44 protein-coding genes, 1 tRNA gene and 1 riboswitch (1 of these 46 only partly in view) are annotated in these 57,671 nt (G+C 60.2%); of the genes, 10 read left to right on the top strand and 35 right to left on the bottom strand.

The genetic code is table 11. From position 1 onward, the window contains the following. Positions 1-124: 124 nt before the first annotated feature. The 14 genes from HMPREF2765_RS04315 to sdhC form a co-directional block, all read right to left on the bottom strand. A tRNA-Leu gene (locus tag HMPREF2765_RS04315) sits at positions 125-198 on the bottom strand. 260 nt (positions 199-458) lie between these two features. Further along, positions 459-1,844: an NAD(P)/FAD-dependent oxidoreductase gene (locus tag HMPREF2765_RS04320; RefSeq protein ID WP_049352115.1), complete on the bottom strand. Its 1,386-nt coding sequence runs from the start codon at positions 1,842-1,844 to the stop codon at positions 459-461. A gap of 456 nt (positions 1,845-2,300) precedes the next feature. Further along, positions 2,301-3,905 (bottom strand): S8 family peptidase, encoded by a 1,605-nt coding sequence (locus HMPREF2765_RS04325; protein ID WP_049358311.1) that lies wholly within the window; start codon positions 3,903-3,905, stop codon positions 2,301-2,303. A 63-nt stretch (positions 3,906-3,968) separates the two neighbouring features. After that, positions 3,969-4,922 (bottom strand): Ppx/GppA phosphatase family protein, encoded by a 954-nt coding sequence (locus HMPREF2765_RS04330; RefSeq protein WP_049338698.1) that lies wholly within the window; start codon positions 4,920-4,922, stop codon positions 3,969-3,971. Positions 4,923-5,075: 153 nt separating this feature from the next. Then, positions 5,076-5,675: a DUF501 domain-containing protein gene (locus HMPREF2765_RS04335; RefSeq protein ID WP_049341514.1), complete on the bottom strand. Its 600-nt coding sequence runs from the start codon at positions 5,673-5,675 to the stop codon at positions 5,076-5,078. A gap of 85 nt (positions 5,676-5,760) precedes the next feature. Next, a complete protein-coding gene (locus HMPREF2765_RS04340) occupies positions 5,761-6,405 on the bottom strand; it encodes a septum formation initiator family protein (protein WP_049362338.1) in 645 nt (214 codons plus the stop codon). Positions 6,406-6,628: 223 nt separating this feature from the next. After that, positions 6,629-7,909, bottom strand: coding sequence for a phosphopyruvate hydratase (gene eno, locus HMPREF2765_RS04345; RefSeq protein ID WP_005506838.1), 1,281 nt, complete (start codon positions 7,907-7,909; stop codon positions 6,629-6,631). Positions 7,910-8,280: 371 nt separating this feature from the next. Then, a complete protein-coding gene (locus HMPREF2765_RS04350; protein ID WP_070604396.1) occupies positions 8,281-9,027 on the bottom strand; it encodes a nucleoside triphosphate pyrophosphohydrolase in 747 nt (248 codons plus the stop codon). An 88-nt stretch (positions 9,028-9,115) separates the two neighbouring features. After that, entirely contained in the window at positions 9,116-12,946 is a 3,831-nt protein-coding gene (locus tag HMPREF2765_RS04355; protein WP_070604398.1) for an ornithinee aminotransferase, read from the bottom strand. Between the two features lie 248 nt (positions 12,947-13,194). Then, entirely contained in the window at positions 13,195-14,445 is a 1,251-nt protein-coding gene (locus HMPREF2765_RS04360) for an amidohydrolase (RefSeq protein WP_049358308.1), read from the bottom strand. A 244-nt stretch (positions 14,446-14,689) separates the two neighbouring features. Further along, positions 14,690-15,478 (bottom strand): succinate dehydrogenase iron-sulfur subunit, encoded by a 789-nt coding sequence (locus tag HMPREF2765_RS04365; protein WP_005508960.1) that lies wholly within the window; start codon positions 15,476-15,478, stop codon positions 14,690-14,692. Position 15,479: 1 nt separating this feature from the next. Continuing rightward, complete coding sequence (sdhA, locus tag HMPREF2765_RS04370) at positions 15,480-17,243, bottom strand: succinate dehydrogenase flavoprotein subunit (protein WP_070542594.1); 1,764 nt, start codon at positions 17,241-17,243, stop codon at positions 15,480-15,482. Between the two features lie 51 nt (positions 17,244-17,294). Further along, positions 17,295-17,780 (bottom strand): succinate dehydrogenase hydrophobic membrane anchor subunit, encoded by a 486-nt coding sequence (locus HMPREF2765_RS04375; RefSeq protein ID WP_005506820.1) that lies wholly within the window; start codon positions 17,778-17,780, stop codon positions 17,295-17,297. A 3-nt stretch (positions 17,781-17,783) separates the two neighbouring features. Then, on the bottom strand, positions 17,784-18,242 hold the full coding sequence (gene sdhC, locus HMPREF2765_RS04380) for a succinate dehydrogenase, cytochrome b556 subunit (protein ID WP_005506819.1): 459 nt from the start codon (positions 18,240-18,242) through the stop codon (positions 17,784-17,786). A gap of 348 nt (positions 18,243-18,590) precedes the next feature. On the opposite strand from sdhC, the gene HMPREF2765_RS04385 reads away from it, so the two are divergent. Together HMPREF2765_RS04385 and HMPREF2765_RS04390 are read left to right on the top strand one after the other, a co-directional pair. Next, the gene (locus HMPREF2765_RS04385) at positions 18,591-19,700 is read left to right on the top strand and encodes a mannose-1-phosphate guanylyltransferase (RefSeq protein ID WP_012904083.1); all 1,110 of its coding nucleotides are present in this window, start codon (positions 18,591-18,593) and stop codon (positions 19,698-19,700) included. 299 nt (positions 19,701-19,999) lie between these two features. Then, positions 20,000-21,403 carry a hypothetical protein gene (locus tag HMPREF2765_RS04390; protein WP_246824919.1) on the top strand — a complete coding sequence of 468 codons (1,404 nt, stop codon included), beginning with the start codon at positions 20,000-20,002 and terminating at the stop codon, positions 21,401-21,403. Positions 21,404-21,507: 104 nt separating this feature from the next. On the opposite strand, the gene HMPREF2765_RS04395 is transcribed toward HMPREF2765_RS04390, so the two are convergent. The 3 genes from HMPREF2765_RS04395 to HMPREF2765_RS04405 form a co-directional block, all read right to left on the bottom strand. Next, positions 21,508-22,086 (bottom strand): 2'-5' RNA ligase family protein, encoded by a 579-nt coding sequence (locus HMPREF2765_RS04395; protein ID WP_049359268.1) that lies wholly within the window; start codon positions 22,084-22,086, stop codon positions 21,508-21,510. 51 nt (positions 22,087-22,137) lie between these two features. Then, complete coding sequence (gene trpS / locus HMPREF2765_RS04400) at positions 22,138-23,202, bottom strand: tryptophan--tRNA ligase (RefSeq protein WP_070542584.1); 1,065 nt, start codon at positions 23,200-23,202, stop codon at positions 22,138-22,140. 86 nt (positions 23,203-23,288) lie between these two features. Further along, positions 23,289-24,164, bottom strand: coding sequence for an exodeoxyribonuclease III (locus HMPREF2765_RS04405; RefSeq protein WP_005506814.1), 876 nt, complete (start codon positions 24,162-24,164; stop codon positions 23,289-23,291). 80 nt (positions 24,165-24,244) lie between these two features. On the opposite strand from HMPREF2765_RS04405, the gene HMPREF2765_RS04410 reads away from it, so the two are divergent. After that, positions 24,245-25,078, top strand: a complete 834-nt coding sequence (locus HMPREF2765_RS04410) for a GntR family transcriptional regulator (RefSeq protein ID WP_049352140.1) — start codon at positions 24,245-24,247, stop codon at positions 25,076-25,078. Between the two features lie 104 nt (positions 25,079-25,182). Here the strand turns inward: HMPREF2765_RS04410 and HMPREF2765_RS04415 are convergent, their stop codons facing one another. From HMPREF2765_RS04415 to purN, 5 genes are all read right to left on the bottom strand, one after another. Further along, positions 25,183-26,061, bottom strand: coding sequence for a bifunctional methylenetetrahydrofolate dehydrogenase/methenyltetrahydrofolate cyclohydrolase (locus HMPREF2765_RS04415; RefSeq protein WP_070604402.1), 879 nt, complete (start codon positions 26,059-26,061; stop codon positions 25,183-25,185). A gap of 206 nt (positions 26,062-26,267) precedes the next feature. Further along, complete coding sequence (gene glyA, locus HMPREF2765_RS04420; protein WP_012904094.1) at positions 26,268-27,542, bottom strand: serine hydroxymethyltransferase; 1,275 nt, start codon at positions 27,540-27,542, stop codon at positions 26,268-26,270. 258 nt (positions 27,543-27,800) lie between these two features. Next, on the bottom strand, positions 27,801-28,382 hold the full coding sequence (locus tag HMPREF2765_RS04425; protein WP_049341495.1) for a TetR/AcrR family transcriptional regulator: 582 nt from the start codon (positions 28,380-28,382) through the stop codon (positions 27,801-27,803). Between the two features lie 268 nt (positions 28,383-28,650). Further along, positions 28,651-30,261 (bottom strand): bifunctional phosphoribosylaminoimidazolecarboxamide formyltransferase/IMP cyclohydrolase, encoded by a 1,611-nt coding sequence (gene purH, locus HMPREF2765_RS04430; RefSeq protein ID WP_070604404.1) that lies wholly within the window; start codon positions 30,259-30,261, stop codon positions 28,651-28,653. A 210-nt stretch (positions 30,262-30,471) separates the two neighbouring features. Next, positions 30,472-31,053, bottom strand: a complete 582-nt coding sequence (purN, locus tag HMPREF2765_RS04435; RefSeq protein WP_044150744.1) for a phosphoribosylglycinamide formyltransferase — start codon at positions 31,051-31,053, stop codon at positions 30,472-30,474. 202 nt (positions 31,054-31,255) lie between these two features. Between purN and HMPREF2765_RS04440 the strand changes: the two genes are divergently transcribed. Further along, the gene (locus HMPREF2765_RS04440) at positions 31,256-31,840 is read left to right on the top strand and encodes a 4-hydroxyphenylpyruvate dioxygenase (RefSeq protein WP_049362023.1); all 585 of its coding nucleotides are present in this window, start codon (positions 31,256-31,258) and stop codon (positions 31,838-31,840) included. Between the two features lie 12 nt (positions 31,841-31,852). Here the strand turns inward: HMPREF2765_RS04440 and HMPREF2765_RS04445 are convergent, their stop codons facing one another. The 3 genes from HMPREF2765_RS04445 to HMPREF2765_RS04455 all read right to left on the bottom strand — a co-directional run bounded on the left by HMPREF2765_RS04445 (position 31,853) and on the right by HMPREF2765_RS04455 (position 35,174). Next, positions 31,853-34,384 carry a cell division protein PerM gene (locus tag HMPREF2765_RS04445; protein ID WP_070604406.1) on the bottom strand — a complete coding sequence of 844 codons (2,532 nt, stop codon included), beginning with the start codon at positions 34,382-34,384 and terminating at the stop codon, positions 31,853-31,855. A gap of 117 nt (positions 34,385-34,501) precedes the next feature. After that, complete coding sequence (locus HMPREF2765_RS04450) at positions 34,502-34,936, bottom strand: PIN domain-containing protein (protein ID WP_049341485.1); 435 nt, start codon at positions 34,934-34,936, stop codon at positions 34,502-34,504. A 10-nt stretch (positions 34,937-34,946) separates the two neighbouring features. After that, a complete protein-coding gene (locus HMPREF2765_RS04455) occupies positions 34,947-35,174 on the bottom strand; it encodes a nuclease PIN (RefSeq protein ID WP_070604408.1) in 228 nt (75 codons plus the stop codon). 35 nt (positions 35,175-35,209) lie between these two features. Beyond that, positions 35,210-35,344, bottom strand: a riboswitch (SAM riboswitch). Between the two features lie 254 nt (positions 35,345-35,598). Here HMPREF2765_RS04455 and HMPREF2765_RS04460 point away from each other — a divergent pair. Both HMPREF2765_RS04460 and HMPREF2765_RS04465 read left to right on the top strand, forming a co-directional pair. Next, positions 35,599-39,708: a DEAD/DEAH box helicase gene (locus tag HMPREF2765_RS04460; RefSeq protein WP_070604409.1), complete on the top strand. Its 4,110-nt coding sequence runs from the start codon at positions 35,599-35,601 to the stop codon at positions 39,706-39,708. Between the two features lie 154 nt (positions 39,709-39,862). Next, positions 39,863-40,699, top strand: a complete 837-nt coding sequence (locus HMPREF2765_RS04465) for an aldo/keto reductase (RefSeq protein ID WP_070604411.1) — start codon at positions 39,863-39,865, stop codon at positions 40,697-40,699. 203 nt (positions 40,700-40,902) lie between these two features. On the opposite strand, the gene HMPREF2765_RS04470 is transcribed toward HMPREF2765_RS04465, so the two are convergent. Next, a complete protein-coding gene (locus tag HMPREF2765_RS04470; RefSeq protein ID WP_210390883.1) occupies positions 40,903-43,449 on the bottom strand; it encodes a helix-hairpin-helix domain-containing protein in 2,547 nt (848 codons plus the stop codon). 410 nt (positions 43,450-43,859) lie between these two features. Here HMPREF2765_RS04470 and HMPREF2765_RS04475 point away from each other — a divergent pair, with 410 nt between their 5' ends. After that, positions 43,860-45,449: a dehydrogenase gene (locus HMPREF2765_RS04475; RefSeq protein WP_070604413.1), complete on the top strand. Its 1,590-nt coding sequence runs from the start codon at positions 43,860-43,862 to the stop codon at positions 45,447-45,449. A gap of 182 nt (positions 45,450-45,631) precedes the next feature. Here HMPREF2765_RS04475 and HMPREF2765_RS04480 read toward each other — a convergent pair whose 3' ends face one another. Together HMPREF2765_RS04480 and HMPREF2765_RS04485 are read right to left on the bottom strand one after the other, a co-directional pair. After that, positions 45,632-47,107: an amino acid permease gene (locus tag HMPREF2765_RS04480; protein ID WP_070604415.1), complete on the bottom strand. Its 1,476-nt coding sequence runs from the start codon at positions 47,105-47,107 to the stop codon at positions 45,632-45,634. A 440-nt stretch (positions 47,108-47,547) separates the two neighbouring features. Further along, positions 47,548-49,029 carry an amino acid permease gene (locus HMPREF2765_RS04485; RefSeq protein ID WP_049341472.1) on the bottom strand — a complete coding sequence of 494 codons (1,482 nt, stop codon included), beginning with the start codon at positions 49,027-49,029 and terminating at the stop codon, positions 47,548-47,550. A gap of 501 nt (positions 49,030-49,530) precedes the next feature. On the opposite strand from HMPREF2765_RS04485, the gene HMPREF2765_RS04490 reads away from it, so the two are divergent. After that, positions 49,531-49,929, top strand: a complete 399-nt coding sequence (locus HMPREF2765_RS04490; protein WP_070604416.1) for a hypothetical protein — start codon at positions 49,531-49,533, stop codon at positions 49,927-49,929. A 241-nt stretch (positions 49,930-50,170) separates the two neighbouring features. After that, entirely contained in the window at positions 50,171-50,977 is an 807-nt protein-coding gene (trmB, locus tag HMPREF2765_RS04495; protein ID WP_005508988.1) for a tRNA (guanosine(46)-N7)-methyltransferase TrmB, read from the top strand. A gap of 108 nt (positions 50,978-51,085) precedes the next feature. On the opposite strand, the gene HMPREF2765_RS09185 is transcribed toward trmB, so the two are convergent. From HMPREF2765_RS09185 to tnpA, 3 genes are all read right to left on the bottom strand, one after another. Then, positions 51,086-52,069 (bottom strand): hypothetical protein, encoded by a 984-nt coding sequence (locus HMPREF2765_RS09185; RefSeq protein ID WP_141749087.1) that lies wholly within the window; start codon positions 52,067-52,069, stop codon positions 51,086-51,088. Between the two features lie 2 nt (positions 52,070-52,071). Continuing rightward, positions 52,072-52,791: a Pycsar system effector family protein gene (locus HMPREF2765_RS04505; RefSeq protein WP_141749088.1), complete on the bottom strand. Its 720-nt coding sequence runs from the start codon at positions 52,789-52,791 to the stop codon at positions 52,072-52,074. 235 nt (positions 52,792-53,026) lie between these two features. Next, positions 53,027-53,461 (bottom strand): IS200/IS605 family transposase, encoded by a 435-nt coding sequence (gene tnpA, locus HMPREF2765_RS09065; RefSeq protein ID WP_239663332.1) that lies wholly within the window; start codon positions 53,459-53,461, stop codon positions 53,027-53,029. Between the two features lie 26 nt (positions 53,462-53,487). Between tnpA and HMPREF2765_RS04510 the strand changes: the two genes are divergently transcribed. Beyond that, the gene (locus tag HMPREF2765_RS04510; protein ID WP_049346853.1) at positions 53,488-54,726 is read left to right on the top strand and encodes an RNA-guided endonuclease InsQ/TnpB family protein; all 1,239 of its coding nucleotides are present in this window, start codon (positions 53,488-53,490) and stop codon (positions 54,724-54,726) included. Positions 54,727-54,879: 153 nt separating this feature from the next. On the opposite strand, the gene HMPREF2765_RS04515 is transcribed toward HMPREF2765_RS04510, so the two are convergent. From HMPREF2765_RS04515 to dnaK, 4 genes are all read right to left on the bottom strand, one after another. After that, a complete protein-coding gene (locus HMPREF2765_RS04515; RefSeq protein WP_049346854.1) occupies positions 54,880-55,386 on the bottom strand; it encodes a heat shock protein transcriptional repressor HspR in 507 nt (168 codons plus the stop codon). 3 nt (positions 55,387-55,389) lie between these two features. Beyond that, entirely contained in the window at positions 55,390-56,382 is a 993-nt protein-coding gene (locus HMPREF2765_RS04520; protein ID WP_049346855.1) for a DnaJ domain-containing protein, read from the bottom strand. Between the two features lie 342 nt (positions 56,383-56,724). Continuing rightward, entirely contained in the window at positions 56,725-57,303 is a 579-nt protein-coding gene (locus HMPREF2765_RS04525) for a nucleotide exchange factor GrpE (RefSeq protein WP_070604418.1), read from the bottom strand. A 2-nt stretch (positions 57,304-57,305) separates the two neighbouring features. Continuing rightward, positions 57,306-57,671: the final stretch of a molecular chaperone DnaK gene (dnaK, locus tag HMPREF2765_RS04530; RefSeq protein WP_070604420.1), read on the bottom strand. 1,467 nt of this gene lie beyond the right edge of the window; the window shows 366 of its 1,833 coding nt (coding positions 1,468-1,833); its start codon lies beyond the right edge, outside the window; the stop codon is at positions 57,306-57,308.

Raw genomic sequence — 57,671 nt, forward strand, 5'->3', positions numbered from 1 at the left:
TTTTTCCCCCCCCCCCCCCCAAAAAACCCAGACATGTAAACCTTCAAACACGCGAGCGGCGACTCCTCCCCTACGGGAAGAGCCGCCGCCTATCTATACCGCGCATCTACGCGTGTCTATGCAGTGCCCCCACTGGGACTCGAACCCAGAACACAAGGATTTTAAGTCCTCTGTCTCTGCCAATTGGACTATGAGGGCGTATCCCGAACAGTCCGGGACACAAATATTTATTATTCCACGAAAACGCACCCGAATCTAAGCAGAGACACATTTCAAACAGTTCCCCGCACCCCACCGCAGCAAGCATCACGCAAAAGCGCTGGTGGGGAGCTAAGCTAGACAGCTCGCAAGCATCCAGGCGCAAAATAGGCGGTGCGGAAGACCAAAGTCTTCCGCACCGCCCATTGCTTTTATCTCAAATGCGCTATCCCAGGGGCGTACCCCTAAGTCAGGCTATTTTAGAGCTTTGCCTTCTGGCGTGCCGGTGCAGTACCGGTTGCTTCCTGGAATGCCAGGCGCGGGGAACGCTGGTGGCGAATCGAGGAGGTGTCGCGACCGAAGATCTGGTTCAGAGCCCAGGTGGTCATAACGCGAACGGTACGCTCGGTGGTGGGGATTGCAGAGCCGTGGTAGCCGCGGTGCATGATCCATGCCAGCGGGCCGCCAATGGTCTTGCCCTTGAAGTTTGCAACGCCCTTCCACAGGCCCAGACCTGCCACAACACCAATGGTCTCGTGGTAGTAGTCGGTCAGGGGCTCGCCGCGGCGAGCAGCCAGCAGGTTCTTAGCCAGAACAACAGCCTGGCGGGAAGCGTGCTGAGCGTTGGGAACGCAGAAGCCGCCCACGCCGCCACCGGAGAGATCCGGAACAGCTGCGTTGTCGCCTGCAGCCCAAGCACCCTCAACCACGCCGTCGTCGCCGGTGACGCGCAGGTCTGCGCTCACGCGAACGCGGCCACGCTCGTCAATCGGGAAGTCGGTGTTCTTCAGCATCGGGGATGCTGCCACGCCTGCGGTCCAGATCAGGGTGTCGGTCTTGATCTCGCCTGCGGGGGACTTGTCAGCCATGTTAATCAGCTGCAGGTTACCGTCGGTTGCGTCGGAGAGGGAGGTGTTCAGCAGGATTTCGATGCCGCGCGCACGCAGCTCTGCAACGACCTTCTCTGCACGGTCTGCGGGAACCTCGGGCATGATGCGCGGTGCAGCCTCAATCATGACGAAGTGCAGGTCAGAAACGGAAAGACGCTCGTTGCGCTCAACAGCAACGCGTGCCATGTCTTCGAGCTCGGAGATGGTCTCAACGCCAGCGAAGCCACCACCAACAACGACGAAGGTCAGGGCACGACGACGTGCTTCAGGGTCGGACAGCATGGATGCGACCTCGATGCGGTCCAGAACCCAGTTACGAACAGAAACTGCCTCTTCAATGGTTTTCAGACCGATAGCAACCTCTGCCAGACCCGGAATCGGGAATGCACGGGTCACAGCGCCTGCGCCGAGGACGATCTCGTCGTACTTCAGCTCGAAGGGCTCACCGTTATCGGTGGGCTCCACTACAGCGGTGCGGTTTGCGTGGTCGATGGAGAGAACGCGGCCGGGGATCAGCTCGGTGTCGCGCAGGTGCTGGCGCAGCGGCACAGTTGCGTTACGGCCTTCCATGGAACCTGCTGCAACCTCGGGGAGGAAGGGCTGGTAAGTCATGTAGGGGTTCGGCTCAACGATGGTGACAACGCCACCGGTCTCCTTGATAGCCTTCTGGATCTTCTTAGCAACGGTGAAGCCGACGTAGCCGCCACCGACGATCAGGACGCGAGGACGGTCCTGTGCCACCTTAGTGAATGCCATTTTGTTACTTCCTAGTCTTTAGGTACCGAGGTTCGGTAGCCCCGGTAGGGTGGTATGTGCAACTTTCGGGTCGTTCCGAAAGCTCCCCTGACGAACAAAGCGGCCCGCTCTGGAAGTCCTTGCGCAACGCGAAGTGGCTAGCAGCACGAGCCTGTCTATCACATACCTGTTATCTTCTATTTTACGCCTTTGTTTAGGTAATTTCGCACTTATGCCGTCTCAGGGCGCACCCTAAGTTAAAAGTTTTGCGCATCTGAACGGGGTTCACCCCTTAATGGTGGTTACGGTCAAAAACACCCTTTCTGATTTTTACGCGGCGTGTTCGATATTTTCGTTTATTACTGCTTATCCTGCCAGAACCCCCAACCCAAACAATAAAGCCCGGGGCCAACTCAAAAGTCAGCCCCGGGCGAACAGAAAAGCCACTGTACAACAGAAAAACGTCATCAAACAGTACTAACGAGAGGTCCGGCGAGTACCCCGATGAGACCCCGGATGATGCGCCGCCGCACGAGCCATCCGCGCAGCCTGCCCCGCGCTCACATGCATCCTGTGCAAACGATGCACAGAACCAGCCGTAATAATCGTCAGCCACAACACCAGCGCCGCCAAAATCACCGGTGGCAACCAGCCACGATCCTCCGGAGGGCGACGCGCATCCGGCGCCGCCGCCTTCACAATGCTCTCACCCTCCTCATGGACCGGCGCAGCATCGCTAGGAGTCGGATCGCTCACCTGCCGCTTACGATGCACCGCAATCCACTCAGAAATAGAACCCAACGGATTCGCCGTCACCGTAGGCGCCGCCAAAGACATTGCATCCTGCGGATTGAAAATACCGTAACCATACAAAGGGTCACGGCCCGTCACGCCAGCATCATCAGCCGAAGCAATCAAACGCTGAGCCAGCTGAGCCGCAGACTCCTTCGGATACTTCTGCTTCAACAACGCCGCAACACCCGTCACCAACGGAGCAGCAGCCGAAGAACCCGACCACAGCATGTACCCATTACCCGGAGCAGCCGCAATCATATCCGTACTCGGAGCAACCACAGCAATCGAAATGCCCTGAGTCGACGACCCCTCAGCAACAGCCTTCTTCCGGTCAATACCGCCCACGGTCAGCACGCCAGGAATCGTCGCCGGAGCACCAACCTGCGTCAAGCCGCTACCGCGGTTACCCGCAGCCGCAACAATCAGCACGCCCTTCTGCTCAGCGTAGGCAAACGCCTCATCCCAGCTCTGCGGCCAGCTCGTCTTATTCGAGCCAATGGACATGTTAATAATCTGAGCCCCATTATCGACCGCGTAACGCACCGCCGCCGGGATCTGCTCATCAATGCTCTTACCGCCGGTCGTACCCATATTCAGCGAAATCGGCAGAATCTTCGCATCGGGAGCTACACCAATCACACCGGTCGGCTTACCCGGCTGACCTGCAATTGCAGAATAGCCCCGCGTATCGTGACCGTGACCGGCGATCAGAGAAGCGACCTCCGTGCCGTGCATCGACTCAGCGCCCAGGCCCTTCCAGCCGTCCTCGCTACCAACACCCGAGGCGTCATAACCGCGCAGAACATTACCTTCAAGATCCGGGTGGGTACCGTCCACGCCCGTATCAATCACAGCAACCGTCACGCCCTTACCCGTAGCCTGCGACCACAAGGACGTAATACCGTACTCATTCAGCCAATACTCACGCTGACGAACATCATCACCATTCGTGGTTGACGCGCCCTGACTCGGAGTCGCCGAAGTCTTCGGAACCGCAGTACCCGACGGCGAAGGAGTCGCCGTCACCTCCCTCTTAGGGCTCGGCGACGCAGAAGCAGAAGGCGTCGGGTCAGTCGCCCAAGCGGCAGGCGCCAGCGGAGTCCACAACGGCAGAAGAGTCAACGCGGCACTAGCGCCCAAAGCTGCAACCTTAGGGATGCGGCGAGTAGCGCCTCGGTCAGAACCAACCGAAGCGCGCACACCAAATACACGAGACGCACAGGCGAAAGACGGCGCAACAGACCAGCCGGGCAGGGGCATACCTCGCCGACGCTCAGAATGGAACATTAAAACTCCTCAAGCTGAGCCGCGCCGCGAACCACCATCGGTTCACGGCGCGAGCGCTCAAGCCTACAGCTGGGACAGAGCGATACCGTCCAGAATGTCGTGCTCGCTGACGGTCACCGAATCCACGGCACCATCAGTCATCTCATTCAGACGGGTCAGGATGCGAGCGTAAATCGTCGCGCCGGCACCAATCACATCCACCCGGCCGGGGTGCATGTAGCCGAGCTCCTCACGCTCGGCTCGGCTCAGCGAAGCCAACCAGCGGGCGGTCTTCTGAACGGTCTCTACGGAGAAGCTTTGAGCGTTAATAGCCTCAGAATCGTAGCGGTCCAGACCCAGCGCAGCGGCAGCCACAGTGGTCGCGGTGCCAGCCACAGCCACCACACGGCGTGCATCCTGCAGGGGCACAGTCTTACGAGCCACCTCGAGAGCCTCGTCAGTATCAGCCTCAACACGGGCAATCTGCGAGTCAGTCGACGGGGCGCTCATCATGTGACGCTCAGTCAGACGCACACAACCAATATTGACGCTGCGGGAAGCCTTCACACCCGACTCGTCACCGAGCACGAACTCAGTCGAACCGCCACCCAGGTCGAACACCAGGGTATCGCCATCACCGTAACCGACAGCGCGCACCGCACCAGCAAAGGACAGAGCAGCTTCCTCATCACCGCTGATAACCTCGGGCTCAATACCCAAAATCTCGCGGATACCGTCCACAAACACCTGACGGTTACCCGCATCGCGAGTCGCACTGGTCGCCACAAAACGTACCGAATCAGCGCCGTGCTCCTTCAGCAACTGCGCGTACTCACGAGCCGCAGCGAAAGTACGGTCCAGCGCCTCCTGCGCCAGCCAGCCGGTCGCGTCCACGCCCTGACCCAGACGCACAATGCGCATCTCACGCACCACGTCCTTCAGGACGGTCTTCTCGACCCCGTCCACCACCTCAGTAGTGGAATCGGCAATCAGCAGGCGAATAGAGTTCGTACCGCAGTCAATCGCTCCAACGCGCACGGTGGGTTCCTTTCAGGTCTTCAATACCAATCAGTGCCAAAAGGCAACGCGAGCGCCGTAGGCGAAAAATTTTCGCTTTTCGGCGCTCTTTCTTCTATCTATTATGCGCCCGCACCGTCCTTCAAGACGATGCGGGCGCACCAGAATCAATATTTAGGCTTCTTCACGCCACGCGGGGTCGCAGGAGCAGACCTCGGGGGTCCACCACTCGGCGATAGCGTCCAGGCCGCGGTCACCCATCGGGTTCACGCCGCGACCCACCGACAGAGTGTGGCCGATAACAGCGTGCAGGCACTTCACGCGGGTCGGCATACCGCCGGCAGAGATACCGTCAATCTCCGGGACCTCTTCGGTGCCGCTGATCAGGCGGATGCGCTCACGCTCAGCCAGGTAGTTCTCGTGTGCGGCAGCGTACTGTGCCGCCAAGTCGGCGTCCTCAGCCAGCGAGTCGGTCATCTCGTACATCAGGCCGCCCGCCTCCAGACGGGAAGCCGCAGCGGTAATCACCGGATGCGCCAGGTAGAAAACGGTCGGGAAGGGGGTGCCGTTGCTCAGGCGCGGCGCGGTAGCAGCCACGAGCGGGTTACCGCACACGCAGCGTGCCGGAATCTCAATCACGTCGCGGACCTTACGGCCCAGCTGCGCGGAGAGAACACGGATGTCCTGCTCGGTGGGGGTCAGGGTTTCAACAGTTACGCCGAAGCCGCCGGGGGTGCGTGCCTTCAGCTCTTCAATGGTGTTTTCGGTGCTCATAATCCTAAGTTTCTGGTACGAGGGGTCACCTCGTCCGCTTATGCCGGGTGCTTGCCAGGGCGGGGGTTCCTGCCGGTGGCTGGGGCTAGTTCTTCTCGAGAGAATTCCAAACCTTCGTGGTCCAGGCTTCCTCGGGGGCGTTCTTCGCGTTCGCAGAAGTACCGTCCGCCTTCGTGGAGTCCTCGGTAATGCCGGTGACCACGTAGGGGGTGTCGCCGGGGTTCACATAGTAGAGGCGGCTACGTGCCTGCTGACGAACGTAGTTGTCGTCGTTCCACCAGGTCTGCTCCGCCTTCAGCTGGGCGTTCTCCTGTTGCAGCTGGGAAATGTGCGTGTTGATCTGCTTGATTTCCCGGTCCTGGTCAATGTAGGTGACCACCGGGTATGCGGTACCGAGCGCAATCACGCCCACCACAACAGCGGTCAGGAAGCTACGACCGGAGAACATATGAGCCGCCACGGGGGCATCGTATCCGCCTTCTTCACTGCCCTGCTGGGCTGCGGCGCGGCGGCGGGCACGCTCCTCACGGCGAGCCTGCGCCTGACGTTCACGCTCGGGGTGGCGCTGGTTCAAGCCCACGCCGAAGAAAAGGGCACTAGCCTTTTTCATCAGGGAGGTGCGGGCTTCCTTAGCGGCGCCACGCGGCGCATCGGAGGCGGTAGCGCCCTGAGCGGGTGCAGTGGAACTCGTAGAGTGCGACCGGGTCTGCTGGTTTGCTCGCTGGCTCATTGCTCTATCCTTCGTTCCGTTCTGTGCCGCTAAACGCTTCCTTCATATTCTACCGGGTTCGGAGGGCTTCCCCAGCTCTATGTTGCAAGCGATACATTCTACCCTGCCACGGCATACCTGAGCTGATAGATCGCGCACAGAGAAGGAGGCGGTGCCACTCCCCTACGGGGTAGCACCGCCTCCTTGACGTCTAACCGCTCACGCGGTCGGATGCTTCAGTAACTTATGCCTTGAAGCGGGGGAATGCGGACTTGCCAGCGTAAACAGCTGCCTCGCCCAGCTCTTCCTCGATGCGCAGCAGCTGGTTGTACTTAGCAACGCGCTCGGAACGTGCGGGAGCACCGGTCTTTATCTGGCCAGCGTTGGTTGCAACAGCCAGGTCAGCGATGGTGACGTCCTCGGTCTCACCGGAACGGTGAGAAACCATGCAACGGTACTCGTGGCGCTGTGCCAGCTCCATTGCGTCGAGGGTCTCGGTCAGCGAACCAATCTGGTTCACCTTCACGAGCAGAGCGTTAGCTGCGCCCTCTTCGATACCGCGAGCCAGGCGCTCGGGGTTGGTCACGAACAGGTCGTCACCGACAATCTGGACCTTGTCACCAATCTGCTCGGTCAGGGTCTTGTAGCCCTCCCAGTCGTTCTCATCCAGGGGATCCTCAATGGAAACCAGGGGGTACTTTGCAACGAGGTCAGCGTAGTATGCGCTCATCTCAGCTGCGGACTTCTTCTGGCCCTCGAACTCGTATGCGCCGTCGTTGTAGAACTCGGAGGATGCAACGTCCAGTGCCAGTGCAACCTGCTCGCCCGGCTTGTAGCCAGCCTTCTCGATTGCCTCAACGATCAGGTCCAGTGCAGCTGCGTTGGACTCCAGGTTGGGTGCGAAACCACCCTCGTCGCCCAGGCCGGTTGCCAGGCCGCGGTCGTGCAGCACGGACTTCAGGGAGTGGTAAACCTCAACACCTGCGCGCAGAGCGTCAGAGTAGTTGTCGAAGCCGATGGGAGCAATCATGAACTCCTGGATGTCAACGTTGGAGTCTGCGTGAGAACCACCGTTGAGGATGTTCATCATGGGGACGGGCAGAACGTGAGCGTTCGGGCCGCCGAGGTACTTGTACAGGGGCAGGTCAGCGGACTCAGCAGCTGCCTTAGCAACAGCCAGGGAGACACCCAGGATTGCGTTTGCGCCCAGCTTGCCCTTGTTGTTGGTTGCATCCAGAGCAATCATGGCTGCGTCAACAGCGCGCTGGTCGGAAGCCTCAATGCCGATGACCTCTTCAGCGATTTCTTCGATAACAGACTTCACTGCGCCCAGAACACCCTTGCCCAGGTATACGGACTTGTCGCCATCGCGGCGCTCAACAGCTTCCCACTCACCGGTGGATGCGCCCGAGGGCACAGCTGCGCGTGCGAAAGCACCGTCTTCGAGCAGAACCTCAACCTCAACGGTCGGGTTGCCACGGGAATCCAGGATCTGGCGTGCGTGAACTGCGGTAATAACAGCCATGAATTGTTCTCCTTATGAGATGTCAAGGATGTGAACGGCTCACCCGGTAGTGGACAAGTCGCGTCCCCTAAATTCTAGCAAAACTCCCACACAAACACACTAGTTGCCACCGCTTTTTTATTGCCTTAATGAAGGTCTAGATAACCCTTAGTCAGGCGCTACAAAGCGGAACAAGACCCACACTCCCCCACATTGTGAGGGTGTGGGTACTCGACCAAAGCACAACATGAGCCCAAATGCCGGGGCATGTGCCACGAGCATCCTCACGGTTGCCCAACACAACCCCAAACAAACAGAAGGCGCTTTGAAACCTTTCATTCCCTCAGAGAACAGATTTCAAAGCGCCTCACAGAAGAACTCAACCAGCGTTTCTAATAGCTCGGCTCATCATGCATATGCTGAGCAATATAGCGGCGAGTGTACGAACGCAGAGCACGCTCCGGATCCAAACCATTACGCTGTGCGCGGCTCACCAACGCAAAGAGCAGCTCACCGAATTCCTCTTCAGTGTGCATATAGCGCAGGTCGTCCTCCATGCTCGTGGGCTCCGGCGGCAGGATAATACCCGCCTTACGTGCCTTCACAGCAGTCTTCTCAGCCATAGCGAGCGCCGGTAGATGCGGCGGAATACCGTCCAGCGCGCCACGGTCACTCTTCTCCTTCTTCTTCAACGCATCCCACGCCGCCTGCTGCTCAGCCGCGGTGCGAGGCGCCTCCGAAGAGCCCTCAGACTCAGCCGCAAACACATCGGGGTGGCGCGAACGAAGCTTCTGCACAAGGCCCTCAACCACCTGCACGATGTCGAAGCCCTGCGGGTTTGCCGCAGCAATATCAGAGTGGAACACCACCTGTAGCAGCACGTCGCCCAGCTCCTCACGCAGCAGCGGCATATTCGGCTCGCCGCCGGTTTCTACCGCCTCGACAACCTCGTAGGCTTCCTCCACCAGGTAGCGGATTAGGGAGGCGTGAGTCTGCTCAGCATCCCACGGGCAACCGCCCGGTGCGCGCAGCAGCGCCATGGTTTCCACCAGGGTGCCGAAGGCTTCAGCCGCGCGGGCGGCAGTGTCCTGAACGTTCTGCGCCGCAGAAGCCTCAGGAGTATTAGAGGTATCAGTCATAACAATCTTCCTCATCGAAAAAATGACAAACATAGCGCGCCGCGCCGACCCCCACATGGGGAGCCGGCGCGGCACACCTTACAAGGTTTTAGAGGTTCCAGTGCGAAAGCGCGCTCGTCATATGAGCCGGGATCTTCGAACCCAAACGCGGGAACATACGCAGCTCCTCAACGTAACGCTCAGCATCCAACGGACGCGGGTAGGTGACAAACGCCTGCTCATTCGCATAATCGAATGCCGCCTGAACCGGCACGCCCGGGGTGAAGGTCAGGCTCATAGCCAGCGGCGAGCCCTCGCCCTCGCTGTACGAGTCGGTCTTCAGCGCCGGAATGTCCAGCAGGGTTTCGGGAATCAGCTCGAAGGTACGGACCTGCTCCCAGAAGCCGTTGCGGCGCACGTGGGTCAGGGCGTCGTAGTAGGAACCGAGGGCGCGTACACGAATCAGCACGGTAGTGGCGTCCTTTGCGGTGCCGTTCTCGCCGAAGAGGTGCTCGACGACCGGCGCCAGACGCTGAGCGACCTGAGCCTCGGTCAGAACCAGGTTACCGGCTGCCAGCTGAGTCTCCGAGGGAACCAGCGGGCTCTGCACCGCGGCGGAGGGGGTGTCCGGCTCAGCCACGATGGTGGGCAGCTGGTTGAGCTCGCTCAGCGCGGATGCCGAGATGCTGGAGGAGATACCTGCCGGGGTGCTCTCCGGCAGGGCAACCGGGGTGGTCGCCGCAGCGGGTGCCGCCTCTGCTACAGGTGCTGCCGGTGCAGTCTGAGCGGTAGCCTCGGAGGCGGGCGCAAGCGCTACGGGAGCCTCAGCAATCTTAGCTGCGGGGGTCACCTCAACGATCTTGAGCTCAGCGACCTTCTCAGCGGGCTCTTCCTGAACGCCGGTAGCCTTCGCAGCGGCACCGGCGGTGCCCACTGCGGCAGCTGCGGCAAGAGCACCAGCCAGGCCGGGTGCCACAGATGCGCTCTCAGCGGCAGGCTCAACGTCTACGAGGGCAGGTTCCTCGGCGGGCGCTTCAGCGGAAGCGGCGGAGGTTTCCTTCTCGGGCAGCAGTTCAGAGTCGTCCAAGAACGCGGGCAGGGCGGGTTCTTCGGAGCTCTCTGCGACCGGCTCTTCTGCAGCTTCTTCAACGGGCTGGGTGCGGTCCAGGGTGAAGGACTCTGCGACCACGGGAGCGGCAGCCTTCTGCTCCTCGACAGCCGAAACTTCCTCAGCAGGTGCTTCCTCAGCGTCCAGCTTCTTCTGAGCGTTGGCAACGATGGCTGCCAGGGCGGCTTCCATATCTTCGCCGGGCTCATCAGAGTCCTCGGCGGATACCTCGGTTGCCTCAGCGGCGGACTCTTCAGCCTGCTCAGTTTCGGGTTCTACGGTAGCCGCACCGAAGACCGGGTCGTTCTCGTAATCGTGCTCGAATTCAGCTTCAACCGGCGCAAACTCAGTCTGAGCAGGTTCGTCAGAAGCTTCGACAGATTCCTCTACGTCTTCCTTCTCCTGTGCGGAGGCGACAGCGGCACCAGCCGCTACGGTACCGGCCGCAGCAAGACCGGCGGCAGGCAGCAGACCCGAAGAGGTACCCTCTTCAGCAGCCTCAACGACAGGCTCTTCAGTGGATTCAACAGCGGCCTCAGCCTCGTTAGCCGCCTGCTTCTGAGCAAGCTCAGCCTCCAGCTCACGCTCGATAGCCTCACGCTCAGCCTCAACCGAGTCAGCACGCTGAACAGCAGCTTCCTGAGTCTCCTCCTGCGAAGTAGCCTCAGCAGCCTCAGCGGTTGCAACGGGCTTAGCCTCGACAGCGGTGCCCTCCAGCAGGAAGCTCTCACGGGTGGTCTGGCCGTCCGCCATACCCAGGTAGGATGCGTGAACCTCCAGGCCGTCACCTAGACGCGGGTTCAGAGAGACCGCCGCGCGGTTCCAGGTTGCGCCGGCCTGCTGAGCCTCGGTGTACAGTGCCGCCACGGGTGCGAACCAGTCAATGCCGGGCACCACAATGCCGGTTTCGACCTCGCGACCGCGGTGCAGCAGACGGTAGTGCATATCCTCATCCACCTGGCGCAGTTCCAGGCTCATGGTGCCCGAACCGCGGGTGCGCATGAGCTCCGCCAGGCCATAGAGGGCACGCTGCTTGGGGAGAGCGGGCAGGGTCGCTGCGCCCTCTGCGGGCTCGCTCAGGATGATGGACTCGGCAACCAGCTCTGCCTCGTCTTCGCTGAGCTTCTGCTCAGCTTCCTTCAACTCTGCAGCGGGCTCCTGAGCGGACTCTTCACGAGCGGAAGCCTCCTGCTTCTCGGCTTCCTTCTTATCGATGGCCTCTGCGGTCAGAGCGACCCCCTGAGAGGTACCCTTTTCTGCCTTCTCCTCAGCCTTATCAGCCTTTGCGGCGGAGGCAACAGCAGCGGCAGCAGCCACGGGTGCAGCAACAGCGGCAAGAGCAGGAGCTACAGAGGAGCTCTCGACGGGCTCGTCGTCCTCAGAACCGGAGCCTTCAGCCGCGGAGTCCTCAATCTTGGTAGCAGGCTCTTCCGTAGCGGTTTCTTCCGCGGTGCTGTCCTCAACAGCGCTTTCTTCAACAGCGGAAGTGTCAAAGATCAGCTCTGCGGTGTTCTCTTCTTCAGCGTCGAAGTCCTCAGCCTCGAGCGATTCAGAGACGGACGCTTCGTGCTTCTCCTCAACGGATACAGCGGAGAGCAACTCGGTCTCATCAGAGACCGCGTCTTCTTCCTCAGTAAGTTCAGATGCCAGCAGTTCAGGTGCCTCAACGACAGCCTCAATCGGCTCTTCCTCACCAGCGGCAACAGGCTCTGCAGCCTCTTCTACGCCTGCGGTAAGGTCAATGGTCTCCTCGGATTCGAAGTCTTCAGTAGCATCAGCAACAGGTGCGGGTGCCTCAGAGGCCTCAGCGTCTTCGACAGATTCAGCAGCTTCAGTGGACTCGGGTGCCTCAGCGGACTCTGCTTCCTCAGCAACTACCTCATCAGCGGGAGCTTCTTCAGCGATTACCTCATCGGAGGCGACCTCGCCGAAAGTCTCCTCTTCGCTATCGAGGGTGATGCCCAGGCGAGCAGCGTAGGCTGCCGCCAGGTCGTCCAGGCCGGCGTTCTGTGCCTCGGTGACAGCGGCGCGGGTGCGGGCAGTCTTCAGGTCTTCTGCGGTCAGGGAGTCTTCAGCACCTGCAGATACGTCCTCAGCTGCAGATGCAGAATGAGCGTTCTCAGACTTGTTCTCAGTAGCTTCTACAACAGCGTCAGCAACCTCAAGCTCTTCGCCACCCTCTGCCTCGTCTGCAGCCGCTTCAGCGACCTCAGCGGCAGTATCTTCGACATTCTGGGCACGCAGAGCACGTAGGTGCTCTTCAAACTGGGAACGTGCATCCGCTGCGACGTCCTTAGGCTCCTGCGCCTCGATAGATGCGTCCTCAGCTTCGGACTCTTCATCATCGCGCAGGAACGCGGGGGTAGCGGGCTGAGCAGCCTCAGCAACCGGGGCGACTTCTTCTTTAACGTCCTGGTCCTCAGTATTCTGCTCGACCTCAACAGGCTCCTCAGATTCCTGCGGGAAAGCACCAAGCGCAGCCAGCAGGCTACGACGCTCCTGCTCCTTCGCCTGTTCCTCGGTCAGCTCCTCAGCAGCGGAAGATTCTTCAACCTTCTCATCGCCGTGCAGGAGGGCACGCTTGAGATCCTCAACAGCGCGGTGCTCTTCATTCTGCTCTTCGTCGTGGTTCTGGTGGCGTGCGCTTTCAGACTTCACGAAGCGGCGCAGGGAGTCCTCCCACTGCTGCTGTTCCATAATCTTTTCGCTCAGTCGCGCGCTCTTAGGAGCGTCTTCGCTTGCCTGTTCTTTCTGAGCCTTAGCGGTTTCGGCGCTCTGTTCTTCGCGCGACTGTTCATCCAACTTCTTCTTGCCGATTCCAAAGAAGCTCATTGGGTGTCCTCCTCCGGCGTGCGCCGTGTGATGGTGCGCCATCTCCTTCAACCCCCGCAGGTGTGTGGGCACGGAGTCGGGAACATGACGCAGATGTCCTCATAATCCTTTTAATTCTATCGTGTGCATAGAGTTTCACCCCGCTACTCGGTGAGAGGTAACGGGGTGAAACTTGTACAGTTTTCAAGGCTTGATGCGGCTATATAGTCGTACTTTCAAGCCTGACTTATAAGCTTTCGAGAAGCTCTTTAGCGTGCCTCATCGCGGATGGGGTTCGCTGCCTTCGCAGCCTTCGCCAGCTCAAAACGGACGGCGCGCAGGGCAGTTGCCGCCATGACGCGCACACCAATGCCGATTGCCTGCTCGCTCGGGGCGTAATCGCCCTGGTGCAGATCGTAGGTGGGGTCGCCGGGGGCACGGGTGCCCAGGCGGAACATGGAGCCGGGAACTTCCTGCAGCATCCACGCGAAGTCTTCGCCGCCCATGGACTGCTCAACCAGCACAATGGAGTCTTCGCCCAGTTCGGCGCGAGCCGCGTTCTCCAGCATGGTGGTTTCCAGGTCGGTGTTCACGACCGGGGGCACTCCGCGGATGTGCTCCACACGCGCGGTCACGCCGAAGGGTACGGCAACCTGCTCGATGACTTCATCCAGCATGTTGCCTGCCTGACGCCAAACCTCAACATCCAGGCAACGCATGGTACCCGCCAGGTAGCCCTCGGCGGGAATAGCGTTGGGAGCAACACCAGCACTGACCTGGCCCCAGGCGACCAGCACGCCCGAACGCACGTCGGTGCGGCGGGTCAGCACGGCGGGAACCTGCACAGCAATCTGGCTCATCGCATAGATGAGGTCCTCAGTCAGATGCGGGCGAGAAGTGTGGCCGCCGTGACCGCTCAGATGAATTTTCACGGTATCCGAGGCGCTGGTAATCGCACCGATGCGGGTACCGATCTGGCCCAGGTCCACCTTCGGGTCACAGTGCAGAGCGAAAGCACGCGGAATATCCTTGAGCAGACCCTGCGAAATCATCTGCACCGCACCGCCGGGCAGCTGCTCCTCAGCGGGCTGGAAAAGAATGCGGACGCTACGGCCCAGCGGGGTCTTCTCGTTCAGCTCGTGCAGTGCCAGAGCTACACCGAGCATGACGGTCTGGTGAATATCATGGCCGCAGGCGTGCATCACACCGGGCACGGTGGAGGCGTAGGGCAGGTCTGTCTGCTCAACAATGGGCAGAGCATCAATATCGGCACGCAGAGCCACGGCAAAGGGACCGCTTCCGATATCGACGTAGCAGCCGGTGCCTTCGCAAGCAACAGGATTCATGCCGGCTTCTCGCAGTCGATTCATGAGGCGCTCAGTGGTCGCCACTTCACGGAAGGAAAGCTCCGGGTTGGCGTGCACTTCGCGGCGGAACTGCACAAGGGTACCCATCATGCGCTCCACCCAGTCGTCGAAGACAGGGGTGGACAAATCGTAGCGAGAATTAGCGAAAACCATACACAGTAGAATAACGCCGCCCGCCGGGGTTTACCTACCCGCCGCCCCTTTCTGACAGCCCTCGAGAATATCTATGACTTTATGACAGATTGTGAAGAGTACTCCTGCCCGCCGAAGCCCCGTTCAATGCTCTGCCCCGCGATTTGAAGCCGGTCCTTTTCTGTTAAAAAGATTCAAGCCGCCACCCGGTGTGGGTGACGGCTTGAATCGTCAATGCTGTATCAGCTGACACCGCGTACTCAGATTAGAGCGAGCGGCTCAGGATTGCCTGCTTCACCTCGGCAATAGCCTTGGTGATCTGGATGCCACGGGGGCAAGCCTCGGTGCAGTTGAAGGTGGTACGGCAACGCCATACGCCTTCCTTGTCGTTGAGGATCTCCAGACGCAGGTCGCCTGCATCATCGCGCGAGTCGAAGATGAAGCGGTGTGCGTTCACGATAGCGGAGGGGCCGAAGTACTGACCGTCGGTCCAGAAGACCGGGCAGGACGAGGTACATGCTGCACAGAGGATGCACTTGGTGGTGTCATCGAAACGTGCACGGTCCTCAATGGTCTGCAGGCGCTCACGCTCAGGCTCGTTCGAATCGTTGATGAAGAACGGCATGATTTCGCGGTATGCCTGGAAGAAGGGCTCCATGTCAACGATGAGGTCCTTTTCGCAGGGCAGACCCTTGATGGGCTCAACGGTAATCGGCTTGGTCAGGTCAAGGTCCTTCAGCAGGGTCTTGCAAGCCAGGCGGTTACGGCCGTTGATGCGCATTGCGTCCGAGCCGCAGATGCCGTGTGCGCAGGAGCGGCGGAAGGAGACGGAGCCGTCTACTTCCCACTTGATCTTGTGCAGAGCATCCAGCACGCGGTCGGTGCGGTACATGGTCAGCGGGAATTCATCCCAGTACGCCTCGGAGGAAACTTCCGGGTTGTAGCGACGAATCTTGATGACCACATCGTACGTGGGGATGGAGTCGGAGTCGCCGCCGGTCATACCCTCAAACAGCTTGACGGATTCCGGTTCGGGGAGTTCGTTTTCAGCCATTTTAGTACTTACGCTCCTTCGGCTCGTAGCGGGTGTAGACAACGGGCTTGGTTTCGAATCGCAGGCCCTTGACACCCTCAAACTCGGATTCGGGGTCGAGGTAGACCATCGAGTGCTTCATGAAGTTGACATCGTCACGCTTGGGGAAGTCCTCGCGGTAGTGACCACCACGGGATTCCTTACGGTGCAGCGCGCCAACGGACATGACCTTTGCCAGCTCAATCAGGAAGCCAAGCTCAACAGCCTCAAGCAGGTCGAGGTTGAAGCGCTTGCCCTTGTCCTGGATGGAGATGTTCTTGTAACGCTCTTCCAATTCAGCGATGGTTGCCAGTGCTGCGCGGATGGTCTCGTCGGTACGGAACACCTGCATGTCAGCTTCCATAGCCTTCTGCAGGTCTGCGCGGATAGCGCCGACCTTCTCGGTGCCCTTGCCTTCGAGGATGCCGTTGAGCATGTTGAGAACGCGATCTGCTGCGTCGTCCGGAACCGGTACGAACTCAGCGGATGCTGCGTACTCTGCTGCCTTGCGGCCTGCACGCTTACCGAACACGTTGATGTCCAGCAGGGAGTTGGTGCCCAGACGGTTTGCACCGTGGACGGACACACAAGCAACCTCACCAGCTGCGTAGAGGCCGGGGATGGTCTCTTCGCTGTTGTGGTAGACCTCGGTCTCGTTGTTGGTGGGGATACCGCCCATTGCGTAGTGCGCGGTGGGGAACACCGGGATGGGCTGGTGGTGCGGTTCCACTGCCAGGTAGGTACGAGCGAACTCGGTAATGTCCGGCAGCTTCTCGTCGATGTGGGAGGGCTCCAGGTGGGTCAGGTCCAGCAGCACGTAGTCCTTGTGGGGACCGCAACCGCGGCCTTCGCGCACCTCGTTTGCCATTGCACGTGCCACGATATCGCGGGGTGCGAGGTCCTTAATGGTGGGTGCGTAGCGCTCCATGAAGCGCTCACCGTCAGCATTACGGAGAATACCGCCTTCACCACGAGCACCCTCGGTGACGAGAATGCCCAGGCCAGCCAGGCCGGTCGGGTGGAACTGAACGAATTCCATGTCCTCCAGGGGCAGGCCTGCACGCAGTGCGATAGCCATGCCGTCACCGGTGAGGGTGTGTGCGTTGGAGGTGGTCTTGAAAATCTTGCCACAGCCGCCGGATGCGAAGATCACGGACTTAGCCTGGAAGACGTGGACCTCGCCGGTTGCCAGGTCGTAGGAGACGACGCCGGCGGGGCGGGGCTTGCCCTCTTCGTCCTTGACCAGAATCAGGTCGAGAACGTAGAACTCGTTGTAGAACTCCACATTGTGACGAACGCAGTTCTGGTAGAGGGTCTGCAGAATCATGTGGCCGGTACGGTCAGCTGCGTAGCATGCGCGGCGCACAGCAGCCTTACCGTGGTCACGGGTGTGACCGCCGAAGCGGCGCTGGTCAATGCGGCCTTCGGGGGTTCGGTTGAAGGGAAGACCCATCTTTTCCAGGTCGAGCACAGCGTCAATAGCTTCCTTAGCCATGATTTCTGCTGCGTCCTGGTCGACCAGGTAGTCGCCACCCTTGACGGTGTCAAAGGTGTGCCACTCCCAGTTGTCCTCTTCAACGTTAGCCAGAGCGGCGCACATGCCACCCTGTGCCGCACCGGTATGGGAGCGGGTGGGGTATAGCTTGGTCAGTACCGCGGTGCGAACTCGCTGGCCGGCCTCAATGGCGGCACGCATACCTGCGCCACCGGCACCGACGATCACTACATCGTACTTATGTACCTGCATGATGTTCTTTCTGTGTTTTAGATGTTTTCGTTTGTCTCGGATACGTCGCCGTTAGCGTGCCGAGCAGAAGCTGGGGAGCAGTTCAGCCGCTGCGCCGGAGGGGCAGGGGTCGAACGCGAAGATGGTGAGGGTACCAACCAGCAGGACGAATGCGCATGCTGCGAAGAGGATCACCTTCAGCCAAACGCGCAGGCGGTCCTTCTCTGCGTAGTCATCGATGATGACGCGGATGCCGTTAGCACCGTGCAGCATAGCCAGCCAGAGCAGCAGCAGATCCCAGACCTGCCAGAAGGGGTTCGCCCACTTGCCGCCCACGAAGCCGAAGTCGATGGCGTGGATGCCGTCGCCGACCATGAGGTTGGAGAACAGGTGGCCGAAAATCAGCACGACGAGTACGACGCCGGACAGGCGCATACCCAGCCAAGCGAACATCTCAAAGTTGTTGCGCTTGGAGGAGGAGCGGTTGTACTTCACACCGTCGATGCGGTTGTCACGCAGACGGGGTACATAGGTGCGGGGCTTAAGCGGAGTAGCCATAGTTTAGTGACCTCCCATGTGCGAGAAAACGATCGGCAGGTGACGCGCTGCGAAGCCCGCAACGGTAATTGCCCAGAGGAAAAGCACAACCCAGAGAATCTTGATGTGCGTGTAGGTTGCCTTCTGGCTGATTTCGACGTTGCCGTCCTTGTTCTTCGCCTGAATGTGCTCCACGTGCGAGTTGGTTGCCTTACCCCAGAAGTCAATGAGGATAATGCGAATACCGTTGAACGCGTGGTAGACGATGGCGGCGACAAGCGCGGTCTCACCCAGGCCCATGATGGGGTTCTTGTACAGGCTCAGTACACCGTTGTAGGCCTCCGGGGAGATACGCACGACGGCAGTATCTAGGATGTGTACAAGAAGGAAGAAGAAAATCGCGATACCGGTAATGCGATGAGCAACCCAGGACCACATGCCCCAGCGGCCGCGGTAGAGGGTTCCTTTAGAACCATTCAACACTGAATAACCTCCTGCTGCGACGGCGAGCGTCTGGGTTCTGGTACCGCATTTTTAGGCTCCAGCTTCCAGGCACAGCTGTGTGCTCACCGACTGCTTTTTGTTCGTCTGTTACTTCCAAGATATCAGGTAAATTCACAGCTTACTGACACCCTGTTTAGGGTTTTTTTACAGGTTCTAAAAGGGAATTAGAGCATGTTTTTATTGCGATATCGCCTACTTCCCTGTGTTTGTGCGGGACTTACCTTAACCTAACCTCAAACATCGCCTAAATGAGAGCCATCTGACACTTTTTGTTTAAACCCTAAAAGAATTCGATATATGACAAATTGACCCGCTATTCTTGAAGCGATGAATACTGCACTCACTCGATTCCGCCCGCTTATTCCCGCCGGCGGTGTTGGCTCGCGTTTGTGGCCTCTATCCCGCGCGCACGCCCCGAAGTTCCTGCTCGACCTCACCTCGTCGGGCAATTCCTTGTTGCGTGACACCTACGACCGTCTCATCGATCTCAGCAATGGTTCCGTCATGGTGGTTACCGGTACTTCGCACGCCAATGCGGTCACCCAGCAGATTCCTGAACTGCGTGCCGCTGACCTGGTACTGGAGCCCTCCCCCAAGGATTCGGCTGCAGCTATCGGCCTGGCTTGCGCTATCATCCACCGCCGCGAACCGGACGCCATCATTGGCTCCTTCGCAGCTGACCACGTGATCAGCCCCGTGGATGAATTCCACCGTGTGGTGACCGAAGCTGTCATCACCGCGGCAACCGGCAAGATTGTCACCATCGGTATTACCCCCACCGAGCCCTCCAGCGCGTTTGGCTACATCCACGCCAGCGAGTCCCTGGGTATTGAGGACGCCCCCAACGCTCAGGCTGTGGACACCTTCGTGGAGAAGCCCGATGCCGCTACCGCACAGAAGTACCTGGACTCCGGTGAGTACACCTGGAACGCAGGCATGTTCGTGGCACCGGCGGCTCTGATGCTCAAGCACCTCGAGGCGAACGAGCCCGAGCTGTACGCGGGCATCATGGAAATTGCTAACGCTTGGGACACCCCCGAGCGTGAGGCTGTTATGGACCGCGTCTGGGAGACCCTGCCCAAGACCGCTATCGACTACGCTGTGGCTGAGCCCGCTGCGGCAGCGGGCGACGTTGCAATGGTTCCCGGTTCCTTCAGCTGGGACGATGTGGGAGACTTCGACGCTGTGGCACGCCTGAACACCGAGAAGAGCGGCGAAGAGCTGACCATTCTCGGCGAGAAGGATAACGTTATCAACCACGGTTGTTCCGGCATTATTGTCGCGAATACCGACCGCAAGATCTCTATCCTTGGCCTCGACGATATCGTTGTGGTGGACACCCCCGACGCCCTGTTGGTCGCTCCGCGCTCCAAGGCACAGGCTGTCAAGGATGCAGTGGGTGAGGTCAAGGCGCGAGGCCTGAACAACCTCCTCTAAGTTTTTAGCCCTAAATGTTTAGCTCCGAGTAGGCGCTTGAACCCTACTCGAGCAAAAGACACCTCTAGAAACCGGCTCTCTTCTTTTCGGAAGGGAGCCGGTTTTTTATGCCCTGATGAGCCATTTCGCGAGTCGATTCAAGGCTTTCACCTAGTGGGGGCACAAAAGGACACTTCCTTCGGCTGGGCAGGGGCAGAATACCTTACACACCCCGCGCAGATTGCACTTCCAGACTCTGATACGAGCCAAGGATCAACCACTATAGAGAACCATTCTCATGTTAATCTTGGTACATGCACATGACCCGTAAGTTTTTCCTCACCCGTGCCGGCGCACTCGGCGCAGTAGCCGCACTCGCCCTGACCGCATGCGGCTCCCAGACCACCCAGAACGCCCAGACCAGCCCCAGCGCCTCCACCTCCGCGAGCGCAACCCCCGCCCCTATCACCGAAGGCAAGGGCGCGGCAAGCCGCGTCGCCATCACCTACGACGGCGGCGTGCTCGTTTACGACGCCAAGGACATGAAGCTGCTCGCAGACATCCCCAAGGAAGGCTTCCTGCGCCTCTCCGACGCTGGCGATAACCGCCACCTCGTCGTTGCAGACGGCAACAGCTACACCTTCCTGGACACCGGCGTATGGTCCGTAGCGCACGGCGACCACTCGCACTACTACACCACTTCCCCGTCGCTGTCCTCGCTGTCTCTTGCAGCTGACCACACCGGTCACGTCATCAAGGACAACGGCAAGGTCGCGGCATTCGCCGACGGCACCGGCTCCTTCGCCGTGTACGACCCGGCGAAGCTGACCCACGACAAGCGCACCGCCTCCTCCCTGGAGACCACCACCGTCACCCTGCCGAAGCCTCACCACGGCTTCGCAATCCCGCTGCCCAATGACCAGTACCTGGTAGCGGTCGGCGACTCGAAGACCCGCACCGGCGCCGCTGTTGTGGATGCGCAGGGCAAGACCGTCACCGAGAGCCCCGCCTGCCCCGGCGTTCACGGTGAAGCCATCGCTAAGGACGGCGCGTTCTCCATCGGCTGCACCGACGGCGCGATGGTCTACAAGGACGGCAAGTTCACCAAGATCACCAACCCCGAGGACCCGTACTCGCGCTCGGGTAACCAGGCCGGTAAGGCTGACTCCCAGTACGTTCTGGCGGACTACAAGACCGACAAGGACGCTAAGCTGGAGCGCCCCGAGAAGTTCTCCATTATCGACACCGTTGCGGCAACCCGCACCGTCTACTCCCTGCCTTCTGGCGTGAGCTACACCTTCCGTTCGCTGGCTCGCGGCCCCCAGGGTGAGGCGCTGCTGCTGACCACCGACGGTAAGCTGCGCGTCTTCGATCCGGCAACCGGCACTGAGCTGGGATCCGTACAGCTAATGGAGGCGTGGACCGAGTCTGAGACGTGGCAGGATGAGCGTCCGGCACTGTGGGTGGACGGTAAGACCGCCTACGTGACCGACCCGGCGACCAAGAAGCTCATTGCGGTATCTCTGTCGAACCCGGCAGCGCCGAAGGAGCTGATGAGCGTGGAGCTTCCGAAGACCCCGAACGAGATTCTGGGTGTCTCTTCCTCGAACGCTGCACCGGTTGAGGCTGAGGCACACGGCGCTGAAGCGCACGGCTCTGCTTCCTCCTCGGCTTCCGCTGATGCGCACGAGTCTGGCGAGGCTCACGAGGGCCACTCCCACTAGGGATCTCACGCTGAGATAAACCTAGCGAAAACATAAAGAGAGATGCGACCGATAACCTATCGGTCGCATCTCTCTTTATGTTTTCCAGGTTGATACGCCTGCTCCTAACGCAACGGCAGAACCGTCATCTCTTCCCAGTCCTGCCCGTCATAGGAGTAGCAGTGTAGGTGATCCACGGTGAAGGTGCGCTGCTCGGCGGGCAGAGCATCAAACACCTCACGGGCGTTCGCCACCTGCTCTTCCGTGAGCCCGTGACCCAGGGTCACGTGCGGCACATAGGGGAAGGACGCCGCGCCGGCACCGAATAGCTCAACCAGCTTCTGGTGAATCTGCTCGAACTCGGCCCTACCCGCCTCCAGGTTCAGGTACTCCACCTCGGTGACCGGGCGGAAGGAGTGTACCGAACCCCAGCGCGCCTCAAAACGCGGCGTGTCCAGCGCCTCGCGGAACTGCGGGGAGTGCACCTCAGCCATTAGAGACTCGTTCAGCTCCGTCAGGTACACGGTCACGTGGGTGCTGATAGGCGCCACCGCACCACCGGCTACCGCGCGCTTCCACTCTTCCAGGCGCTGAACATTCTCACCGCTCACGTGCGCAATAACGCTCAGGTAGCGGCGACCGGGTTTCAGGGTCGGGGATACAGGAGCCGTCGTGGGGCTCGAAGAGTTCTCTTGTGCTGTCATCTCAATCGTGCAGGTAATGCGGCGTCTCAGCCGGACTGGCTGAACAGCGCGCTAGATTGCGGCGGCAGGCAGGAAGCCAACCTTCTTGTACACGTTCTCAATGGTGACCGTAGCGATCTCGCGGGCAGCGGATGCGCCCACAGCCAGCAGGCGGTCCAGCTCGGCGGGGTCGTCCATCAGCTCGAGGGTACGCTCACGCACCGGGGTGAGGCGCTCCACCACAATATCGGCAAGGTCGACCTTCAGGTGGCCGTACATCTTGCCCTCGTAGCGTGCCACGATCTCGTCGATGCTCTCGCCGGTCATTGCCGAGTAGATGGAGAGCAGGTTGGAGACGCCGGGCTTAGCCTCGCGGTCGTAGGCGATGACGGAGCCGTCATCGGTCACGGCGGACTTAATCTTCTTCTGGGTGACCTTGGGGGTGTCCAGAAGCTTGATTAGGCCCTTATCGGATGCCGCAGACTTGGACATCTTCGAGGTCGGGTCCTGCAGGTCGTAAATCTTAGCGGTTTCCTTCAGAATCACCGGATCGGGCACCACAAAGGTCTCACCAAAGCGGGAGTTGAAGCGCTGAGCCAGGTTACGGGTCAGCTCCAGGTGCTGACGCTGATCCTCGCCCACGGGCACGCCGTCCACCTGGTAGAGCAGGATGTCGGCGGCCATCAGAATCGGGTAGGTGAACAGGCCCACGGAGGCGTTCTCGGCGCCCTGCTTCTGGGACTTGTCCTTGAACTGGGTCATACGGGAGGCCTCGCCGAAGCCGGTGAAGCAGTTCAGAACCCACGCCAGCTGGGCGTGCTCGGGCACGTGCGACTGCACGAACAGCGGGGTGCGGGTCGGGTCAATGCCGGAGGCGATATACTGCGCCGCGGTCAGGCGGGTACGCTCACGCAGCTCCTCGGGGTTCTGAGGAACGGTGATGGCGTGCATATCCGGGATAAAGAACAGACATTCGTTATTCGGGTCGTCCTGCAACGCCACCCAGTTGTTCACAGCACCAATGTAGTTACCCAGGTGCATCGAATCAGCCGACGGCTGCGCACCCGAGTAGATACGTGCCTTCTGCTGAGAGGCGTTAGGGATGAGGGACTTATCCTGCTTCTTTTCGTCTGCCATAGTTATTTCCTGTGCAGTTCTTCCTGTGCGGTGCTGCGGACGGTGCAGCACATCTTCAAAAACTTATCTGTAGGTGGGTCCGCGTCTTACTCACCGATGCGGTAGTCAACCACGAGCGGCGCGTGATCGCTGAAACGCTCATCGTAGCTTGCCGCGCGGTCCACGACCGCTTCCACGGCGCTTTCGGCGAGCGCCGGGGTCGCCATGTGGTAGTCGATACGCCAGCCTGCGTCATTATCGAACGCCTTACCGCGGTAAGACCACCAGGTGTAGGGGCCGGGCACCTGACCCGCCAGCTCACGAGCCACATCGCGGTAGCCGATATCACCGAAGAAGCGGTCAAAGTAGGCGCGTTCCTCCGGCAGGAAGCCGGCACGCTTCTGGTTAGCCTTCCAGTTCTTAATGTCCAGCTCGGTGTGGCCCACGTTCAAATCGCCCACGATGAGCACGTGGTCCGAGTGCTTTGCCAGTTCAGGCATGCGCACCAGCATGCGCTCCAGGAAGCGGTACTTATCGTCCTGCTTCTGGGTGCCGACCTCGCCGGAGTGAACGTAGGCGCTGACCACGGTCAAGGTCTTACCGTTGGGCAGAACGTAGTCCGCCTCAACCCAGCGGCCCGAATCGTCAAAGTACTCTTCGCCAATATTCGAGCGGGTCGCTACCGGCTGGTTCTCCAGGACTTCACCGGCCGAGTTCGGGGTGCGGCGGGTCGCCACCAGCACACCGGCGCGGCCCTTCGCAGCAGCCTCCGCGTGCAGAATATGCCACTGGGATTCGTCCAGCAGCTCACGCACGATAGCGTCGGGGGCGCGCACCTCCTGCAGGCAGAGAATGTCGATGTCACGGCTCGCCAACCACGCCGCCATATCCTTCTTGTAGGCGGCTCGGATACCGTTCACATTCACGCTTGCCACGCGAAGCAGACCGCTCGGGCGCGGTGCAGGGGTGTTAGAAAAATGCATAATCTTAATTATGCCAGTTTGAGGGAAGAGAAATTTTCACTCGTGCGCGTTTTTTCTCTGGCTGAACGGTAAACTATTGGGTGATGAATTCACACTCCTCACATACCACCGACCACGGTGCCCCCTCACATTCTGCGGGCACCACCGCATCCGAAAGTACCGCTCACAACGCTGAGAGCCGCTACGAGCTACCCCCGATTCCCGGCCCGAAGTACGAGCAGGTCATCCACTACATTGAGCAGCGCTACATTATTCCCGGCAAGCCCGGCGATAAGCTGCCCACCGAACGCATGATTCAGCAGAACTTTGGGGTGAGCCGCCAGACGGTTCGTAGCGCCCTGAAGGTTCTGATTGAACGCGGCCTGCTCTACAACGTGCAGGGCTCCGGCACCTACGTTGCCGAGCGCACCGACGCCACCTACATTCCGCGCGTGGACACCTTCGTTGACGATATGCGCCGCCGCGGTTTTGAGGGGTCCACCCGCATGATTGCGACCCGCTGGGTGGACGCCACCGAAGAGATCTCCACCCACCTATCCGTGCCGGTGGGTGAGCAGGTGCTGTTCGTGCGTCGTCTGCGTCTTGCCAACCACGAAGTCATCGGCTTTGAGCGTTCCTACTTTGTCAAGGCCGCCGCAAGCAGCATCCTGGACGCCATGATGGCGGAGATGTCCGGTGCGATGAGCTCGCTAGACCAGCTTGCCGACACCCCCAACGCGATTAAGCACGCCCGCGTACGCACCAGCGCGGCGCTCTTCACCGACGCCGACGCCGAGGCGTTCAACCACCAGGTTCCCGTGGGCGAGGCGGCGTTCAAGGTCTGCGCGACCGGCTACACCGAAGAAGGTAGCCCCGTAGAGTACGCAGAGACCCTGTACCTTGCCGATGCCTACTTCTACGAGATGATTCTCTAGCATCTGCCTTTTCTTGTGATGACAGTGTGAAGGGCGGTGCCCCGGTAGATTGTTCTACCGGGGCACCGCCCTTTTGAGTTATCAGCCCTGAAATGTTGCGAGCCTTACGCCGCCTGACGCTCCGCAGTCTCAACCACGTTCACCAGCAGCTCCGCGCGGGTCATCGGGCCCACACCGCCGGGGTTCGGGGAAACCCAGGACGCCTTCTGCGCAGCCTCCGGGGAGACGTCGCCGAATAGCTTCTTCTTGCCGGTCTCCGGGTCCTCAGCACGGGAAACACCAACGTCCAGCAGGATTGCGCCGTCCTTGACCTGGTGAGCCTTCAGCACGTGCGGAACACCCACAGCGGCAACAATGACGTCAGCCTCGCGCAGTACCTCGTTCAGGTTCTCGGTACCGGTGTGCGCCAGGGTTGCGGTCGCGTTCACCTCGCGGCGGGTCAGCAGCAGACCCAGCGGGCGGCCCACGGTAATGCCGCGGCCGAGCACCACAACGTTCTTGCCGTTCCAGTCGATGCCGTGGCGCTTCACCAGCTCAATGACACCGTTGGGGGTGCAGGGCAGCGGGGAATCCAGCGGCTCAGAAACGTTCAGCACGAGCTTGCCGAGGTTGGTCGGGTGCAGGCCGTCAGCGTCCTTCTCGGGGGCGATGCGCTCCAGCACGCGGTTGGTGTCCAGGTGCTTGGGCAGGGGCAACTGCACAATGTAGCTGGTGCACGCCGGGTCGTTGTTCAGCTTGTCGATCTCTGCGTCGAGCTCTTCCTGAGTGATGTCACCGGGCAGGTCCACACGGATGGAGTTAATACCGATCTCTGCGCAGTCGCGGTGCTTAGCGCCCACGTACGAGCGGGATGCGGGGTCGTCACCGACCAGCACGGTACCCAGGCCGGGGGTAATACCCTTAGCCTTGAGCGCCTCGACGCGCTCCTTCAGCTCTTCCTTGATGGCTGCGGCGGTTGCGTTACCGTCTAGAATCTGGGGCATTGTTTTTCCTTCCATAGATTGCGGCGGGTTCGCCGAAACGGACGGTCTGTGTGTTGGGTTCTAGGGTGTGCCCCTAGAGGTACCACTCCCCCGCTACGTCCCTCAACGAATGTGGCGGGTAGAGCAGCAAAAAGTAAGAGGGCGAAATAACCCCGCCCGCTCAGCACCCACGAAGGGATGTTGAGCGAACGGGGTCATTCATGGGTCTACCAGTTCTCGCTGCCCTGGTAGAGGGGGTACTTGGCGCACAGTGCCTCAACGCGGGCACGCAGCGCAGCGATGTCCGGGTTCGGCAGCAGTACGGAAGCGATAATGTCGGCAACCTCGGTGAAGCCCTCGGCGTCGAAGCCGCGGGTCGCCAGAGCAGGGGTACCGATACGCAGACCGGAGGTCACCATCGGCGGGCGGGGGTCGTTCGGCACAGCGTTACGGTTGACAGTAATACCGGCATCGTGCAGCAGGTCTTCTGCTTCCTTGCCGTTGAGGGCGTGGTTGCGCAGGTCAACAAGCACCAGGTGAACGTCAGTACCGCCGGATGCGATGGAAACGCCGGCGTCCTTCACATCCTGCTGCAGCAGGCGGTTCGCCAGGATCTGTGCGCCCTCAACGGTGCGCTTCTGGCGGTCCTTGAACGCGTCAGATGCGGCGACCTTGAACGCGGTAGCCTTCGCGGCAATCACGTGCATGAGCGGGCCGCCCTGCTGGCCGGGGAACACTGCGGAGTCAATCTTCTTCTTCAGCTCCTCGGTGCAGAGGATGAAGCCGGAGCGGGGACCGCCCAGAGTCTTGTGTACGGTGGAGGAGACCACGTGTGCGTGCGGGACGGGGTTCGGGTGCAGACCTGCAGCCACCAGGCCCGCGAAGTGGGCCATGTCCACCCACAGGTACGCGCCGATTTCGTCAGCGATCGCGCGGAACGCAGCGAAGTCCAACTGACGGGGGTACGCGGACCAGCCGGCGATAATCAGCTTGGGGCGCTCAGCCAGCGCCAGTTCACGCACCTGCTCCATGTCAACGCGGCCGTTCTCGTCCACGCTGTAGGCGACAACGTTGTACAGCTTGCCGGAGACGTTCAGCTTCATGCCGTGAGTCAGGTGGCCGCCGTGTGCCAGGGACAGACCCATGATGGTGTCGCCGGGGTTCAGCAGTGCATGCATGACGGCGTTGTTCGCCTGCGCGCCGGAGTGGGGCTGAACGTTTGCGTGCTCAGCGCCGAAGAGTTCCTTCACGCGGGAAATAGCGAGGGACTCAACGATGTCAACGAATTCGCAGCCGCCGTAGTAGCGGCGGCCGGGGTAACCCTCAGCGTACTTGTTGGTCAGTACCGAGCCCTGGCTTTCGAGGACGGCACGGGGGACGAAGTTCTCGGATGCAATCATCTCGAGGGTGTTCTGCTGGCGCTTGCGCTCCAGCTCAATGGCTTCTGCAACCTCGGGGTCGAGGTCGGCGAGGGGCATCTCGAGGATCTTCTGCTCGGACATTACGCTCCTGGGAGTGTTTTTGCGTTATCTTCGGTCGCTCATCATCGGGGCTGCGGCAGTGTCTGCGGCTGAAAACCCTGAATGAAAAAATATGAGCTACACCTCATAATACCGTAAAGCCCGCTTTCCTTCGAGAAGGAAAACGGGCTTTACCAAGCATCACGATGAAGTTTTCACGGTGTCTGCGCGAGTCCGGCGCGGGGCGCACAACACACCCCGGCGGGCTTATTGGCGGCAGTTTACGCAGGTCTGTGCGCCCTACGCCTGACGCAGAATAGCGGAAGCGTACTCCAGGTACGCCTCGCGAGCGCTCTCCTTCTTACCGCCAGCCACCAGCTGGGTCTGCACCACGTAACCGGTCAGCACCGACAGCACCGCGGCACCGATAACGGTCAGCCACTCTTCAAGCTCTTCTTCGGTGAAGTCCAGCTCAGCGGCACCCCAGGCACGGTAGCGCTCCAGGGACTGATCGCGCAGGTAGCTCAGCTGTTCAGACACCACGGTCGCCAGCTGCGGCATTGCCACAGCCTCGCCCCAGGTGACGAGCAGGTGACGGCGAATCTTGGGGGTGTCCAGCACCTTCAGGCACCCGAACACGTAGTCCCAGGGCTGTTCGGCGCGGATACGGTCGAAAGGCGCCATGTCCATGCGGGCTGCCGCCAGGATAATCTCATCCTTGGAGGAGAAGTGGTTATAAATCGCTCCAGCAGACAGGCCAGTGGCCGCAATAATCTCGCTCATCGAAGCCTTCTGATAACCCTGCTTGATGAAGCATTCGCGGGCGGTCTCTACAATCTGAGAACGCCTGTTCTTTTTGTATTCTTCGCTGACTTTAGGCACACCCTAATCCTAGCGAACTTTTAGCCAATCCGTGCGCATCCTGGTCGCTGTTGACGCGCCCTCATGCGCAAATCCGGCGCAAAATAGAGCAAAAATTCTATAAATACGACTGCCCACAATACGGATGCTCCACCGCAGATGTTCCAACACGAATGTCCCAGGTGGAGAGTATGAAAAAGCGGGGCATCCCAGGCTCACCAGAAGGTTCACCCTAGAATGCCCCGCTCACAGCGGGCAGCTCAGCGCAGGCTGAGCCCGCTACACATTTTTAGTGGAAGAAGTGGCGGGTACCGGTCAGGTACATGGTCACGCCAGCAGCCTTAGCCGCCTCGATAACTTCCTCGTCGCGGATCGAACCGCCCGGGTGCACGACGGCACGCACGCCGGCGTCCAGCAGCACCTGCAGGCCGTCAGCGAAGGGGAAGAACGCGTCGGATGCGGCAACCGCACCGCGGGCACGCTCGTTACCTTCACCGCCGAGAGTGTTCGCGCGCTCCACCGAAAGCTTGCAGGAATCCACGCGGTTCACCTGGCCCATGCCGATGCCCACGGCGGCACCGTTATCGGCAAGCAGAATAGCGTTGGACTTGGGCGAACGCAGTGCACGCCACGCGAACTCGAGGTCACGCAGGGTTGCCTCGTCAGCCGGCTCACCGGCAACCAGGGTCCAGTTCTTCGGGTCGTCACCCTCAGCCTGTAGGCGGTCAGCCTCCTGGAAGAGTGCGCCACCGGAAATGGGGCGGTACTCGATAGCCTCGCGGGCAAAGTTCTCGGGCAGAACCAGCAGGCGCAGGTTCTTCTTCTCACGCAGGATCTCCAGGGCCTCGGGCTCGAAGCCGGGAGCCACGACAACCTCGGTGAAGATGCCCTTGACGGTGCGCGCCATCTCTGCGGTCACCGGGCGGTTAGCGGCAATCACGCCACCGTATGCGGACAGCGGGTCGCAGGCGTGCGCCTTCGCGTGAGCGTCCGCAATCGGGTCAGCCGCGCCGGGGGTTGCCACAGCAATACCGCAGGGGTTGTTGTGCTTGATAACGGCAACAGCCGGCTCGTCGAAGTCGTAAGCGGCACGCAGAGCGGCATCAGCATCAACGTAGTTGTTGTAGCTCATCGCCTTACCGTGCAGCTGCTCCGCCTGAGCAATGCCGGGGGCAGCGGCGGGGTCAACGTACAGGGCGGCACGCTGGTGCGGGTTCTCGCCGTAACGCAGGGTCTCGCTGCGCTCGAAGCCCAGGCCAGCGTACGGGGGCCAGAAGTTAGCGTCCTCATCCTGCAGGAACTGGGATGCGGTCCAGGTAGCCACAGCGGTATCGTACGCGGCGGTGTGGGCGAATGCGCCGGCAGCAAGGCGGCGGCGCTCATCCAGGGAGAAGCCACCGTTCTTAGCGGCCTCAACGGTGCGCGCGTAGTCGGCGGGGTCCACAACAATAGCGACGGCGTCGTGGTTCTTCGCGGCAGCGCGAACCATGGAGGGGCCACCAATGTCGATCTTCTCGATGATGGCGTCCTGATCGGCACCGGAAGCAACGGTCTCAACGAAGGGGTACAGGTTCACAACCACCAGGTCGAATGCCTCAACATCCAGCTCTTCGAGGGTGTCGATGTGCTCCTGCTTGCGGCGGTCAGCCAGAATACCGGCGTGGATGCGCGGGTGCAGGGTCTTCACGCGGCCTTCGAGGCACTCGGGGAAGCCGGTAACTTCGGTGACCTCGGTGACGGGTACGCCTGCTGCCGCGATGGTTGCTGCGGTCGAACCGGTGGAGACCAGCGCGACGCCAGCCTCGTGCAGGCCGCGGGCGAACTCCTCCAGACCGGTCTTGTCGTAGACGGAAATGAGGGCGCGGCGCAGGGGCACGCGATCGAGCTCAATGAGAGACACAAATACTCCGATGCTTTAGACGTGCACGCCGGTTCTCGGCGGCACAGCTGGTGGATGGACGTAGCCTGCCCGGATAGACAGGATATGTGTGGGGTATTCCCCGCCGCTGTGCACCTTCCCCTCAGGGGTACTCGGGTGCCACAACGGAACGTGTGTGGGCGGCGGGGTGTGAGCTCGGCTCATTCCGCCGCAAAAATCTAGTGGGCGGAATTAGCTGTCGGATGCAGCGCCGTCAGATGCAGCGCCGTGAGATTCAGCCAGGGATGCGATGGTCTGCACGAGCAGGCGGCGCTCCTGCACCTTAATGCGTTCGTGCAGGGTTTCTTCGGTGTCGTCATCCAGAACGGGCACTGCCGCCTGGGCGAGGATGGGGCCGGTGTCAACGCCCGCATCCACAAAGTGGACGGTCAGGCCGGTAATCTTCACACCGTGCGCTAGGGCGTCACGCACGCCGTGCGCACCCGGGAAGGAGGGCAGCAGGGCGGGGTGGGTGTTAATAATGCGGTTTTTGAAACGCTCGACCAGCTGCGCGTCAACAATGCGCATGAAGCCGGCGAACACAATGTAATCGGGGTTGTAGGAAGCGATCTTTTCTTCCAGCGCGCGGTTCCAGGAGGGGCGGTCGGCGTAGTCGCCGGGCTGCACCAGGAAGGTGGGTACGCCCGCCGCCTGGGCACGTTCAATGCCCAGACAGGGCTTGTCGGCGCCCACTGCCGCAATGTCGAGGGGAAGCTCGCCCGCTGCTACAGCGTCGAGGATGGACTGAAGATTCGTTCCGGAGCCGGATACCATAACCACAATTCGCACCCGACTAGTATAACCCGTCTCACACCCTTATCCAAAGGGGGTAAGAGGTTCACAACACGCCTAAAGCCCAAAGGCGAGCACAAAGAAACCCCGGCGAGACGAATCCTCACTGGGGTTCACCGGACGCAAACTCAACAGGTCGCAAACTCAATAGGTCACGGGCAGACGGGGCGGTACCCTTATAGGTATGTCTACTCCCCCGCAGAACACCCCGAACAACACTCCGAACGACACCCCGCAGCAGCCCACCCCGAACAACGGTGCACCGCAGAACCAGCAGGTTCCACCGCGAGCGCCGCAGCAGGCACCGCAGAACATGATGCCGCAGCCTCGGGGACCTCAGGGCAAGAAGCCGCGCAAGCCCATCGACCCCATCGAACAGCAGAAAGCGAATATTCGCACCTCGCTCATGCTGATTGTTGCCGCGCTGGTGATTTTTGCGGCGTCTTCCTTCGTGCTTTCCACGATGCCGCTTTTCTTGGCGCTCTTCCTCTTCGCGCTCGCCGGCATTACCCTGAGCATTATTGCGATTGTGCGCACCGCAATCTACCGCGGCCCCTGGTTCTTCTACATTGCCGCAGGCGTCAGCATTATCTACGGCGCTATGACCCTGCTCGGTGGCATTGGCCTCGCCTTCATGCCCGGCGCGCAGGAGTACCGTGAGTGCCGCGCCGCCGCGCTGACTCAGACCGACATGTCCACCTGCGACGAGAAGTTCCAGGGCACGATGGACAAGCTCACCGGCGCGTCCAGCTCTTCTTCCCCTCGCTAAGAATGCAGTGCGCTAGTTCTTCTTACGCGGGTTAGAACCCTGGGCGCTAGAACCCTGGGACTTCGAGGAGATGACATCCAGCGGGGGCAGCTCCACGGTAGACGCCTCATCGGTCACCAGCGGAAGCACTCCGGTCTGACTACGAACCTCAAAGATGCGCTTCATCGCCTGATCAGCAGAGAGGACATCCAGTTCGCGATCCACAAAGTCGCGCTCTGAGTCCTTCTTCTGCTTCTTGCGTGCCGCCTTAGCCGCCTTCTTCGCCTCGCGCTCATGCGCGCGGTCATTGGCACGGTCCCGAGCGGAATCCTGCGCGGCGGATGCGGCGTGAGCGGCATCGGCTGAGCTATCCTGCGCTGAGTCATCTTGCGCTGCGGCGGGCTGCTCAAGACCAAAGCCGAAGTACGCCATAATGCGGCTCGCGCGGCCCTTCGAACGCAGCGCCTGCTCTGCGGGCTCTTCGACAGCGTCCTCACGCTCAACAGGTTCAGCAGCCTCGTAGACGGGCTCCTGAATCAGCTCGCGGGTCTGCTCATCGGAGGGGTCGTGAGCGTACAGGGCGGGCTCATAAGCAGTGTGTTCATAAGTAGCGTGCTCGCTGGAGGCAGGCTCAACAGAAGCTTCGATACTCTCGTAATCCTCAGCATGCGCAGAGTCAGCATGTGCAGAGCCAGCATGTGCAGAGTGCAGGTAATCGACCTGCTGAACGGCCTCAATCGGCTCGTACTCCTCAGCAGAGCTCTCCTGCGCAATAAGCTCTTCGGAGACAGACTCCTGAGTAGCGTCCGCAGTGGATTCTGCTACTACAGGCTCTTCAGCCGCCTCTTCGCGCTCTGCAACAATCTCAGCGAAAGCATCCGCCGCCGCACGCTGCGCCAGCTGTTCGGTCGCCTCCACGGGGACGGCAACCACAGGCTCCTGCGGATGCACCGGAACGTGACCGGTCGCCACCTCAGATACAACAGACTGCTCAGATGCTACAGACCGCTCGGGCTCAGCAACGTGCTCGGAAGCCTGCGCACGTGCCGCCTCCTCAGCTTCACGCTCAGCGGCTTCACGCGCAGCCGCCTCTTCAGCTTCACGCTCAGCGGCTTCCTCAGCCTCACGCTGTGCACGTTCCGCACGCTCCTGGGCACGCTGCTCACGACGCTCCGCAAAACGCTCACGACGCTCCGCAAAACGCTCACGGCCCTGTGCAAAACGCTCACGGGCCGAAGCAGTAAAACTCATCAGACGCTCACCCAGGTTCGGGCGCTCATCCGCAAAACGAGGCAGCTCACGGCTACTATCCGGCACCAGGGCACGGCTCAGCAACATACCGAAAGTCACGCCGGCACCCACCGTCAACGCGGTATGCGCCGCAAAAGTCAGCGGCTCAGCACCAACCTCCGTAAAACGACCAATGCCCAGAGAACCGTACGAAATCCAGCCCAGCCACAGGGCACCAAACGACGTCATAATACCGGTCATCACACCCAGCACCACTGCAGAAATCAGCGCAGACAGCGGGCGGAACGGAACCTTCAGAGCAACCCACTCATCCAGGTGATCCTCACCCTCACGCAAGAACCACCAGCCAGCAATCGCACCGGCAACCAGTGGCACCAGCAAACCCACCAGACCAAATGTGCCCAACGACTCGGGCACAGCGCCCAAAATCGGAAGCATCGGCAAAGTACCAGCATCGCTACTGGTCAAACCAACCGAGGTGCCCGCACCAAAGGAGAAACCGGCACCGGTCGACCACGCAATCGCGTAGATTACCAGGTTCGGCAAGAAACCCAGCTGCAGCAGAGTCACCGCAGTATCACCCACAGCGCCCGCGTGCAGCTCCTGGTAGGTGGCAACGATCTGCGACCAGCCCGCCAAAATACCGATACCCAAAAGCACCGCACCCAGACCAATCAGCGCCACAAAAGCAACCACCGCAGCACGCACCACAGCCCACGCGTACGAACCCGCCCAACGCGAATACTGACTCATCTGCGAAATCTGCTCCGCAGTATCAACACCCACCATGCGCGAGAGCGAACGCGCCTCACGGTAGCCACCCCACATCAGACCAGCCACCACAATACCCAAAGGCACCAGGGCAGCATTCAACGCCTGAAGAGGCTGAGGATGCGGACTCGCCCAACCGTACATCGCCGAACTAATCAGCGCATAGGTCACCGAACCGGACAGCACCGGAATCAAAAACTCACCCTCATACGAGGCACGCGCCAAGCGACGACCCGAACGATAACAGAGCAGCAGCGGCAGAATACTCAAACCCAGCGGCACCAGCGTCATCGTGCCGGCAGAAGCACCAAAAGCAGCCGCAAGATCCAGGGGAACACCGTGAATCAGAAGCCACAGGTGCGCCGACATGGCGGCCACGGAGGAGAACTCCATGTCGCCAAAACCCTTGGTCGCCCACACGGCAGACATCGCCGCAAACACGGCAACAGCAGAGAACAGGGCAGTAACAATTAGCTCAACAACACCCTGAAGCCACAGAGGCATGGGCATGGAATAACGCGAGATAGGTGAGGTGCTTTTCATCGTCCTTCAATCATGCCACGAATTAACGACGAAACCCGCCTCCGATTAACACTCGAAAGCGGGTTCTCACAACTATTCACACAGGGATGCACGCGAGGACGCGCATCCGGCAAAGTTTTAATCCTCAGTCCACGGGTTGGAAGCCTGAACACCCCAGGCACGGTACACCTGCGCCTTAGAAGAAATCAGCTCCAAATCATAGGCGCTCGCGCTCGCCGCCATCAGACCCTCCAGGGCGGCGGTAGGCAGCGGACCGGCATCATCACGACCCACAGCATGCACGCCGCGCGGCGCCTGACGGCCAGCCCACTCGAGGCTCACGCGCGCATCCACATTAATAACGTGGTCGCCAAAGCGCTCAAGAAGTTCGGTAATCCAGCGATCAGTTTCCGGGTAGGGGTACAGGCCCTTCAGCTCGCCAATGCTCAGCACAGAAATGTACATGTGCCGGAACGAGCGGCGGCGCAGAAAAGCGACCACGGCGGGGTCTGGATCCGCCTTACGGATCTCCGCAAGAACGTCGGAGTCCAGGAGCATACCGGAGAAATTCATACCCCTAATGCTACGCTACGCGCAGACCGGCGTACTGAATAGCGGGGATGCCCTCGGGGTTCGGCAGAAGAAGGAAGTTCAGGAACTCGTCGCGCTTAGAAGAAATGCGGGAGTAGTCGTCAATGCTGACTGCGGTGTATCCGCCTCGCGCGGGGACAGCTGCGGCACGCAGGCTTTCCTGGTAGGAGCGGGAGGGGTTCAGAGAGATTGCTGCTTTGGTTGCAGAGCCGTTGTACATGTGACAACCTGCGCCGTGAGTGGCGCGATCCTTTCGCGTTGCTCTTGTCTGTACCAATTACCACCGGTTATTCCGGTGGTGAATACAAACCGCTTCGTCATCCGAGCCACCCGTGAACATGGGGTTGGCGTTCGACCATAGTCGGAGCTTATCAGTCGAAACTCTTGAAGCTGGGTTTAGCTTACAGCATTTTCTCAAGTTAAGTAAAGCGTTTTTTGAAAGAGATTTAGATTATTAGCATTTTGGCTTGTGGGAAAGTTTTAAATGGGGTGAATTTTTGATACTGCGCGGAATATCTTATGTGAATACCGGTGTTTTTATGCGTTAAAAACTCCCCCACCACAAATACGGAATACACCCCAAACCACCGCTCAATAGTCGCTCCAGCAGCCAGTCTGACAGCCAGCCCGGCAGCCGCCAGCAAATGACCGGCGACAAGGCGCAAGCCCGCACAATACGCGATAATGAGCTGGTGAGCGCCAACAACCCCTTCCCCGAAATTCCCGTCACCGTACCGCAGATCATTCGCCAGGCCGGGCACCGCACCTACCAGCGCGGCCTCGCCTACCAGCGCAACCGCGAAGTCATCCGCTACAGCTACGACGAAGACGAGCGCACCCTCACCGGGCTCGTCAACGGAAGCACCATCATCCCCTACGAAGTGACCGTTCGCTTCTTCCCCGCCGTCAGTGGCTCCGCAACATTCACCGCCCGCTGCACCTGCCCCGTGCTCACCGATTGCAAGCACGCCGTAGCGCTCATGCTCACTGCGCTCGACCGCGCCTCCGTAGCGAAAAAGGCACTCAGCGAACACCCCGGCCCCGTTGGCGTGCCCAATACTGGCTCTCATGGCGTAGCGGCGAAGAGCGCAGATGTTGCTGAGGCGAAGAAAGCCGCCGACCCGCTCGCGGCGCTACGCGCCTCCGGTGCACTCACCACCGCGGCGAACCTACCCGCACCTGACGCGGAGACTGCCGAGCCCGAAAACCCTCAGGAAAGCTTTGCGCTCAACGAGCTGGGCTCTTCCCCCAACGTGCTGGACGGTACCGCCTCCAAAATTTCTGCCTGGCGGCGCGACCTCTCCTCCGTCCTTTCCGCACGTCAGGACCTTGCGGGCATTGATTCGATGCGCGTGAGCGGTGCCCTGGATTTCTCACTGAGCGTCTCCGGCTCCTACGCGCGCGGCCGCAATATGCCCGGGGCAACCCCCAGCATTAACCTGCTCGCCCGCCCGCTCATGGCGTCCAAAACCGGGCGCTGGATCAAGGGCGGACTCAGCTGGGAAACCTTCGCCTCCAGCGTGGGCGGACCCGTCGGACGGCACGAAATCTACCCCGAACACGAACGATTCTTCGCCGAGCTCTACTCGATTGCCCGCCCCTGGCAGAACATGTATTCCTCGCACCGCGACTGGATTTCGATTAGCGCATCTGCCTCCACTCTGCTCTGGGATGTACTCGCCCGCGCGGAGGATATTGGCCTGCCCCTGCTGATCAACGGCCGCGAAGTGAACTACGCCGTGCTGAGCCCCGCACAGGTGCGCCTGCACGCCAGCGCTGAGAAGCACGCAGAAGGCGCCGGCCTGCAGCTTCAAGCCGCGCTCAGCTGGGAAGGACGCGAAGGCGAATTGCTGCGCCAGCTCTGGCTGCCCGCCGCGCACTGCCACCCCATCGGCACCCCGCGTACCGGCTTCTTTGCCCTGGGCGGGCTCGCCCAGCAGGAGTACGAGCAGGCGGCAAAGGCGGTGCACTGGAAGACCGCCCGCCCCGGTGCGCTGGATGAAGTGGGCCGTGAGTCTTTCGTGCAAAAGGACGCGCGGGAGGTGCCTGCTGAGTCCCCTACCCCGACCATCAACCCGGCGCAGAATAATCCGGCACAGGGTGAACGGGTGCGCTACTCCCCCGCCGTACCCGAACTGCCTGAGGGTGTGGAGCTGGCGCTCATCCCCCTGGTTGAGCCGCTCGATGCCGCCTCCGAATCGCTGATTAGCGCCGGAACCGTGCGTATTCCCGCCGCCGAGCGTGCCACCTTCCAGAAGGAGTACTTGCCCGCGCTCAGCCGCTCCATTCCTTCGCTGACCCCCGACCCGGCGCTGGCGCTGCCGCGCGTGAAGCCGCCGCATCTGGTGCTTGAAGTCAGCTTTGACGAGCAGGTTCGCCACGATGCGCAGCTGAGCTGGCATTGGGAGTACCCGCTGAACCCCTTCGCGGAGGAGGCGAGCGCGCAGGAGCCTGCGAGCGCATCCGATGTGCAGTCCCTGCCCGTTTTCGGCTACCCCGGCGAAGAGGGCGGCGAGGTGCGTGATGAACGTTTTGAGGCGCGCGTACTGCGTTCGGTGCGCGCGATTCTTGCCGCCCATCCGGCGCTTTCCGGGTTGGAGGAGCGCCGCATTGAGGGGTGGGAAACCCGCGAGCTGCTGAGTTCGATTCTGCCGAAGCTTCGCCGTGTTTCCGCTGTTCAGGTGCGTTTTAACGGCACCCCGCCGGAGTTCGTGGAGGCAACCGACGCGCTTATTGAAATCACCGTGAGCGAGGGCAATTCTCGTGACTGGTTCGGCCTGGGCATTGCGGTGAAGGTCAATAATTGGACCGTGCCGTTCGCCCAGATTTTTGAGGCGCTCGACCGCGGGGCGGACCGTATTCTGCTCGGTAACGGCACCTATTTCTCGCTGCGTCGACCCGAGTTTAAGACCCTGCGCACCCTCATCGCGGAGGCTCGCGAACTCGACGATGCGGGCGGCGAGCTGCGCATTAACCGTCACCAGGCGGGGCTGTTCTCTGAGCTGGAGTCACTGGCGGCGAGCGTGCATACGACCGCACGCTGGGATGCTCAGGTGCGTTCGCTACTGGAGCTGGTTGAGGGACTGGAGGATGCCGAGGAAAGCACCGAAGAGAACTCTGAAAAGGGCACTGAAAAAGCACTCGACAAGGGCACTCAGGGGTTCCCCTCACCTCAGAAGGCATCCCGTCGGGTTATCGCTCAGCGCCCGGTACCCACCGGCCTGCAGGCAACCCTGCGCCCCTACCAGGTGGAAGGTTTCCAGTGGCTGTCGTTCCTGTATGAGCAGCGTCTGGGCGGTATTCTCGCCGACGATATGGGTCTGGGTAAGACCGTGCAGGCTCTCGCCCTGCTCGCCCACGCGATCGAGGAGCATCGTGCTGCCTCCGAACGTGCTGCCGAGCGCGGTGAGAGCGTCGAGCCGTTCGCGCCCTTCCTCGTGGTTGCGCCGACCTCCGTGATTACCAACTGGGCGGCGGAGGCGGAACGTTTCCTGCCCGAGGCGAAGGTCGTGACCATTACCGAAACCACCGCCGGTAAGACCCCGCTGGCTGAGCGCATCGCCGGGGCTCACCTGGTGCTGACCAGCTACACACTGCTGCGCATGGACGAGGACGCCTACACCGGCTACGCCCGCACGCTAGGCCGTACCGTTGACGAATTCATGGGCGAGCAGTCCGCCCCCGAAGGCTGGGGTGCGCTCCTGCTGGACGAGGCGCAATTCGTCAAAAACACCGGCACCCGCGCCTGGTCCATCTCCCGCGCAATGCCCGCACGCACCAAGATTGCGATGACCGGCACGCCCATTGAGAACAACCTCATGGAGCTGTGGGCGTTGCTGGCGATTGTGGCGGACGGTCTGTTCCCTTCCGCCCGTGCGTTCCGTGACTTGTACGCTCGCCCGGCGGAATCCGGCGAGGACCCGGCGCACGCCGCGGCGACGGCTGCTCGTCTGCGCCGGCGCATCCGCCCGCTCATGCTGCGCCGCACCAAGGAGCTGGTGGCGGCGGAGCTTCCGGCGAAGAACGATACGCGCGTGAACCTGCCGCTGGCTCCCGGTCACCGCCGCATCTATGACACGCATCTGCAGCGTGAACGCCAGAAGGTGCTGGGTCTGCTGGAGGATATGGACAAGAACCGATTCACGATTTTCCAGTCGCTGACCCTGCTGCGCCGTCTGGCGCTTGATGCCGCGCTGATTGATCCGGAAGCTTACGCCGGGGTGTCGTCGGTCAAGCGCGACTACCTGGTTCAGCAGCTACCCGATCTGCTCGAGAAGGGCCACCGAGTGCTGGTGTTCAGCCAGTTCACCGGCTACCTCAAGAGCATTTCGGCACGCCTGGCTAAGGAGGGCATCGGTCACCTGTACCTGGACGGTTCTACCCGCAACCGTGCCGAGGTCATCGAGGCGTTCCGCGCCGGGGCCGCGCCGGTGTTCCTGATTTCGCTCAAGGCCGGCGGTTTCGGTCTGAACCTGACCGAGGCGGACCACGTGTTCATCATGGATCCGTGGTGGAACCCGGCCGCCGAGCAGCAGGCCGTGGACCGTATTCACCGCATCGGCCAGGAGCGGGAGGTGCACGTGTACCGGCTGGTCGCCGAGGGCACGATCGAGGAGAAGGTCATGCAGCTGAAGGCCTCGAAGGCCGCGCTCTTCGATGCGGTGGTCGGCGAGGGCGAGTTCGCCTCCGCGGCGGTCACGGCCGAGGACGTGCGCGAGCTCTTCGCGCTGCCGGAGGAGAAGGACGCGAGATAGCGGCCCCTCTCCCCCGCCGCGACTCGTCATGATTCTTCGCATCGTTAAGCTCGAGGCACAACCGGCTCGTCTTCGCCTCGGCCGCGGGCGTAGCATAGAGAACCAATGAACCCCGCGGAGGCCTCGCCTCCCCCGCAGAAAACGAAGGAGCATCATGAGCTACAACGTACCGAACGTAACGTTCAACGACGGCCGATCCATTCCGCAGCTGGGCTACGGCGTATGGCAGATTGAGGACGAGGTCGCCGAGAAGATTGTGAGCACCGCCCTGGAGATCGGCTACCGCCACATCGACACCGCCGCTAGCTACGGCAACGAGGCGGGCGTGGGCCGCGCTATCGCTAACTCTGACGTGCCTCGCGAAGATATCTTCCTCACCACCAAGCTGTGGAACTCTGACCAGGGTTACGAGAGCGCTTTCGAGGCATTCGAGGCTTCCCTGGAGAAGCTGGGTACCGACTACGTTGACCTGTACCTGATTCACTGGGCTAAGCCGCAGCAGGGCCTGTACCTGGATTCTTGGCGTGCGCTGATTGAGCTGCAGAAGCAGGGTAAGGTCCGCTCGATTGGTGTTTCGAACTTCCCCGAGGAGCAGCTGCGCGAGATTATCGAGGAGACCGGCGTGGTTCCGGTCATCCACCAGGTTGAGCTACACCCCTACTTCTCGCAGGAGGCGCTGCGCGCCGTTCACGCCGAGTACGGCATCGCGACTCAGGCATGGAGCCCGCTGGGCAACGGTAGCGATCTGCTGCAGAACCCCGTGCTGGCTGAGATTGCGGAGCGCCACGGCGCAACCCCCGCGCAGGTCGTGCTGGCATGGCACCTGGCTAAGGGCACCGTGGCTATCCCGAAGTCCGCGACCCCCTCCCGCATTGAGGAGAACCTGGCGTCGGTGAACGTGAAGCTGACCGCCGAGGACATCGCGGCTGTGGATGCGCTGTCCAGCCCCGAGGGTCGTATTGGCGCTGACCCGGCGAACATTGATTTCTAAGCTGGAGCGTAGAGTCCCGCGTCTAGGGGCTTGAAGCTAGGCAGAGTAAAGCCCCGACAGGCACAGATAGTGCTTGTCGGGGCTTTATTGCGTTCTCAGGGTTGACGCTCTCAGGGGCAAGTTTTTAGCGAACGCTCGTTCTCGGATTGGATGGTTTTTGTAGAGCTATCCTTAGCGAGCGCTCCGCAGCTTATCTTTCACCGCTAGTTCTCGTCCTCCACCAGCAGGGAGAGGGAGATGCGGCGGCGCGCCGGGTCAACCTCCACCACGCGCACCTGCACGATGTCGCCACTGCGCACAATATCGTGCGGGTTCGCCACGTAGCCGCGGCTCATCTGCGAGATGTGCACGAGGCCGTCCTGGTGCACACCAATATCCACGAACGCGCCGAATGCCGCCACGTTCGAGACGGTACCTTCGAGCACCATGCCGGGGCGCACGTCCTCGAAGTGCGAGACGGACTCGGAGAAGCGGGCGGTGCGGAAGCTACCGCGCGGGTCCAGGCCGGGGCGGCGCAGCTCGGCGAAGATGTCTTCGACCGTGTACACACCGGCGGTGGCTTCCACACTCTCCAGCACGTGGCTGTCCTGTTCGTGACTATCCTGCACGTAGTCGGCGGGATTCAACCCGGCAAGCGGGTCGGTTCCATCCGAGGTACTCAGGGCGCCAGCAACCCAGTGGGCGCCGTTGCGCGCCTGCGCGTCGGCAATAATGCGGCGCGCGAGCGGGTACGCTTCCGGGTGCACGGCGGAGGCATCCAGCGGCTCCTCACCGCCGCGGATGCGAATAAATCCTGCCGCCTGGCGGAAGGTTTTCGCGCCCAGTCGCGGCACGTTCAGCAGCTGCTGACGGTTCGCGAAGGGGCCGTGTTCGGTGCGGTAGGCGACGATGCGTTCGGCGGTTGCGGTACCCACGCCCGCCACGTGCGCGAGCAGCTGCACGGAGGCGCTGTTGAGGTTCACGCCCACGGCGTTCACGCAGTCTTCGACGGTGTCGTTGAGGGCGCGGCGCAGGGCGGCGGGCGGCACGTCGTGCTGGTACTGACCCACGCCGATAGACTGCGGGTCGATTTTGACGAGCTCGGCGAGCGGGTCCTGCAGGCGGCGGGCAATGGAGACGGCGCCTCGTACGGTCACGTCGTAGTCGGGCAGCTCGGCGGCGGCGAGGGCGGATGCGGAGTAGACGGAGGCACCCGCCTCCGAGACGGTCACCTTCTGGGGTGCTTCTGCGCCTTCCTCGCGCAGGGTGCGGATCAGTTCGCTGGCGAGCTTGTCGGTTTCGCGGCTTGCGGTGCCGTTGCCGATGGCGATAAGTTCCACGCCGTGCTCACGGCAGGCGGCGGCGAGCTCGCGCAGTGCTTCTGCCCACTGGTTACGCGGGGCGTGCGGGTAGACGGTGCCCACGCGCAGCGGCTCACCGGTACCGTCGACTACGGCGTATTTCACGCCGTGGCGCAGGCCCGGGTCCAGGCCGAGGGTGGTCTTGTGTCCGGCGGGTGCGGCGAGCAGAATATCGCGCAGGTTGGAGGCGAACACCTCGGTCGCGTGCTGTGCGGCGGCATTGAGTAGCTGGTGGCGGATGCGTTCGGCAAGGCGCGGGCGCAGGTGGCTGCGCCAGGCGGTGCGCACGGTGGCGGCGAGCCAGCCGAGTACGCGGTCTTCGTCGTCGACGGTGTTGAGCACCTGCACGGGGATGCGTAGCGCGGCGGCCACCTCACGCTCGTATGTAGAACGTACGTTCTCGTAGTTTTCGGCTGCGGCCTCGGCCTCGACGCGGGCGGCACCGCGCAGGCGGCTGAGCGGTGCGGGGGCGGGTGCCACGTCCACCTTCAGGCGCACCACGCCGGCATCCTTGGCGCGGTGCAGGGCCAGCACGCGGTGCGGCGGGATGGAGCGAATACGGTCCGAGAAGGCGAAATAGTCCGAGAACTTTGCGCCGTCGCTTTCGTGCCCGGCAATGACCCGGGATTCGATGACGCCCTGCTCGCGCAGGCGGGTCAAGAGCTTCTCGCCGAGCACCGGGTCGGTGAGGGCGCGGTCAATCAGGATCGCGCGGGCGCCGTCGAGAGCCTCTTCTGCACTGTGAATCTGCAGGGCTTCGTCTGCCTCCGCAGCCTCAATACCCTCATCCTCGTCGTCTTCGGTGCCATCGGTAATGTACGCGGCGGCGATGGCGTGCGCCTCGGCGAGGGGCACCTCCAGCAGGTCTTCGACGAGGGAATCAAGTCCGGCGGCACGCGCCATCTGGGCGCGGGTCACGCGCTCGCTGCGGTACGGGGCGTAGATGGCGTTCACGTCTGCGATAGTGGCGGCGTTCATGAGCGAGGAACGCAGCTGTAGCAGGGTGAGCGGGTCGATGAGGCCTTCGTCGGCGCGTTCGGTGAGCGCTTCGAGCACGCGGTTGCGGCGCTCTTCGAGGGCGCGGAGCTGGCCCAGGCGCGCCTGGATGGTGCGCAGCTGGGTGTCGGTGAGTGCGCCCGTTGCTTCTTTGCGGTAGCGGGCGATGAAGGGTACGGAGTTGTCGGCGTCAAGCAGCGCCACGGCTGCGCGGATGCGGTGCGGCGCAATGCCGGTTTCTACGGCGAGCGCGTTAATGAGGTGCTCGGCGGGCTGCTCAGCTGTGCCGCCGGTTTCGTGTTTTTCGCGGTGTGCGGCGCTGCTGGGTTCGTTGCCGGCGGCGCTACTAGGCGCGGGGTCTGCAGCTCGATCCGCGCGCGGGCGGATGCTGCTCGGGAGGGGGTGTTCGCTCATCCTTCCAGTTTCGCATATTTCGCCGCGGCTCATGGGTTGAGCGGTGGTGCTGAGGATAGAGTCAGCGCGGGGCGTATTTTGCTCGCCTGTGCGGGTGCGGGTAAGCGTATTTTCTATCGCATCTTCTAGTGCAGATTACGAGTCTTTACGCACATTTTGCCCTGTGGGTGCGCTAAACATTGTCATCTTTCCGTAAGAAACCGTGTTAGGGGTTCACGTATTTGAATAGTGCTTAGTTTCAGCGATAAATTTAGATAAAAGAGCATATTTTTTGAAAAATATCGCTTATTCATGCAGATAAGGGGTGGCCTCACACCACGCAAACGCCCTTGTCTGCGTGCACACATTCAGGGTTTCGGCGGCACGGTACGACATGGTGCCGCCACATCCCGCAGATGAAAGAGGGACCCATGCGCGAACAAGCCGCGCTATTAAACGCGCCGGAGGGCTACTTAGATTTTCACGACGAGTACGCGGAACTCATCGCCGAACTCGCCGCGCTGGGGTTCACCCCTACCCAGGTTCTCCGCCGCCTCAATTTTCTGTACCCGCACATCAACAAGAAGCACCTGAACTATGCGCTGGACTCCGGCATCTGGCAGTTTGGCCCGGTCACGGCAGACGCCCCGAGCTACACGGTACTCGCATGCGGCCTCTGGTACGTTTTCGCGGAAGCCTACGATTTGCCTCCGGAGCCCGAGTACACGGCGCTGATTCTTGATTGCGATATTATTCACGACCTGCCGCCCGCGCTGGAGGCACGCCACTTCAGCAATGAAGACATTGCGCACGTTCTGGCGAAGATTGGCGCAACGCTTAAGTACCTTGCCGCACACCCCTACTCCCAGCTGGAGGAAGAAGCCTACGCGCAGACCCTCGAGGACATCCGGCTGCGCGGCTTGGAAGAAATCGGCACCGAGGGCGGTAGCCTGTACACCCTGCTTGCCGCCAGCATGGAGGGCGAATCGGCGTGGCCTGCCCCCGCACAGACGGTTAACGACTACCTCGGTGACGGCGACTGGTTCCTGGGTATGCTCCGCACCGGCATCTACCCGGCGGAGGCGCTCGAGAACGAGTGGTATATCGACGCCGCGGCAGTACCCGAGGATTTTGCACCGAAGACTCTGAGCCTGTTTTTGAGCTATTGTGCCCGCTACGACCGCGAGCCGACGGCGCTGAACTACGGCTACTGGTCTACCATTCCCACGCTCATTGAGCAGGTGCCGCCCCTGGGCGCGGTACGCGCCAAGTTCGGCTCATGGCAGACGACCCTGCACCGCGGACGCACGCAGATTGCCCGCGAGCTGCGCCTGTGGACGAAGAACGAAGCAAACGCAGCTGCCGCTGAGGCGAACGCCGCTGAGGAGCTTGAGCTCCTCGACGCTGAGCTAACTAACGCTGACGCTGAGCTGGCTAACGCGGAGCTCACCGAAGCAGAACTAGCAGAGTTGAATACCCCGGACGGCTCCCCTGCGGACACTCCCGCGGAACCGGCAGAACAGGCAGAACCCGCGCGTCTGAGCGCCCGCGAACTCACCGAGCAGGGCATCGGCGTGGTGCAGACCGCCCACACCGACCTGGCGGCGTACCATCGCACCCAGTGGGAGCAGACGGTGGAAGTCTTCGGTGAACGCCTCGCGCAGCTTGCCTGGAACCGCCGCCTGAGCACCTACTACTTCTTCGACGGAGCCTGCCTGGAAGATGCCGACCCGACCCCCGTGGTGACGGTTTTCCGCTCCCCCACCGGTTTCCTCTGCGAGCTTGAACCCACCGTCGAGGCGCTGCCCGCCTTCGACCCGGAGTTCCTACAGGAGCACGGCTGGAGGCACCCGGTACCGGTGCATGCGCTGTGGAACCTGCACGCGCTCGACCCGCTGGAGGCAGCTGCCGCCGTCATTGAGGCGATGCGTTCCGGTTGCGGTTGTGAACGCTGGGATTTCTACCGCACCGATGACGACAACGACCCGCTTGCCGAAGAGGCTGAGGTGGCGCCTCTCTAAGCGCCCACTCCCGTGAGCCTCTCGGGTTCATCTCTAGAGCCTCTCGGATTCATCCCTGGAGATAGCGAAAGCCCGCGTCCCCCACTCCCAATGAGGAGCAGGTGACGCGGGCTTTATGCATGCGCTGATAGCCGGTACCGAGATAACCGGCACCGATAGCCAGCGTGGCTTAGCGCAGGTGCTTAGCGTGCCGAGAAAATCTCGGACGCCTCCACAATCGCAATCTGCGCGGTGCGGGTCGAGATTGCCTCGTGGCGGCGGGCATCAGCGCGGCGCTTGAAGACCCAGCCGATACCCAGAATCACGAACCAGACGGGCATCGCGAGCAGACCCATGAGAGTTTCCTCGTTCATGGTCAGCACACCAATGGTGAAAGCGAAGAACGCCAGAGCCAGCCACGCGGAGAAACGGCCGCCGGGCAGACGGAACTTCGACTTCTTGTGGCGCGAGGGGAACTTCTTGCGATACATCAGGTAGCTGACCATAATCATGGCCCACGCAAAAATCACGAGCACCGCAGCCACGGTGGTGACCAGGTTGAACGCACGAGAGATCGAGTCACCCGCGTAGAGCAGCACAATCGAGGACAGCAGCATCACGGCGGAGAGGAACAGCGCGTTATGCGGCACGCCATTCTTGGAAATCTTGCCCAGGAACTGCGGTGCACTGCGCTCGCGTGCCAGGCCGAATGCCATACGCGAGGTGGAGAAGATACCGGAGTTCGCCGAGGAGGTCGCGCTGGTAATCACCACGAAGTTGATGATATGCGCGGCGATGCCCAGGCCCGCCAGAGTGAACATGGCGACGAAGGGACTCTTATCGGGGCTGACCAGGCGCCAGGGGGTGACCATCAGGATGACGGCGAGCGCGCCCACGTAGAAGACCATAATACGTACCGGCACGGCGTTAATTGCCTTGGGCAGGGTCTTTTCGGGGTCCTGGGTTTCTGCGGCGGTGGTACCGACGAGCTCGGAACCCATGAACGCGAAGACGGCAATCTGGAATGCACCGAGGAAGCCAATCAGGTGGTTGGGGAACATTCCGCCGTCGTTCCAGAGGTTTGCGACGGATGCCTGCGCACCACTGGGCGAGGTGAAGCCGACGGCGATCATGCCGCCGCCAACGATAATCAGGGCGACGATGGCGACAATCTTAATCATGGAGAACCAGAATTCGATTTCTCCGAAGTTCTTCACGGAGACCAGGTTCAGGGTCAGCAGCACGCCGATGACGGCGAGCGCCGGGATCCATGGCTGCAGGTCGGGCCACCACATGTGCAGGTAGCCGACGATTGCGATGATGTCCGCGACGGCGGTAACCACCCACATGAACCAGTAGGACCAGCCGAGGAAGAAGCCCGCCATGGGGCCGACAAGGTCGGTGGTGAAGTCAGAGAAGGACTTGTACCTCAGGTTGGAGAGCAGAATCTCGCCCATAGCTCGCAGCACCAGGAAGATGACGGCGCCGATGAGCATGTACACGAAAATAACTGAGGGACCCGCCATGGAGATAGCGCGGCCGGAGCCCATGAACAGGCCGGTACCGATGGCACCGCCGATTGCGATGAGCTGGATGTGGCGGTTGCTTAGACCGCGGTGCAGTCGCTCTCCCTGTTCGGGAGCTTTAGGATTCAGGCTGACGTTGTTCTGTTCAGTCACGACGTCCTCTTTTCAGCGGTTGTACCCCGTACCGCATGTGCCTTTGCTGGATAACAACTGTCATATCGCAGCAGACAGAATCTCTGTATGAATATGCGGCTAGTTGCTTTGCGGGGCGGCCCCGGATTTCGGGGCGTGACTGGGGCTCTACCAGTTACCGCGCTGTGTTCGGAAGTGTCACGCTATCGACCAACGCGGAGTTTTTCTGGGAGCTCTCACAGCTACTTGGATAGTTATTCTACAGGTGTTCAGGGTGCAAGAACATGCTTTGACACGAAAAAAGTGACTTATATCTATAATTTGCATCATATTAAGTGGTGCAAAAAATGCCGCTCAGCATCCGATCAAGGGGCACAAGAAAGCCCCGTTTCCGCATCCAAAAGAATGCAGAAACGGGGCTTACCAACAGTGCCGCAGAAACACTGCAGAAAGAGCAGAAACTACTTCTGACCAGCCTCGTCAGCGGTGTTTTCAGAAGCCACCACGCGTGCACGCTTCGCCGCATGACGGCGAGTCAGAATCTCGTAGCCAATAGCCAGAGCAATGAACCAGACGGGAGTCAGAGCCAAACCAACAGCGGTATCCGGGTACAGGCTCAGGGCGTAAACCATCACAGCAAAGAAGACCAGACCAAACCAGCTCATACCGATACCCCAGGGCATCTTATACTCGGACGCTTCGTGGCGCTCCGGGAACTTCTTGCGGTACACCAGGTACGCAATCAGGATCATGCTCCAGGTGAAGATACCCATCATCGACGCCACCGAGGTCACCACGGTGAACGCCTCCATAATGCCGCTACCGGCGTACAGCATGACCAGACTAAACAGCAGCATCACGGTGGTCAGGTACAGGGCGTTGGCGGGCACACCGTTCTTGGTGAGCTTACCCAGTGCGGAGGGGGCGGCACCGTCATGCGCCAGACCGTAGACCATGCGGGAGGTCGAGAAAATACCGGAGTTCGCCGAAGATGCCGCGGAGGTCAGCACCACGAAGTTCACCAGGGAGGCGGCAACACCAATGCCAGCCAGGGAGAACATACCCACGAAGGGGCTCATGGACTTGTCCAGCTTGTCCCAGGGGGTGACGGCGAGGATGGTCAACAGCGGCAGGGCGTAGAAGAGACCAATGCGGAAGGGCACCGCGTTAATTGCCTTGGGCAGGGTACGTTCGGGATGTTTGGTTTCCGCCACGGCGGTGCCGACCAGCTCAGCACCCACGAATGCGAAGAGCGCAATCTGGAAGGCGCCCAGGAAGCCAGTCACACCCTGGGTGAAAATACCGCTACCGGAGGGACCGGGGTGATCCCAGAGATTCGCTACGGAGGCGACGGTACCGTCGGGCGCAGTGAAGCTGAAGGCAACCATGAGCGCACCCACCACAATGAGCAACACAATGGCGACGATTTTAATGACGGCGAACCAGAATTCGATTTCGCCGAAGTTCTTCACCGAGGGCAGGTTCAGTAGCAGTAGCGCCACAATAACGGTCAGCGCCGGGGCGAAGGCGGGAATATCCGGCCACCAGTATTTGACGTAGCCGGTAATGGCGATAACATCCGCGATGCCGGTGACCACCCAGAAGAACCAGTACGACCAGCCGACGAAGAACCCGGCGCGAAGGCCGAGAATGTCGGTAATGAAGTCAGTGAAGGACTTGTACTTGGGGTTGGAGAGCAGAATCTCACCCATGGCGCGCAGCACGAAGTAGATGACGCTACCGATAATTGCGTAGACGAAGACGATGGAGGGGCCGGTCAGCGCAATAGTCTTTGCCGAGCCGAGGAAGAGGCCGGTACCGATGGCGCCGCCAATTGCAATCAGTTGGATGTGCCGGTAACTAAGTCCACGCTGGAGCTTGGAGTGCTCTGCTTCGGAGTCTAGGCCGGTGACGGAGTTATGCGGCGTTGGCTGCTGTGTCACGTATTCCTCTTTCCTGCGTCGATTCGCCCTAAAATTCACTCGGGGGCGAGTCCGGGTGGCTGGTATTCATACATAATCCTGAACGGCGCGCCAGGAGGCGGTTCCCGCGCTTCCCGAGCCGGCGCGGTGCGCTTGGGCTTGTGGGCTCCGATTTCGCGGGGCTTCCGATTTCTTGCATCGCCGATAAAAGGTTATGCAGAGAATGCATAATTTCAAATTTTACCCCCTCATACCCACACAAGTACAAGGAATACAACATCACCAGATTTTTGAGACGGGGCGATTGAGACGGGACGAGCCTGTGGCATCCCTCAGCCTTCACCCGAAACACGCCCCGTATCACCCTTAGATCACACCCCTTCTCTGCAGGCTTCTGCCGGGTTTTCAAAAAATATTTAGAAACTTTACGTGTAAAACTTTACACGGCGAGAAACCGGGTCTAGAGTAGAAACCGTTCAACAAAAACCTAACCAACCAACTACAGAACAGAAGGACAACATCATGAGCAAGTTCTCCAACGCAGTACTGCGACTCACCGCCGGCGCACTCATCCTCGACGCAGGCGTCAAGAAGCTCAAGGCAGACGAAGGCACCTACGCCTTCCTGCAGCAGATGGCGGCAACCGGTGTTCCCGCAGTCTCCAAGCTGGACGCAGCAACCTTCGGTAAGCTCATCTCCGGCGCAGAGACCGCACTCGGCGCAACCCTGCTGACCCCCTTCGTCCCCTCCCGCCTGGCGGGTGCAGGCCTGACCGCATTCGCGGCAAACCTGATGACCATGTACTTCCGCAACCCGGACATGCACGACGAGTACTTCCGCCCCACCCAGGACGGCCAGCAGCTCGCAAACAACATCGTGATGCTCGGCGCGGGTCTGGCGCTGCTGGGCTCCAAGAAGTAAGCCCCACACGCTAACTCACTCAGACGACCTCACGAAAGTGCGGCGGGAACAGTATTCGTTCCCGCCGCACTTTTGCGTGCCTGCTGAAGTTCTATGCGCACCGAATTTCTATGCGCGCCGATTTTCTATGCCTCGCAGACCGCGCACGCTCCCTACCCCGCGCCCGGTTAGCTCAGCGTCACGCCAGCCCCGCACGCCGCGAAACCGCACGGTATAGCGGCGCTACGCTATTCTTTTAGGTATGTCTACTGAGAACACGCAGCCTAGCCAGGCACCCGAATCCACCGAAGAAAAGGCCAAGAAGCCGGTTCCCGAGGAATTCTTCCGCCAGCCCTACTCCTTCGTCCGCCGCGGCGACCGCCTCACCGCGCGCCGCCAGAAGGCGTGGGACACCTACTCCCCCACCCACGTGCTGGACATTCCGCGCCTGCGCACCGACACCTCCGTCGCGCCCGAGGCGACCTTCGACCCGGTTAAGATTTACGGCCGTGAGGCGTACCAGGTCGTCGAGATCGGTTCCGGTCTGGGCGAGGCAATCGTGCACCGCGCAGCTGAGGTGCCCGAGGCGAACTTCCTCGCCGTTGAGGTGTACACCCCCGGCATCGCGGACCTGCTGCTGAAGATGGGCAACGCCGGCGTGGAGAACGTGCGTGTAGCTCAGGCGAACGCACCCGAGCTGCTCGACAACATGCTTGAGGAGAACTCCGTGGACGAGCTGTGGGTGTTCTTCCCGGACCCCTGGCACAAGTCCCGCCACCACAAGCGCCGCCTGGTGTCCCCGGCGTTCGCTGATAAGGTTGCGCGCGTGCTCAAGCCCGGCGGCATTTGGCGTCTGGCGACTGACTGGGAGGAGTACGCCCTGGTCATGCGTGAGGTTCTGGAGGCGCACCCCGACTTTGAGAACGTGAACCCCGGCGCCGGTGCGACCGAGGAGGATCCGCTGGGTGGTTGGGCTCCGCGTTGGGAGGGTCGTACCCTCACCAGCTTTGAGCGTAAGGCTCAGGAGGCGGGCCGCCGCGCGCACGATCTGACCTACCGCCGCAAGTAAGCGGGGCAGCGTTAGTACGCGACTTATACGTTAAAGCAGGTGAGGCTCCCCGGTCATTCGGGGAGCCTCACCTCCTTGTTCATATACGGATTCTTCTATAGCTAAACCCTATGATTCATCAGCCGACGCATGTTTCAAAGCCTTCTCGTAGATAAATCGGTAGGAGTCATTTCTAGATTTTTCAAACTCTTCCAGCTTCTTTATTTCTTTCGAAATATTAATCTGCATGGGTGCACCAGTAAGTTCTTCAAGAATCGAGAAATTTCCTATAGGGACATAATACAGAGGGTACTCAACAAGACCAGTTTCTTTAATGGTGCACCCTTTTAGCTCACGTTCTCCCATAGAATATATACTAAATGGACTTATCTTATTTTTTTCAAGACCCACCATTACAAGATAAGCCAAATAGGGCGATAGAATCATTCGATGTGCCTCAGATTGCTCTGCAACCCTAAATCCAAGATCAACATCAGCTCCGATAAAATCTATAAAATAGTCTTTTTGAATCTCTCGGAGATTAATTCTACAATCACTGAAGGATTTTAGGTCAGCGAAACTTCCAATACCCAAACTTCCTACCTGATTTTTTAAATCCTCCTTACCTTTTAGATTGTTATTCCAATCCTTAGGCATAAGATTCCAGCGATAATCCCAGGGGTTCCCTTGCGAATGAAGAAGAAAAGCGTAGCTACGCAGTTTTAGGGTGTATGACGAACCAGGAATCTGACTGGGAGAAACTGATTCAAGAGATGCAATAAATTGCTGCAATGCCTCTCCAATAGCTACCGGTTCAGGCCTGCCGTCGTCTCCAATAGGTATGGTTCGGAGATACACCAGCTCATCGCCCCTGACTCTCCATAAGAACCACCCTGTATCGACGCCAGATTCAACCTGATGATTCGACTCCCTCAGACCTTTATCGAAGCTTTCCATAAAGGTTGATATTACGCCGACACCAGAAATAGGATACTTAATTTTTAAAGCAGTTGATTCACTAATATCAACACCACATACCAATATAGCGTGAAATCCACCCCCAGCCCTTCCAGAATCGATGGACCTATTATCTACATAATCAGCACTAATCAAGCCTACTTCACTTTCTTTTTATATGACATCCAAAGACCAATAATTACAAGAACACTAATTACAAGAGCAATAACCAGAGCAGAACATACCGGCCATTCATAGAAAATTGTAGAAATCCATGGGATAAATCCAGTCGCTGACAGCACCAAGAAGAGCGAACTTAAAAATACTGAGGTCTGAAGTTTCTGGACATTTTTAAATTTAGTATTTGCAATATTTGCAAGCTTCACTAGTTGACCATTGAGATATTCATCCCTTTTATCGAATGAAACATTTTTCAAAATATATCTTTGGTTACTATTTTCGTATGACCCATAAAAAAATACGTTTCCTTCAGCTCCTCCAACTTCTCTATTAGGAAACTGAAGAAATCCAATCCCGAAAGAGGTAATCACACTAACAACAAATGAAACTACCCAAAAATACGTCCATAAATTCCAAAAGCTATTATTTTTATCCATAGCAGGGATGAGTGAGCCATAAGCCGCTACGATAAAGCCCTGGACGGCCAACAGCATCTGGATTCTTACGTCAGCATTTTTAATCCAATCGGAGAAGTACTGAACAAGTCTCCATCTCTCCTCATAACTCACGCCCTGCTCAACCGGAGCTGGTGCTTGGGCCTCAGCCGGTGCCCGATTATTATCAGTTGCTGCATCGCCAGACCCTGCCTGATTCTCAGTAACTTTCTGCTCTTTGATAGCTACTGGCTTCCACTGCATAAAGGTGTTCCAGACGAACAAATTTTTCACTCTGCCAACCCCTCTTCCATCTCAATACCCCGAACTTGTTAGTCCAACTATGCTATCTCCAACTATATAACCAAGCAGGTGAGGCTCCCCGTTCGTTCGGGGAGCCTCACCTCCTTGTGTGTGGGTCCAAGTGCATGCGGGGCGGGGGTCTACCCTCCCTCGCTTCGTATGACGCTAAGACGCACAAGTCTATATAAGTAGCTGACTAGCCTAGACAAGCTAGAACAGCCGGGCTGTTTATCCCAGTGTAGCCGGTTAGCGCGGCTTGCGATAGAGCACCACTAGCAGAGCCTGCGTAATACGAGCGTGACCACAGATGCCCATCCAACAGGTAAGGGGCAATCTCATCCGCGTAATCTCGCCGTAAGATACGCGAGGAAACACCTTTGAGGGAATTGACCAACTTGGAAACAGCAACTGTTGCAGGGTATCCCACCAGCAAGTAAACGTGATTGGCCCCTCCGCTGAACTCTTCCAAGGTTGCGCCGAAGTTTTTACATACGTCCCGCATGATGTTTTCACAGGTTTTCAACATGTCATCTGTGAAGACATATCGACGGTATTTAGTTACAAACACCAACTGGACATGAAGATCCCAGATAGCTTGTCTTCCAGTGCGAATGTCTGCATTATCTGCCATGACACCAAGTATATAATGGAGATGTTATGTTGAAGCGTTACCGATACCGCGCATACCCAAAACCGGGCCAGGTCGAACCTATTGCCCGACTCTTTGGATGCGTGCGCGTAACCTACAACGACGCTTTAGCCCACGCACTAGAGACCTACCGGCTCACCGGCACTAAACCTTCAGCCGCTGAACTGTCCGCACGCCTGACTGCGTTAAAGAAAACCGAGGAACGATTCTGGCTGAGTGAGGTCTCCTCCGTACCCCTACAACAAGCCTTACGTGACTTGGATAAAGCCTATAAGGCTTTTTTTGCTACTGTCACTGGCCAGCGCAAAGGTAAACGCGGCGCTCATGCACCGCGCTTTAAAAAGCGCAGTCACCGCCAGTCAGCAAGGTTTACGAAGAACTCCGGGTTTATAGTGCATGAAACAACTCATCGAGTCGGTTTTGTGCGCTTGGCCAAAATTGGAAATGTGCGGTTCGTGCTGTCACGCCCTCTACCTGCTGAGCCATCCTCAGTCACACTCATTCGTGAGCCGGATGGGAAGTACTATGTCTCATTTGTTGTGGATGTGCCTGCTGAAAATATTCAGATACCGGAGCCTTCTGCATACGCTGTCGGTGTTGACCTAGGCCTGAATCGCCTGGCCGTAGCTGTCAATTCTGAGGGTGAACGGGTGTTCTTTGAGAACCCCCGCCCTTTAAAGAAGGCAGCGGCACGTCTTGCTACGCTTCAACGTCAGCTCTCCCGTAAAAAGCGCGGTAGCAACCGCTACGAAAAGCAACGCATCCGCCTAGCCAAAGCTCACGCCAAGGTACGCAATACAAGGAGCCATTACGCGCATCAGGTAGCAAACAAGGTGGTGGACGAGAACCAAGTCATCGCCCTGGAGAACCTGAATGTGGCTGGTCTGTCGCGTACCCGTTTAGGTAAGTCGGTATTGGATGCCTCATGGGGTTTATTACGCCGTCTGATAGAAGAGAAGGCTGATGAACGTCATCGCATGGTGGTCTTTGCTGACCGGTTTGCCCCCACGTCGCAGCTGTGTTCTGTGTGTGGTGAGCCGGGCGGTAGAAAGCCGCTGAATATCCGTGAATGGGCGTGTACCAAGTGTGGTATGCGCTTAGATCGAGATGCTAATGCGTGTGTGAATATTATGCTCGCCGCAGGACTTGCGGAGAGTTTAAACGAACAGAAGAGGGACGTAAGACGCCTGCTTGCGGGTGCTGTTGCTGTTGACGCTGTTAACCCACCGAGAGCCGCATACCTGTAGGGTATGCGGCTGGCAGGAGTCCTCTTTGTTCGCAAGGAGGAGGAAGTCAACCTCCCTCACGCGGCGTATACACGAAGACGCACAAGCCTATATGAGCAGCTGACTAGCGCAGATGAGCTAATCAGCCGTGCCGTTTATCCAAGTGTAGCCGGTTTAGCGCGGCGACTTCGCGTCATCCGCCGTAGCAGGCTGGTGACGCTGACGGTACAGCACCACAGCCGAAGAACGCTGACGAGGCGCCGGGCGGGTACCGCGGGCAATATGCACCACATCGCCACTGGTACCTGCGGCGAACACGCGTTCCGCCATGCCCAGCTTCACCTTCGCGTCCTCAACCTGACGCTGCAACGCCGCAATCTGCTCCTGCTGCTCCTCCACGAGGGACTCCAGCTCAATAATGCGGCGAATACCCTCCAGGGAGACGCCCTCCTGAGAGAGCTGCTGAATCTGCTGCAGACGGTTCACGTCACGCTGCGAATAGCGGCGCGCCTTACCGGGCGCACGCGAAGGCTGGACCAGGCCGATGCGGTCGTACTGGCGCAGGGTCTGCGGGTGCATGCCCGCCAGCTCAGCCGCCACAGAAATCACGAAAACCGGCAGGTCCACGCTGTGCAACGGCTTGCCGCTACGGGACTTAGATGATGATTCTCGAGATGCCATGGTTTACTTCGCCTTCTTCAACAGATCCTTACGCGGGTTCTCCTGCGGTGCCAGTTTTACGAACTTATCGAACGCTTCCTGCGCCTCTGCGCTCAGCTCAGTGGGCAGAACAATCTCCGGGATGACCAGCAGGTCGCCGTCGCCGCCCTTAGCCTTGAAGCCGCGGCCCTTAGCGCGCAGTCGGCGGCCGACCTGGCCGGGTGCCAGGCGCAGCTTCACGGTGGATGCGTCGGGCAGGGGCACCTCAATGACGGCGCCGTCGACGGCCTCAGCGAGGGTGACGGGTGCACGCATAACCAGGTTGTTGCCCTCGCGCGAGTACACGGAGTCATCGGAGACGCGCACGGTGACCTTCAGGTCGCCGCCGCGCAGGCCTTTGCCGCGCAGGCGGACCTTCTGGCCGTCCTTGATACCTGCGGGGATGCGTGCCTCGGTGTGGGAGCCGTCCGGCAGGAACACGGTCACGGTTGCGCCGGTGTATGCCTGGGCGAGGCTGATGCGGGTGCTGGTGGTGCTTTCTTCGGGTGCTGTGTGCTGTGCGCCGCCGAAACCGCCGCCACCCATGCCGCCGAAGTCGGCGCTGGTGAAGCCTGCGGAGCGTCGGGAGCCGCCGGCGCTACCGCCGAAGAGGCCGCCGAGCAGGTCGTCAATGTTGATGCCTGCGCCGCCGTTGCTGAAGCCGCCGAATGCGTCCGCGCCGGGGTAGCCGGTGTAGCTTCCACCGCCAAAGCCACCTCCGCCGAAGCCGCCCATACCAGATGCGCCGTAGCGGCGAATCTGGTCGTACTCTTCGCGCTGCTTCTTATCGGAGAGCACGTCGTATGCTTCCGAGATTTCCTTGAACTTCTTCTCTGCTGCGGCGTCGCCGGGGTTCAGGTCCGGGTGGTACTTGCGGGAGAGCTTGCGGTACGCCTTCTTGATGTCGCTTTCGCTTGTGTCTTCGCTGACACCCAGTGCCTTATAGAAGTCGTCGGTTAGCCAGTTTTCACTTGCCATGTTGTGTTTCTCCTTCTGCGGTGATGCGCCGCCCTCCTCGGTTACGGGACGGCTTGCAGGGGCACCGCGTGCTTGTCTTAATACTCTATATAAAAGTTTAGTCTACTTGACTCAATTTTGAAAGGGCTGAGCCCAAAAAATAGCGCCCCTACAAGCCTTTAACCGCCACCACAGCTCGCCAAAACCCGCGCCAACACACCGGGTATAACAACCCCGGCAGAACAGGCGCACCGGGCGAACAGTCCAAGCCAGCAGCCCAGGCAAACAACAGGGCGGGCACTCCCCCACCAGGGAGAGCACCCGCCCGTCGTTAGTTATTCAGCCAATGCTGAGCCGACCACCTTACGGTGCGACAGCCACAGCCACCTGCGCGGTACGAACCACACGGTCGTTCACGCGGTAGCCGTAACGCAGAACCATGGAGACATGATCCTCAGCCACCTCGTCGGTGGGCTGCTGCAGAACAGCTTCGTGGATATTCGGGTCGAAGGCGTCGCCTACTTCACCGAAACGCTCCACGCCCTGCTTGCCGAGCAGCTCTTCGAGCTTGGTAGCGATGGAGGCGAAGGGGCCTTCCTGCAGGTCGCCGTGCTTACGTGCGGCGTCGATATCGTCGAGCACCGGCAGCAGTGCGCCGACCAGGTCACCGATTACGAAGTTTCGCAGCTGCTCCTTTTCGCGGGCGGTGCGGTTCTTGAAGTTAGTGAACTCGGCCTGCAGGCGAAGCAGGGAGTCCAGACGCTCCGCGGCGAGTGCCGCATCAGCAGATTCTGCTTCTACGGCGTCCTGGAGCTCAGCCTCGACGGCTTCCGCAGCTTCCTCGGGGCTTTCGACCGATTCAGCTTCGGGGTGGCCTTCCGCTGCGGGGGCGTTGAATGCCTCCTCCAGCGGGTCGGGGGTGGTGTTTTCCTGCTCAGCCATGATTACTTCTTCTCGTCTTCGTCGATAACCTCGGCGTCGACAACGTCCTCATCAGCGGCGGGCTTGGACTCGGATGCCTCAGCCTGAGCTGCTGCGTAGAGTGCCTCGCCCAGCTTGGACTGGGATGCCTGCAGCTTCTCGAATGCGGACTTCACTGCTGCGTCGTCGTCGCCCTCGAGTGCCTTCTTCAGCTCGTCGACATCGCCCTGAACGGAGGTCTTGACGTCCTCGGGCAGCTTGTCGCCGTTCTCCTTCAGGAGCTTCTCGACGGAGTATGCGACGGACTCAGCTGCGTTGCGGGTGTCAGCAGCCTCGCGGCGTGCCTTATCCTGCTCAGCGTGTGCCTCTGCGTCCTTGACCATGCGGTC

This window comes from Rothia sp. HMSC062H08 (assembly GCF_001810775.1).
GTDB lineage: Bacteria > Actinomycetota > Actinomycetes > Actinomycetales > Micrococcaceae > Rothia.

What these genes read in the sequence shown, in the direction of transcription:
- HMPREF2765_RS04510 (WP_049346853.1), top strand. Translation starts at nt 53,488, where the DNA reads ATGTTGAAGCGTTACCGATACCGCGCATACCCAAAACCGGGCCAGGTC.
- purN (WP_044150744.1), bottom strand. Translation starts at nt 31,053, where the DNA reads ATGGTATCCGGCTCCGGAACGAATCTTCAGTCCATCCTCGACGCTGTA.
- HMPREF2765_RS04520 (WP_049346855.1), bottom strand. Translation starts at nt 56,382, where the DNA reads ATGGCAAGTGAAAACTGGCTAACCGACGACTTCTATAAGGCACTGGGT.
- sdhA (WP_070542594.1), bottom strand. Translation starts at nt 17,243, where the DNA reads ATGCAGGTACATAAGTACGATGTAGTGATCGTCGGTGCCGGTGGCGCA.
- HMPREF2765_RS04395 (WP_049359268.1), bottom strand. Translation starts at nt 22,086, where the DNA reads ATGACAGCACAAGAGAACTCTTCGAGCCCCACGACGGCTCCTGTATCC.
- HMPREF2765_RS04415 (WP_070604402.1), bottom strand. Translation starts at nt 26,061, where the DNA reads ATGCCCCAGATTCTAGACGGTAACGCAACCGCCGCAGCCATCAAGGAA.
- HMPREF2765_RS04445 (WP_070604406.1), bottom strand. Translation starts at nt 34,384, where the DNA reads ATGAAAAGCACCTCACCTATCTCGCGTTATTCCATGCCCATGCCTCTG.
- HMPREF2765_RS04365 (WP_005508960.1), bottom strand. Translation starts at nt 15,478, where the DNA reads ATGGCTGAAAACGAACTCCCCGAACCGGAATCCGTCAAGCTGTTTGAG.
- glyA (WP_012904094.1), bottom strand. Translation starts at nt 27,542, where the DNA reads ATGTCCGAGCAGAAGATCCTCGAGATGCCCCTCGCCGACCTCGACCCC.
- HMPREF2765_RS04505 (WP_141749088.1), bottom strand. Translation starts at nt 52,791, where the DNA reads ATGCAGTGGAAGCCAGTAGCTATCAAAGAGCAGAAAGTTACTGAGAAT.
- HMPREF2765_RS04405 (WP_005506814.1), bottom strand. Translation starts at nt 24,164, where the DNA reads ATGCATTTTTCTAACACCCCTGCACCGCGCCCGAGCGGTCTGCTTCGC.
- HMPREF2765_RS04325 (WP_049358311.1), bottom strand. Translation starts at nt 3,905, where the DNA reads ATGTTCCATTCTGAGCGTCGGCGAGGTATGCCCCTGCCCGGCTGGTCT.
- trmB (WP_005508988.1), top strand. Translation starts at nt 50,171, where the DNA reads ATGTCTACTGAGAACACGCAGCCTAGCCAGGCACCCGAATCCACCGAA.
- HMPREF2765_RS04450 (WP_049341485.1), bottom strand. Translation starts at nt 34,936, where the DNA reads ATGAATTTCTCCGGTATGCTCCTGGACTCCGACGTTCTTGCGGAGATC.
- eno (WP_005506838.1), bottom strand. Translation starts at nt 7,909, where the DNA reads ATGGCTGTTATTACCGCAGTTCACGCACGCCAGATCCTGGATTCCCGT.
- HMPREF2765_RS04490 (WP_070604416.1), top strand. Translation starts at nt 49,531, where the DNA reads ATGAGCAAGTTCTCCAACGCAGTACTGCGACTCACCGCCGGCGCACTC.
- HMPREF2765_RS04340 (WP_049362338.1), bottom strand. Translation starts at nt 6,405, where the DNA reads ATGAGCCAGCGAGCAAACCAGCAGACCCGGTCGCACTCTACGAGTTCC.
- HMPREF2765_RS04390 (WP_246824919.1), top strand. Translation starts at nt 20,000, where the DNA reads ATGACCCGTAAGTTTTTCCTCACCCGTGCCGGCGCACTCGGCGCAGTA.
- trpS (WP_070542584.1), bottom strand. Translation starts at nt 23,202, where the DNA reads ATGGCAGACGAAAAGAAGCAGGATAAGTCCCTCATCCCTAACGCCTCT.
- tnpA (WP_239663332.1), bottom strand. Translation starts at nt 53,461, where the DNA reads ATGGCAGATAATGCAGACATTCGCACTGGAAGACAAGCTATCTGGGAT.
- HMPREF2765_RS04475 (WP_070604413.1), top strand. Translation starts at nt 43,860, where the DNA reads ATGCGCGAACAAGCCGCGCTATTAAACGCGCCGGAGGGCTACTTAGAT.
- HMPREF2765_RS04470 (WP_210390883.1), bottom strand. Translation starts at nt 43,449, where the DNA reads ATGAGCGAACACCCCCTCCCGAGCAGCATCCGCCCGCGCGCGGATCGA.
- HMPREF2765_RS04360 (WP_049358308.1), bottom strand. Translation starts at nt 14,445, where the DNA reads ATGGTTTTCGCTAATTCTCGCTACGATTTGTCCACCCCTGTCTTCGAC.
- HMPREF2765_RS04355 (WP_070604398.1), bottom strand. Translation starts at nt 12,946, where the DNA reads ATGAGCTTCTTTGGAATCGGCAAGAAGAAGTTGGATGAACAGTCGCGC.
- HMPREF2765_RS04465 (WP_070604411.1), top strand. Translation starts at nt 39,863, where the DNA reads ATGAGCTACAACGTACCGAACGTAACGTTCAACGACGGCCGATCCATT.
- HMPREF2765_RS04320 (WP_049352115.1), bottom strand. Translation starts at nt 1,844, where the DNA reads ATGGCATTCACTAAGGTGGCACAGGACCGTCCTCGCGTCCTGATCGTC.
- HMPREF2765_RS04440 (WP_049362023.1), top strand. Translation starts at nt 31,256, where the DNA reads ATGTCTACTCCCCCGCAGAACACCCCGAACAACACTCCGAACGACACC.
- HMPREF2765_RS04375 (WP_005506820.1), bottom strand. Translation starts at nt 17,780, where the DNA reads ATGGCTACTCCGCTTAAGCCCCGCACCTATGTACCCCGTCTGCGTGAC.
- HMPREF2765_RS04460 (WP_070604409.1), top strand. Translation starts at nt 35,599, where the DNA reads ATGACCGGCGACAAGGCGCAAGCCCGCACAATACGCGATAATGAGCTG.
- HMPREF2765_RS04515 (WP_049346854.1), bottom strand. Translation starts at nt 55,386, where the DNA reads ATGGCATCTCGAGAATCATCATCTAAGTCCCGTAGCGGCAAGCCGTTG.
- HMPREF2765_RS04455 (WP_070604408.1), bottom strand. Translation starts at nt 35,174, where the DNA reads ATGTACAACGGCTCTGCAACCAAAGCAGCAATCTCTCTGAACCCCTCC.
- HMPREF2765_RS04350 (WP_070604396.1), bottom strand. Translation starts at nt 9,027, where the DNA reads ATGACTGATACCTCTAATACTCCTGAGGCTTCTGCGGCGCAGAACGTT.
- HMPREF2765_RS04525 (WP_070604418.1), bottom strand. Translation starts at nt 57,303, where the DNA reads ATGGCTGAGCAGGAAAACACCACCCCCGACCCGCTGGAGGAGGCATTC.
- HMPREF2765_RS04335 (WP_049341514.1), bottom strand. Translation starts at nt 5,675, where the DNA reads ATGAGCACCGAAAACACCATTGAAGAGCTGAAGGCACGCACCCCCGGC.
- HMPREF2765_RS04385 (WP_012904083.1), top strand. Translation starts at nt 18,591, where the DNA reads ATGAATACTGCACTCACTCGATTCCGCCCGCTTATTCCCGCCGGCGGT.